43 protein-coding genes and 1 pseudogene (1 of these 44 running past the window's edge) are annotated in these 57,671 nt (G+C 72.0%); 27 read left to right on the top strand and 17 right to left on the bottom strand.

Features of this window, described 5'->3' with window-relative positions; all coding sequences use genetic code 11:
• Positions 1 to 1,437, bottom strand: the 5' end (the start) of a protein-coding gene (locus AC07DA_RS07610) for a glycoside hydrolase family 48 protein (RefSeq protein WP_479125516.1). 1,482 nt of this gene lie to the left of the window's left edge; 1,437 of the gene's 2,919 nt are visible here — the first part of the coding sequence; its start codon is at positions 1,435 to 1,437; its stop codon lies beyond the left edge, outside the window.
• Between the two features lie 394 nt (positions 1,438 to 1,831).
• On the opposite strand from AC07DA_RS07610, the gene AC07DA_RS07605 reads away from it, so the two are divergent.
• From AC07DA_RS07605 to AC07DA_RS07595, 3 genes are all read left to right on the top strand, one after another.
• Positions 1,832 to 3,553, top strand: a complete 1,722-nt coding sequence (locus AC07DA_RS07605; protein ID WP_479125515.1) for a glycoside hydrolase family 6 protein — start codon at positions 1,832 to 1,834, stop codon at positions 3,551 to 3,553.
• Between the two features lie 148 nt (positions 3,554 to 3,701).
• Positions 3,702 to 4,628, top strand: a complete 927-nt coding sequence (locus AC07DA_RS07600) for a class I SAM-dependent methyltransferase (protein ID WP_479125513.1) — start codon at positions 3,702 to 3,704, stop codon at positions 4,626 to 4,628.
• 85 nt (positions 4,629 to 4,713) lie between these two features.
• A complete protein-coding gene (locus AC07DA_RS07595; RefSeq protein WP_479125511.1) occupies positions 4,714 to 5,415 on the top strand; it encodes an SDR family oxidoreductase in 702 nt (233 codons plus the stop codon).
• Positions 5,416 to 5,487: 72 nt separating this feature from the next.
• Here the strand turns inward: AC07DA_RS07595 and AC07DA_RS07590 are convergent, their stop codons facing one another.
• The 3 genes from AC07DA_RS07590 to AC07DA_RS07580 form a co-directional block, all read right to left on the bottom strand.
• Positions 5,488 to 6,279, bottom strand: coding sequence for an aldo/keto reductase (locus tag AC07DA_RS07590; protein WP_479126086.1), 792 nt, complete (start codon positions 6,277 to 6,279; stop codon positions 5,488 to 5,490).
• A gap of 158 nt (positions 6,280 to 6,437) precedes the next feature.
• Positions 6,438 to 8,264: an AMP-dependent synthetase/ligase gene (locus tag AC07DA_RS07585; protein ID WP_479125510.1), complete on the bottom strand. Its 1,827-nt coding sequence runs from the start codon at positions 8,262 to 8,264 to the stop codon at positions 6,438 to 6,440.
• 299 nt (positions 8,265 to 8,563) lie between these two features.
• A complete protein-coding gene (locus AC07DA_RS07580) occupies positions 8,564 to 9,445 on the bottom strand; it encodes a LysR substrate-binding domain-containing protein (protein ID WP_479125509.1) in 882 nt (293 codons plus the stop codon).
• Positions 9,446 to 9,616: 171 nt separating this feature from the next.
• Here AC07DA_RS07580 and AC07DA_RS07575 point away from each other — a divergent pair, with 171 nt between their 5' ends.
• Entirely contained in the window at positions 9,617 to 10,633 is a 1,017-nt protein-coding gene (locus AC07DA_RS07575) for a bile acid:sodium symporter family protein (protein ID WP_479126084.1), read from the top strand.
• Here AC07DA_RS07575 and AC07DA_RS07570 read toward each other — a convergent pair.
• From AC07DA_RS07570 to AC07DA_RS07560, 3 genes are all read right to left on the bottom strand, one after another.
• Positions 10,569 to 11,810: a DUF4185 domain-containing protein gene (locus AC07DA_RS07570; RefSeq protein ID WP_479125508.1), complete on the bottom strand. Its 1,242-nt coding sequence runs from the start codon at positions 11,808 to 11,810 to the stop codon at positions 10,569 to 10,571. The two genes, AC07DA_RS07575 and AC07DA_RS07570, sit on opposite strands and share 65 nt — an antisense overlap.
• Positions 11,811 to 11,821: 11 nt before the next feature.
• Positions 11,822 to 13,693: an exo-alpha-sialidase gene (locus tag AC07DA_RS07565; protein WP_479125506.1), complete on the bottom strand. Its 1,872-nt coding sequence runs from the start codon at positions 13,691 to 13,693 to the stop codon at positions 11,822 to 11,824.
• 160 nt (positions 13,694 to 13,853) lie between these two features.
• Positions 13,854 to 14,771, bottom strand: coding sequence for a quinone oxidoreductase family protein (locus AC07DA_RS07560; RefSeq protein WP_479125504.1), 918 nt, complete (start codon positions 14,769 to 14,771; stop codon positions 13,854 to 13,856).
• Positions 14,772 to 14,875: 104 nt separating this feature from the next.
• Between AC07DA_RS07560 and AC07DA_RS07555 the strand changes: the two genes are divergently transcribed.
• Positions 14,876 to 15,313 carry a MarR family winged helix-turn-helix transcriptional regulator gene (locus tag AC07DA_RS07555; RefSeq protein WP_479125502.1) on the top strand — a complete coding sequence of 146 codons (438 nt, stop codon included), beginning with the start codon at positions 14,876 to 14,878 and terminating at the stop codon, positions 15,311 to 15,313.
• 481 nt (positions 15,314 to 15,794) lie between these two features.
• Here the strand turns inward: AC07DA_RS07555 and fdhD are convergent, their stop codons facing one another.
• From fdhD to AC07DA_RS07530, 5 genes are read right to left on the bottom strand one after another with little or no spacing between them, the layout of a single operon-like run.
• The gene (gene fdhD / locus AC07DA_RS07550) at positions 15,795 to 16,643 is read right to left on the bottom strand and encodes a formate dehydrogenase accessory sulfurtransferase FdhD (RefSeq protein ID WP_479125501.1); all 849 of its coding nucleotides are present in this window, start codon (positions 16,641 to 16,643) and stop codon (positions 15,795 to 15,797) included.
• A 7-nt stretch (positions 16,644 to 16,650) separates the two neighbouring features.
• Positions 16,651 to 17,511: a 2Fe-2S iron-sulfur cluster-binding protein gene (locus tag AC07DA_RS07545; protein ID WP_479125499.1), complete on the bottom strand. Its 861-nt coding sequence runs from the start codon at positions 17,509 to 17,511 to the stop codon at positions 16,651 to 16,653.
• On the bottom strand, positions 17,508 to 19,340 hold the full coding sequence (locus AC07DA_RS07540) for an NADH-ubiquinone oxidoreductase-F iron-sulfur binding region domain-containing protein (RefSeq protein ID WP_479125497.1): 1,833 nt from the start codon (positions 19,338 to 19,340) through the stop codon (positions 17,508 to 17,510). Before AC07DA_RS07540 ends, AC07DA_RS07545 begins: the two co-directional genes overlap by 4 nt.
• Positions 19,341 to 19,346: 6 nt before the next feature.
• On the bottom strand, positions 19,347 to 21,266 hold the full coding sequence (locus tag AC07DA_RS07535; RefSeq protein WP_479125495.1) for a molybdopterin oxidoreductase family protein: 1,920 nt from the start codon (positions 21,264 to 21,266) through the stop codon (positions 19,347 to 19,349).
• Entirely contained in the window at positions 21,263 to 22,234 is a 972-nt protein-coding gene (locus AC07DA_RS07530) for a 2-dehydropantoate 2-reductase (protein WP_479125493.1), read from the bottom strand. The genes AC07DA_RS07535 and AC07DA_RS07530 overlap by 4 nt, the downstream gene beginning before the upstream one ends.
• A gap of 196 nt (positions 22,235 to 22,430) precedes the next feature.
• Here AC07DA_RS07530 and AC07DA_RS07525 point away from each other — a divergent pair, with 196 nt between their 5' ends.
• The 19 genes from AC07DA_RS07525 to AC07DA_RS07435 all read left to right on the top strand — a co-directional run bounded on the left by AC07DA_RS07525 (position 22,431) and on the right by AC07DA_RS07435 (position 46,148).
• Positions 22,431 to 23,765 (top strand): OFA family MFS transporter, encoded by a 1,335-nt coding sequence (locus AC07DA_RS07525; protein ID WP_479125491.1) that lies wholly within the window; start codon positions 22,431 to 22,433, stop codon positions 23,763 to 23,765.
• Positions 23,734 to 23,874, top strand: coding sequence for an MFS transporter small subunit (locus AC07DA_RS07520; RefSeq protein WP_479125489.1), 141 nt, complete (start codon positions 23,734 to 23,736; stop codon positions 23,872 to 23,874). The genes AC07DA_RS07525 and AC07DA_RS07520 overlap by 32 nt, the downstream gene beginning before the upstream one ends.
• A gap of 149 nt (positions 23,875 to 24,023) precedes the next feature.
• On the top strand, positions 24,024 to 24,962 hold the full coding sequence (locus AC07DA_RS07515; RefSeq protein ID WP_479125488.1) for a beta-ketoacyl-ACP synthase III: 939 nt from the start codon (positions 24,024 to 24,026) through the stop codon (positions 24,960 to 24,962).
• A gap of 171 nt (positions 24,963 to 25,133) precedes the next feature.
• Positions 25,134 to 25,811 carry a GntR family transcriptional regulator gene (locus AC07DA_RS07510; protein WP_479125486.1) on the top strand — a complete coding sequence of 226 codons (678 nt, stop codon included), beginning with the start codon at positions 25,134 to 25,136 and terminating at the stop codon, positions 25,809 to 25,811.
• A 285-nt stretch (positions 25,812 to 26,096) separates the two neighbouring features.
• Positions 26,097 to 27,278, top strand: coding sequence for an ROK family transcriptional regulator (locus AC07DA_RS07505; RefSeq protein ID WP_479125485.1), 1,182 nt, complete (start codon positions 26,097 to 26,099; stop codon positions 27,276 to 27,278).
• Between the two features lie 91 nt (positions 27,279 to 27,369).
• Positions 27,370 to 28,887 (top strand): sugar ABC transporter ATP-binding protein, encoded by a 1,518-nt coding sequence (locus AC07DA_RS07500; RefSeq protein ID WP_479125484.1) that lies wholly within the window; start codon positions 27,370 to 27,372, stop codon positions 28,885 to 28,887.
• A complete protein-coding gene (locus AC07DA_RS07495; RefSeq protein ID WP_479125482.1) occupies positions 28,884 to 29,903 on the top strand; it encodes an ABC transporter permease in 1,020 nt (339 codons plus the stop codon). Before AC07DA_RS07500 ends, AC07DA_RS07495 begins: the two co-directional genes overlap by 4 nt.
• Positions 29,904 to 29,923: 20 nt before the next feature.
• Entirely contained in the window at positions 29,924 to 30,970 is a 1,047-nt protein-coding gene (locus AC07DA_RS07490) for a substrate-binding domain-containing protein (protein ID WP_479125480.1), read from the top strand.
• A gap of 55 nt (positions 30,971 to 31,025) precedes the next feature.
• Entirely contained in the window at positions 31,026 to 32,237 is a 1,212-nt protein-coding gene (locus AC07DA_RS07485; RefSeq protein ID WP_479125478.1) for a Gfo/Idh/MocA family protein, read from the top strand.
• 13 nt (positions 32,238 to 32,250) lie between these two features.
• Positions 32,251 to 33,249 carry a sugar phosphate isomerase/epimerase family protein gene (locus tag AC07DA_RS07480; RefSeq protein WP_479125476.1) on the top strand — a complete coding sequence of 333 codons (999 nt, stop codon included), beginning with the start codon at positions 32,251 to 32,253 and terminating at the stop codon, positions 33,247 to 33,249.
• Between the two features lie 262 nt (positions 33,250 to 33,511).
• A complete protein-coding gene (locus AC07DA_RS07475; RefSeq protein ID WP_479125475.1) occupies positions 33,512 to 37,228 on the top strand; it encodes a ThuA domain-containing protein in 3,717 nt (1,238 codons plus the stop codon).
• Between the two features lie 82 nt (positions 37,229 to 37,310).
• The gene (locus tag AC07DA_RS07470; RefSeq protein ID WP_479125473.1) at positions 37,311 to 38,621 is read left to right on the top strand and encodes an inositol-3-phosphate synthase; all 1,311 of its coding nucleotides are present in this window, start codon (positions 37,311 to 37,313) and stop codon (positions 38,619 to 38,621) included.
• Positions 38,618 to 39,682 (top strand): SCO3242 family prenyltransferase, encoded by a 1,065-nt coding sequence (locus AC07DA_RS07465; RefSeq protein ID WP_479125471.1) that lies wholly within the window; start codon positions 38,618 to 38,620, stop codon positions 39,680 to 39,682. The genes AC07DA_RS07470 and AC07DA_RS07465 overlap by 4 nt, the downstream gene beginning before the upstream one ends.
• Positions 39,679 to 40,689 carry a sugar phosphate isomerase/epimerase family protein gene (locus tag AC07DA_RS07460; RefSeq protein WP_479125469.1) on the top strand — a complete coding sequence of 337 codons (1,011 nt, stop codon included), beginning with the start codon at positions 39,679 to 39,681 and terminating at the stop codon, positions 40,687 to 40,689. Before AC07DA_RS07465 ends, AC07DA_RS07460 begins: the two co-directional genes overlap by 4 nt.
• Entirely contained in the window at positions 40,686 to 41,459 is a 774-nt protein-coding gene (locus tag AC07DA_RS07455; RefSeq protein WP_479125468.1) for an EboA domain-containing protein, read from the top strand. Before AC07DA_RS07460 ends, AC07DA_RS07455 begins: the two co-directional genes overlap by 4 nt.
• Positions 41,459 to 42,406: a TatD family hydrolase gene (locus AC07DA_RS07450; protein WP_479125466.1), complete on the top strand. Its 948-nt coding sequence runs from the start codon at positions 41,459 to 41,461 to the stop codon at positions 42,404 to 42,406. The genes AC07DA_RS07455 and AC07DA_RS07450 overlap by 1 nt, the downstream gene beginning before the upstream one ends.
• Before the next feature lie 3 nt (positions 42,407 to 42,409).
• Entirely contained in the window at positions 42,410 to 43,579 is a 1,170-nt protein-coding gene (eboE, locus tag AC07DA_RS07445) for a metabolite traffic protein EboE (protein ID WP_479125464.1), read from the top strand.
• Positions 43,576 to 44,988: an alkaline phosphatase family protein gene (locus tag AC07DA_RS07440; protein WP_479125462.1), complete on the top strand. Its 1,413-nt coding sequence runs from the start codon at positions 43,576 to 43,578 to the stop codon at positions 44,986 to 44,988. Before eboE ends, AC07DA_RS07440 begins: the two co-directional genes overlap by 4 nt.
• A gap of 107 nt (positions 44,989 to 45,095) precedes the next feature.
• Positions 45,096 to 46,148 (top strand): sugar phosphate isomerase/epimerase family protein, encoded by a 1,053-nt coding sequence (locus AC07DA_RS07435; RefSeq protein ID WP_479125460.1) that lies wholly within the window; start codon positions 45,096 to 45,098, stop codon positions 46,146 to 46,148.
• A gap of 142 nt (positions 46,149 to 46,290) precedes the next feature.
• On the opposite strand, the gene AC07DA_RS07430 is transcribed toward AC07DA_RS07435, so the two are convergent.
• From AC07DA_RS07430 to AC07DA_RS07415, 4 genes are all read right to left on the bottom strand, one after another.
• Positions 46,291 to 47,679 (bottom strand): OFA family MFS transporter, encoded by a 1,389-nt coding sequence (locus AC07DA_RS07430; RefSeq protein ID WP_479125458.1) that lies wholly within the window; start codon positions 47,677 to 47,679, stop codon positions 46,291 to 46,293.
• A gap of 122 nt (positions 47,680 to 47,801) precedes the next feature.
• Positions 47,802 to 49,946: an acetate--CoA ligase family protein gene (locus tag AC07DA_RS07425; RefSeq protein WP_479125456.1), complete on the bottom strand. Its 2,145-nt coding sequence runs from the start codon at positions 49,944 to 49,946 to the stop codon at positions 47,802 to 47,804.
• Between the two features lie 4 nt (positions 49,947 to 49,950).
• Positions 49,951 to 51,192, bottom strand: coding sequence for a formyl-CoA transferase (frc, locus tag AC07DA_RS07420; protein WP_479125454.1), 1,242 nt, complete (start codon positions 51,190 to 51,192; stop codon positions 49,951 to 49,953).
• 12 nt (positions 51,193 to 51,204) lie between these two features.
• Entirely contained in the window at positions 51,205 to 52,887 is a 1,683-nt protein-coding gene (locus AC07DA_RS07415; protein ID WP_479125452.1) for a thiamine pyrophosphate-binding protein, read from the bottom strand.
• A 175-nt stretch (positions 52,888 to 53,062) separates the two neighbouring features.
• Between AC07DA_RS07415 and sucC the strand changes: the two genes are divergently transcribed.
• The 3 genes from sucC to AC07DA_RS07400 all read left to right on the top strand — a co-directional run bounded on the left by sucC (position 53,063) and on the right by AC07DA_RS07400 (position 57,530).
• Entirely contained in the window at positions 53,063 to 54,193 is a 1,131-nt protein-coding gene (gene sucC, locus AC07DA_RS07410) for an ADP-forming succinate--CoA ligase subunit beta (RefSeq protein ID WP_479125450.1), read from the top strand.
• Positions 54,194 to 54,204: 11 nt separating this feature from the next.
• On the top strand, positions 54,205 to 55,131 hold the full coding sequence (gene sucD / locus AC07DA_RS07405) for a succinate--CoA ligase subunit alpha (protein ID WP_479125449.1): 927 nt from the start codon (positions 54,205 to 54,207) through the stop codon (positions 55,129 to 55,131).
• 857 nt (positions 55,132 to 55,988) lie between these two features.
• Complete coding sequence (locus tag AC07DA_RS07400; RefSeq protein ID WP_479125448.1) at positions 55,989 to 57,530, top strand: aldehyde dehydrogenase family protein; 1,542 nt, start codon at positions 55,989 to 55,991, stop codon at positions 57,528 to 57,530.
• Positions 57,531 to 57,572: 42 nt separating this feature from the next.
• On the opposite strand, the pseudogene AC07DA_RS07395 reads toward AC07DA_RS07400, so the two are convergent.
• A pseudogene (locus tag AC07DA_RS07395) lies at positions 57,573 to 57,671 on the bottom strand (IS481 family transposase); the annotation flags it as partial.

The raw sequence follows: 57,671 nt of genomic DNA, 5'->3' as shown, positions 1-57,671 counted from the left end.
GTCCGTGCCGTACGCGCTCTTCAGCTCGGCCGCGATCGGGTCCGGGCCCACCGAGACGCCGGAGTCGAGCTTGGCCGGGTACTCGTTCGGCGTGTCCAGCTCCGGCGCGTAGGTCGCCGGCTTGGACGGGTTGTAGAAGGAGTTGGTCGGCTGGTCGGCCTTGGTGGGGATCATGTACTTCTCCATGAGCTCCCACGCGCCGTTGAACTTCGACCAGTCGCCCGTCACCTTGCCGTACATGGCCTGGAGCCACAGCAGGTAGCTGTACGCCTCCGAGGTGGTCTCATGGCCGTGGTCCGGCGCCTCCACGATCAGCGTCTCGACCGAGTGGTACGGGATGCCCTCGGGGGAGAAGTAGCCGTTCGCGGGGTTGGTGATCTTGCCGTAGAGGTCCAGGAAGCGTGCCTCGTACGTCTTCGCCGCGGCCAGTTGCGTCACCGTGACGGAGGCCTTGGCGTGGCCCGCGGCCGTCGACTCGAACACCGCCGACCCGGATCCCGAGGTGGCGGCGCTGACCGTCACCTTCTGCGCGGTGTTCCAGTTCTGCGGCGTGAAGGTGAGCGAGGCACCGCCCGTGACGGACAGGTTCGTGTTGCCGCTCGCCCGGGCCGAGGTCACCGTGACGCTGGAGGCCGGCTGCTTGGACAGCTTCACCTCGTACGTGCCCGACTTGCCGGACTGCACGCCCAGTTGGAGCGGCGAGGCGACGACGGCCGGGCCCGAGGCGACGGTGATGCCGACCGGGGTGGAACTGGCGGAGGCGCCCATGCTGTCGTACGCCTTCGCCACCAGGGAATGACTGCCCACGGTCAAGCTGGAGACCGAGAGCGCGTAGGGCGCGCTGGTGTCGGTGCCGAGCAGCGTGGTGTCGTCGTAGAACTCCACCTTGCTGATCGTGGCGTTGTCCGCGGCGGCGGCCGTGGCGGCCAGCGGGACGGCCTCGCCCTGGCTGTAGACGGCGCCGGCGGCCGGGCTGGTCAGCACGGCGATCGGCGGCTGGTGCGCGCCGGTGCACGGGGTGCCGTTGACCGAGAAGGACGTCGGCGCGGTGTTGGTGCCGCTGTAGCTGAACTGGGCGCCGGTGGAGACGGCGGCGCCCGCCGCGACGCGCGCGTTGTGCGCGGCGTTCTTCACGGTGATGTTCTGGCCGGACTGCGACCAGCTGCCGTTCCAGCCGTTGCCCAGCCTCTGGTTGCCGGAGTAGGCGTAGGTCAGCGTCCAGCCGTCGATGACGTCCGTGCCGCGGTTGGTGAGGGTCAGGTCCACCGTGAAACCGGAACCCCAGTCGTTCGTCTTGTAGTCGACGCTGCACTGGAGCGGCGCCGCCTGGGCGGGCGTCGATCCCGAGGAGAGCATCGTCAGCGGAAGCGCGAGAGCTGCGAGTGCGGCGGTCCACAGCCGCCGCACGGCTCCGCGTCTCCGGGGTGGGGGATGCATGGTGCTGGTTCCTCCTTGCGGCTCGGAGAAGTCAAGGCCTGAACCAGTGGGAGCGCTCCCATAGTGAGGACGGGCCCAGGGGCGGTCAAGGTCCGTGAAGAGTCGAAAAGATTCGACGCCACGGGTTGCGGGAAAGTCGGCGACTCCCCTGTTCTTGGCCGACACTTGGCGCTACCTTCCTTGACACCAGTGGGAGCGATTCCATCAGTCGACGCGTCCGTCACGGCGGGCCCGACCTGCAAGGAGTCGCTCATGCGACACCTCTCGCGTTCAGTACTTGTAGCCGCCCGCGCGGCCGTCCCCTGCTGCGCGTGTGCCGGTGCCGGGTTCCTCGTGTCCTTTCGGAGCGCGCCCTGAACGGCCGACACCCCCAGCGAAAGGGACACCCGCACTCATGAGCCGTACGAGAACAGCGTTACTGGCCGCCATGGCCCTGGTCGCCGGCGCCACCGGCACCGCGTTCGCCGTCGACCCCGGCGGCCTCGGCACCGCCGCCGTTCCCTGCACCGTCGACTACAAGATCCAGAACCAGTGGAACACCGGCTTCACCGCCGCCGTGACCGTCACCAACAACAGCGCCGCGAAGTCCTCCTGGTCGCTGAAGTGGTCCTACGCCGGCAACCAGAAGGTCACCAGCGGCTGGAACGCCAGGCTCAGCCAGAGCGGTGCCGACGTGACCGCGGCCAACGAGAGCTACAACGCCCAGCTGGCGACCGGCGCCTCGGTCAGCTTCGGCTTCCAGGGCAGCTACAGCGGCAGCAACGCCGTCCCGGCCACCTTCACCCTCGACGGCGTGACCTGCAACGTCGACGACGGCGGCTCCGGCGGCCCCACGGACCCGCCGGACCCGGGCGGGCCCGCCAACCGGGTGAACAACCCCTACGAGGGCGCCAAGGTGTACGTGAACCCGCAGTGGTCCGCGAACGCCGCCGCGGAGCCGGGCGGCAGCCGCGTCGCCAACCAGCCGACCGGCGTCTGGCTGGACCGGATCGCCGCGATCAACGGCGCGGGCGGCAAGATGGGGCTGCGCGCCCACCTCGACGAGGCGCTGCGCCAGAAGGGCTCCGGCGAACTCGTCGTGCAGTTGGTGATCTACAACCTGCCCGGCCGGGACTGCTCCGCCCTCGCCTCCAACGGCGAGCTCAAGGCCGACGAACTCGGCCGCTACAAGACCGAGTACATCGACCCGATCAAGGCGATCCTCGCCGACCCGAAGTACGCCTCGCTGCGGATCGTCACCACGGTGGAGATCGACTCGCTGCCCAACCTGGTCACCAACACCGGCAGCCGCCCCACGGCCGTGCCGCAGTGTGACGTGATGAAGGCCAACGGCAACTACGTCAAGGGCGTCGGCTACGCGCTGAACAAGCTCGGCGACGTGCCGAACGTCTACAACTACGTCGACGCCGGCCACCACGGCTGGATCGGCTGGGACGACAACTTAGGCCCCTCCGCGTCCCTGTTCAAGGAGGCGGCGAACGCCGAGGGCGCGACGGTCAGCGACGTCCACGGCTTCATCACGAACACGGCGAACTACAGCGCCCTGAAGGAGGACAACTTCGCCATCGGCGACACCGTGGCCGGCAAGTCCGTCCGCGAGTCGAAGTGGGTCGACTGGAACCGCTACACCGACGAGCTGTCCTTCGCCCAGGCCTTCCGCAACCACCTGGTCTCGATCGGCTTCCCGTCCGGCATCGGCATGCTGATCGACACCTCCCGCAACGGCTGGGGCGGCGCCGCCCGGCCCGCCGGCCCCGGTCCGCAGACCTCCGTGGACGCCTACGTGGACGGCGGCCGCTACGACCGCCGCATCCACCTCGGCAACTGGTGCAACCAGGCCGGAGCCGGCCTCGGCGAGCGCCCGCGGGCGAACCCGGCCCCCGGGATCGACGCGTACGTGTGGATGAAGCCCCCGGGCGAGTCCGACGGGTCGAGCAAGGCCATCGACAACAACGAGGGCAAGGGCTTCGACCGCATGTGCGACCCGACCTACACGGGCAACCCGCGCAACAACAACAACATGTCCGGTGCCCTGCCGGACGCGCCGATCTCCGGGCACTGGTTCTCCGCCCAGTTCCGGCAGCTGATGCAGAACGCGTACCCGCCGCTGTCGTGAGCGGCTGACACCCCGTCCCCACGGGTCCGCCGGGGCTTTTCGCCCCGGCGGATCGGTGCGCGGGGATTTTGCGGGAGCGGCAACAACGGTGGCCGTCTCGCGGTGCGTCGGCGCACGCTGGCCGCATCCGAGCGAGAGGCTGACCACCATGGCGCACGACCACCACGACGACGCACACCGGACCGGCCCCGACCACGGGCACGGGCACGGGCAGGGTCACCCACACCACCACACGGACATCGACTGGGCCGAGATGGGCCCGGTGCTGGAGTCCTCGGCGGAGCTGTTCGCGCCCCTGTACGAGCGGGCCCTGGGGTGGCTGGCGCAGGAGGTGACCGAGCCGGGGCTGATCGTCGACGCGGGCAGCGGTCCGGGCGTGGTGGCGGGCCTGTTCGCCGAGACGTTCCCGGGCGCGCGGATCGTCGCGGTGGACGGCTCCGAGCCGCTGCTGGAACGGGCGCGCGCCCGGGCCGGACGGCAGGGGATCGCCGACCGCTTCGCCACGATCGCCGGTGAACTACCGGATGCCCTGGGGGAGTTGGAATACCCGGCCGACCTGCTCTGGGCCAGCCGCAGCCTGCACCACCTCGGCGACCAGCGGGCCGCGCTCGCGGCGTTCGCGCGGCGGCTCGCGCCCGGCGGCACGCTGGCCCTCATGGAGGGCGGGCTGCCCCCGCGCTACCTGCCGCGCGACATCGGCATCGGACGGCCCGGGCTCCAGGCGCGGATCGACGCGGTGGAGGCGGAGTGGTTCACGCGGATGCGCCACGAGCTGCCGGGCCATGTCGCGGTGACGGAGGACTGGCCCGCCCTGCTGGCCGCCGCGGGCCTGAAGCCCACCCGGTCGCACACGTTCCTGCTGGACCTGCCCGCCCCCGCCCCGGAGCGGGCGCGCGCCTATGTCATCACGTCCCTGTCGCACCTGCGGGACCGGCTCACCGAGGCCCTCGACGCGGAGGACATCGCGACCCTCGACCGCCTCCTCGACCCCGACGACGAGGCGAGCCTGCACCGCCGCCCGGACGTGTTCGTCCTGGAGGCCCACACGGTCCACACGGCGGTCCGGCCCGGCTAGCGGCCGCGGGCGCTTGACTTCGAGCGCTCTTCAACTGATGGACTCTCCGGCATCGCAGTTCCGACCGCACGTACAGGGGGAATTCATGTCCGAGAACCAGGTGGCGCTCATCACCGGCGGCGGCAGCGGCATCGGTGCCGCCGTCGCGCGGCAGCTGCTGGAGGCCGGGTACCGGGTCGCCGTCACGGGGCGGGGGGAGGAGCGGCTGAACGCCTTCGCCGAGGAGCTGGGGCGGCCCGCTGAGCTGCTGGCGATCGCCGGGGACACCGCCGTGTACGCCGACGTGCGGTCCGCGGTCGGCGCCACCCTCGAGCGGTTCGGCCGGCTGGACGCGGTCGTCGCCAACGCCGGTTTCGCCACCCACGACACGGTCGCCGAGGGCGATCCGGCCGGCTGGACCGACATGGTGCTGACCAACGTCCTCGGCCCGGCCCTGCTGATCAGGGCGTCCATCGACGCCCTGAAGGAGACACGCGGCCGGATCGTGCTGGTCGGCAGTGTCGCCGGATTCGCGTACACGCCGGGCAACATCTACGGGGCCACCAAGTGGGCCGTGACCGGCCTCGCGGAGAACACCCGGCGGCAGGTCACCGAGTGGGGCGTGGGCGTGACCCTGATCGCGCCCGGCCGCACGGAGACCCCCTTCTGGGACTCCTACGGCAGTCTCCCGCCCGGCCACCTCCTCACCGCCGGCCAGATCGCGGACTCGGTCGTCTGGGCGATGCGCCGGCCGGCCGGCGTCGACGTCAACACGGTGGTCGTACGGCCGGTGGGTCAGCCGGTCTGAGCGGGCGCACACGGACGGCGCCCCGGCTCCGGGCCCTGTCGGGGCTCCGGACCGGGGCGCCGCCGGTGGACGTCAGGCTCCGTTGAACTCCGCCGGGTCCGGGCCCAGGCGCCGGTCCTCGTTGAGGGCGCTGATCGCCGCCAGGTCCTCGGTGTCCAGGCTGAAGTCGAACACCTCGATGTTCTCCTTGATCCGCGAGGGCGTCACGGACTTGGGGATCACCACGTTGCCCAGCTGGATGTGCCAGCGCAGCACGACCTGCGCGGGCGTGCGGTCGTGCTTGCGGGCGATGGCCACGATCGCCGGGACCTCCAGCAGGCCCTTGCCCTGGCCGAGCGGCGACCAGGCCTCCGTGGCGATGCCGTGCTCCGCGTGGTACTCGCGGGCGTCGTGCTGCTGCAGGTGGGGGTGCAGCTCGATCTGGTTCACCGCGGGGACGACCGACGTCTCGCCGATCAGCTTCTCCAGGTGCTCGGGCAGGAAGTTCGAGACGCCGATGGCCCGGATCCGGCCGTCGGCGTGCAGCTTCTCGAACGCCTTGTAGGTGTCGACGTACAGACCCCGCTCCGGCGTCGGCCAGTGGATCAGGTACAGGTCGACGTAGTCCAGGCCGAGCTTCTCCAGCGACGTGTCGAAGGCGCGCAGCGTGGAGTCGTACCCCTGGTCGGCGTTCCACAGCTTCGTGGTGACGAAGAGCTCCTCGCGGGGGACGCCGGAGGCGGCGATGGCCTTGCCGGTGCCCTCCTCGTTGCCGTAGATCGCCGCTGTGTCGATGCTGCGGTACCCGGCCTCCAGCGCCGTCGTGACGGCCGTCTCGGCCTCGTCGTCCGGCACCTGCCAGACGCCGAAGCCCAGCTGGGGCATCTCGACGCCGTTGTTCAGGATGATCGGGGGGACCTTGCTCACGAGCTCTCGATCCTTCGGTGTGTGGTCAGTGGTACTCCCATCGTCAACGATCACGAGCCGTGATGCATTCCTGACAGGAGAATTCAGAACCCACGGATGCCCCGTCAGCGCCGGGGTCACGCCCGGTACAAAGCCTCCACCTCGTTCTCGTACGCTTTTTCGATCGCCTTGCGCTTGAGCTTCAGGGAGGGGGTGAGCAGCCCGTGCTCCTCGGTGAACGGCTGGGCCAGGATGCGGAAGGTGCGGATCGACTCGGCCTGCGAGACCAGCGTGTTGGCCGTGACCACCGCGCGCCGCACCTCCGTCTCCAGGTCCGTGTCGCGCACCAGCTCCGCCGGGGACATCCGCGGCTTCTTGCGCATGGTCAGCCAGTGCTCCACGGCCTCCTGGTCCAGGGTCACCAGGGCGGCGATGTACGGGCGGTCGTTGCCGACGACGATGCACTGGTTGACCAGCGGGTGGTCCCGGACGCGCTCTTCCAGCACACCGGGGGAGACGCTCTTGCCGCCGGACGTGACCAGGATCTCCTTCTTGCGGCCGGTGATGGTGAGGTAGCCGTCCTCGTCGAGCGAGCCCAGGTCGCCGGTGGCCAGCCAGCCGTCGTGCAGGGCCTCGTCGGTGGCCTTGGGGTTGTTGAGGTAGCCCTGGAAGACGTTGTGACCGCGCAGCCAGATCTCGCCGTCGTCCGCGATGTGCACGGTCATGCCCGGAATGGGCTGCCCGACCGTGCCGAACCGGGTGCGCCCGGGCGGGTTGGCGGTGGCGGCGGCGGTGGACTCGGTCAGCCCGTAGCCCTCGTAGATGTGCACGCCCGCGCCGGCGAAGAACAGCCCGAGCCGTCGGTCCATCGCCGAGCCGCCGGACATGGCGTGCCTGATGCGCCCGCCCATCGCGGCGCGGATCTTGGAGTAGACGAGCTTGTCGAACAGCTGGTGCTGCATGCGCAGGCCCGCCGAGGGGCCGGGGCCGGTGCCCCAGGCCTTGGCCTCCACCGCGTCGGCGTACTTGATGGCGACGTCGACGGCCTTCTCGAACGGGCCGGAGCGCCCCTCCTTCTCGGCCTTGCGGCGGGCCGCGTTGAACACCTTCTCGAAGATGTACGGCACCGCGAGGAAGAAGGTCGGCCGGAACGCGGCCAGGTCCGGCAGTAGGGCCGCCGCGTTGAGCTGCGGCTGGTGGCCGAACTTGACCCTGCCCCTGATGCCCGCCACCTGGACCATCCGCCCGAAGACGTGCGCGAGCGGCAGGAACAGCAGGGTGGCCGCCTCGTCACCCTTCCTGGAGTGGAACACCGGCTCCCAGCGCTCGATGACCGTGTCCGCCTCGTACATGAAGTTGCCGTGCGAGATGACACAGCCCTTGGGGCGGCCGGTGGTGCCCGAGGTGTAGATGATCGTGGCGACCGAGTCGGGCGTGACGGCCTGCCGGTGGCGGTGCACCACCTCGTCGTCGAGGTGCGCCCCCGCGTCGTACAGCTCGTGCACGGCGCCAGCGTCCAGCTGCCACAGGCGGCGCAGCTGCGGCAGCCGGTCGATCACGGTGGCGATCGTCATGGCGTGGTCCTCGTGCTCCACGACCGCGGCGGTCACCTCGGCGTCGTACAGCATCCAGAAGCACTGCTCGGCCGAGGAGGTCGGGTAGACCGGCACGACCTGGGCGCCGATCGTCCACAGCGCGTAGTCGAACAGCGTCCACTCGTAGCGCGTACGGGACATGATCGCGACCCGGTCGCCGAACCGGATGCCGCTCGCCAGCAGCCCCTTGGCCAGGGCCAGCACCTCGTCGCGGAACTCGGCGCTGGTGACGTCCCGCCACTGCCCGGACTCGTCCTTGCGGCCGAGCGCGATGTGCAGCGGGTCCTGCCGGGCATGCTCGAACACCACGTCGGCCAGACCGCCCACCGGGGGTGCCAACGCCAACGGAGGGTTGGAAAACTCGCGCAAACCCCGCTCCCCGTTCCTCAGCGCTTCGGTTGAGTGACGCTCCGCACAGCGCCGTGAAAGCTACCCCAAGCAACCAACGTCCGGGAGGGGGGCAAAGGTGAGCGACGCTCGCGTCCGTGCTGGTCAGCGGGGGAAAATGCGCTCACATGGGGAAGGGTCGGACAGAAACCTGACGGTTGAGTAAGTTCCGGTGCCGTAATCTCCACCGAATCTGTACGACTCCGGCGGCAGGGTGCCGGGCACCGTCGCGGCGTCACTTCTCCCAGCGCACACGCGGCGCATTTCGTCACCCCCGCCGGTCAAGGGCCGCCCTTGTGAGCGGTGCGGTGCAGGCGGTCCCCGCCGGACAGGAGGGCCGCCGCCAGGGCGTCGGCCGCGCCCTGCGCGGAGGGCCGGCGGCGGCCGTGGACGACGACGAAGTCGACCTGCCCCAGCTCGGGCAGTCCCGCCCGGTCCGGAACCCGGAACAGGCCCGGCGGGACGAGGCCGCGGGAGTGGGCCATCACGCCGAGGCCCGCGCGGGCCGCGGCGACGAGCCCGTTGAGGCTGCCGCTCGTGCACACCACCCGCCACTCGCGGCCCTGCCGCTCCAGGGCCTCCAGCGCGAGCGCGCGGGTGATGCCCGGCGGCGGATAGACGATCAGCGGTACCGGGCGGTCCGGGTCCAGCCGCAGGCGCTCGGCGCCGATCCACACCAGCCGGTCGTGCCGGACCAGCTCGCCGCGCGGGTCCTCGGGGCGCCGCTTGGCGAGGATCAGGTCGAGCTTCCCGGCGGCCAGCATCTCGTGCAGCGTCCCCGACAGCTCCACCGTCAGCTCCAGGTCGACCTCCGGGTGCTCGTGCCGGAAGCCCTCCAGGATCTCCGGCAGCCGGGTCAGCACGAAGTCCTCCGAGGCGCCGAAGCGCAGCCGTCCGCGCAGCCGGGTGCCGGTGAAGAACGCCGCCGCCTGCTCGTGCACCTCCAGGATGCGGCGCGCGAAGCCGAGCATGGCCTCGCCGTCCTCGGTGAGCTCCACCGAGTGGGTGTCCCGGGTGAACAGCGTCCGTCCGGTCGCGTCCTCCAGGCGCCGCACGTGCTGGCTCACCGTCGACTGCCGCAGCCCGAGCCGCCGCGCGGCCTGCGTGAAGCTCAGGGTCTGCGCCACCGAGAGGAAGGTCCGCAGATGCGCGGGCTCGTACATGTGACCGACTTTATCGCGGACCGCGATGACAGTCAGAGCGGTGTACGGGATTCCCGATCGCCGGGCCGGGGAGCAGGATGGAAGGGGGCCGTCCCGGCCCTCCGGGACCTGCCCGGCCCGTCCGAACCGAGTGAGTGGAGCCTCGTGAAACGCCTGCGCCGGCCGCGCCGGATGCCGATCGACCCGTACATCCTTCTCCTGCTGGCGACGGTGGGTCTCGCCGCGCTGGTCCCGGCGCGGGGGACGACCGCCGAGGTGGCCTCCGGCGCGTCGACGGCGGCGATCGCCCTGCTGTTCTTCCTGTACGGGGCCCGGCTGTCCACCCGCGAGGCACTGGACGGACTGCGCCACTGGCGGCTCCACGTCACGGTCCTGGCCTGCACCTTCGTGGTCTTCCCGCTGCTCGGCCTGGCGGCCCGCGGGCTGGTGCCGGTCATCCTGACGCACCCGCTGTACCAGGGCCTGCTCTTCCTCACGCTCGTCCCGTCGACCGTGCAGTCGTCGATCGCCTTCACCTCGATGGCCCGCGGCAACGTGCCCGCCGCGATCTGCGCGGGTTCCTTCTCGTCCCTCGTCGGCATCATCGCCACCCCGCTGCTCGCCGCCTCCCTGCTGGGCGGCAGCGGCGGCGGCTTCTCCGCCGGCTCCCTGCTCAGGATCGTGCTGCAACTGCTCGTGCCGTTCCTCGCCGGGCAGCTGCTGCGCCGCTGGATCGGCGGCTTCGTCACCCGCCACAAGAAGGTCCTCGGCCTGGTGGACCGCGGCTCCATCCTGCTGGTCGTCTACACCGCGTTCAGCCAGGGCGTGGTCCAGGGCATCTGGCACCGGGTCAGCCCGCTCAGGCTGGGCGGGCTGCTGGCCGTCGAGGCCGTGGTCCTCGCCGTGATGCTGCTGCTGACCTGGTACGGCGGGAAGGCGCTGGGCTTCGGCCGGGAGGACCGGATCACGCTGCAGTTCGCCGGCTCGAAGAAGTCCCTGGCCGCCGGACTGCCCATGGCGAGCGTCCTGTTCGGCGCGCACGCGTCGCTGGCCGTGCTGCCGCTGATGCTCTTCCACCAGATGCAGCTGATGGTCTGCGCGGTGATCGCCAAACGCCGCTCGCACGACCCGGGCGCGGGCGAGGTCAGCGCGGGGAAGCCAGCCGCAGCGTCACGAACCGCGGCCGGTACAGGGACACGTTCCGGCTGAGCTGGGCGGCGGCGCCCGTCGTCTCCAGCCAGTTGACGTCGTAGCTCAGCACCAGCCGCCCGTCGCCGCTCAGCACCGGGTGCGCCTGGGGGTTGTAGGCGGCGACCTCGCCCGGCGGCAGCGGCGGGCTGAACTCCTTCACCGGGCCGTGCCACGGGCCCTCCGGGGAGCACGCCCAGTACGCGGCCACCGTGGTCAGGCCCCTGGTGCCGGTGGCCATCGTGAACAGCACGTAGCCGCCGCCGTCCCGGACCACCGAGAACGCGCTGCCCACGCCCCGTGACCGCCCGTCCCCGAGGACCGGCCGGGGGCGGGCGCCGGCCGTCCAGTCGGAGCCGTTCCAGTACTGCCAGGCCGCCGGGTCGGCGAGCCTGCCCTCCGGCACGCGGGCCGCGTACGCGTGCGAGGCGGGGCGGGAGGCGGCCTGCCCGTCGTCGCCGCCGTAGACGTACGTCCAGCCGTCCTGTTCGACCAGTGTGGTGCCGAACAGCACCCGCCGGGACGGGTCGGGGACCAGCTGCTGGTCGAGCACCTTGACGACCGACTCCAGGCGCAGTTCGGGCAGGGACAGGGTGGCGACCTCGGTCGCGGTGGGCACGCCGTAGATCCACGGGGCGGAGCCGGCGGTGCGGACCCACAGCAGCACGCGGACGACCCGCTCGGCGGAGCCGGGGGAGCGGGGCTCGACGCGGGCGGCGACCGGCCAGCGCCACTGGTTCGGCGCCGGGTCGGCGAACAGCGGGGCGGGCAGGGTCGATTCGAGCCGGCCGTCGCGCATCAGCACGGCCGAGTTGCGCACCAGCGGCGCGGTGGTGTCCCGCCAGGCGTAGGACTCGCCGTGCGGGTTGGGCGGGCCGTGCACGCGGCCCAGGTAGGTGTCCGAGAAGAGCCACAGCACACGGCCGTCCGGGAGCCGCACCGAGTGGGTGCCGTCGCCGCCGGTCCAGTCGTCGGTGCGGGAGGCGTCGTCGCCGTAGCGGGCGAACTCGGCCGTGAGGCGCTCGTCCGCCTGCCAGGAGCGGACCGTGCGCGCCCGGCAGGCAGCGCCGTCGGGCGCGCCGTCCTCGTCGTCCGGCAGGGCGATGAGCAGCGCGGCCCCGAGAACCAGGACCAGCAGCAGGCCGATCCCGGTTCCCGTGCGCTGTCGTGCTCGTGCTGCGTATGCGTCGTCGGGCACGTCCCGTGACGTTAGTTGCTGCCGCTCACCTGGTCCATGGGGAGCCACAGCACCGTGCCCCGAGCGGCCGCGCCCGAGGCGCCGGACGCCAGCTCCCGGTCGGTCAGGGCCCGGTTCCACACCCGGGCCTCGTCGATCGACCCGGTGAGGTGCGCCCTGCTGTCCATGCGCTGCCCGATGTGCACGCCGAAGGGGGAGTTGCGGCTGACCGAGCCGGCCACGTCCGCGGTGCTGACCGCCTCGCCGTCCAGGAGGAGCGTCAACTGCCCGCCGCCGCGGCGCAGCACCAGGTGGTGCCAGCGGCCGTCGTTGCGGGCGCCGGTGCTCCACACGGAGGCCGTCCTGACGGTCGTGGCGCCCGAGCGGGTGGTGATCAGCCCCCGGACCCGGTCGTTCGCCGGCTCGCCGCGCAGCCAGACCTGCGGCTGGGTGCCGCCGATCCCGCCCATCCACAGGAAGGGCTGCTCACCGGCCGTGGCGGAGTAGCGGAAGAACAGGGACGCCGTGAAGTCCCCTTCCCCTAGCCGCAGTTGGGGACGGTACGGCAGGCGTACGGCGTCGTCGGTGCCGTCGAAGGACATCGCGCCGGCGCGCACCCCGGCCGTCCGCCCGGCACCGCCGAGGACGGCCGCGGGCCTGGCGCCCGCCGCCGCGTCCCGGGTGGTCGGGTCGGCACCCCGGCGGGGCTTCAGCCAGTCCTCGGTGAAGCGGGCGAAGCGGATCTCGTCCCGGGCGTCGACCGCGCCGCCCTCGTAGAGCAGTCCCACCGTCGAGCCGTCGACCGCCGCCATGTCGGAGTAGCCGGACCAGTCCGTGGTGACGACCGTGCCCCGGTCCACGCTCTCCCAGGTGCGCCCCCCGTCGTAGGAGGAGCGGACCATCATCGTGCGGCGGCGGTCGGGGTCGGCCGGGGCGGAGAGCAGCATCCGGTCGCCGAGGCGCAGCGTCGCGCCCTGCACCTGCGGGGTGTAGAGATCCGGCAGGGCCCGGAAGGGCGAGGCGAAGCTGTCGCCGCCGTCGGTGCTGAACGTCTGGGCGCGGTGGCCGAGGTCGGTGCCGTCCTGCTCCCGTCCGCTGACGAGCAGGGTGCCGTCGGCGCGCTCGGTGAGCGTGACCTCGGACGGCTTCTGCCGGAAGGTGCCGTCCTGCTCTATGGGCCAGGAGTCGGTGGCGCCGACCCGCCAGTGGTCGCCGCCGTCGTCGCTGACGACGAGCGCGGCGTGGTTCGCGGAGACCCGGCTGCCGTCCCACGTCTCGGTGTTGACACCGAACACCAGCCGCCCGGCGTGCGCGCCGCGGGTCAGCTGGATGCCGTGCACGGGGCCGGTGGCGTACCAGGAGTTCCAGTCGCCGGGGAGGATCTCGTCGCTCAGGTCGCGCGGCCGTGACCAGGTCCGGCCGTCGTCGTCGCTGTACTGCAGGTGCGGGGTGCGGTCGCAGGGGATCTCGCAGTTCCCGGCGTCCGTACGGCCGGTGTTGTACGTCTCGGCCAGCAGGACGCGGCCGGTGCGGCGGTCCACCAGGGGCGCGGGATTGCCGTGTGTGTCGCCCGCGCCCTCGTTGACGACCTGGAGCGGGCCCCAGGTGCGGCCGCCGTCGGTGGAGCGTTTGAGGACGATGTCGATGTCGGCGGCGTCACCGCAGTTGAGGACCCGGCCCTCGGCGAAGGCGAGCAGCGTGCCGGTGGTGGTGCGCACGATCGCCGGGATCCGGAAGCAGGCGTACCCGGGGTCCTGGGACGCCTTGAAGAGGACCTGCTGCTCGAACTCCGGTAAGGCGGTGGCCGGTCCGGCCTCGGCCGGTGCGGTGGGCGCGAGCAGCGCCGCGGCCGCGGAAGCGGCTGTCAGGGTGGATCTCAGACGGGTGCGAAGACTTGACGGCATGGTGCGACCTGCCCTTCATGCGTCTGTCGGCTGGACCACCGGGGGTGAGCGGAAAGTCGGCTTACGTCGGGAAGACATCAGGTCATCCGGACATCCGACGTCCCATGTGGCGGGCCACAGACGGTACTTGGCTTCTCGGACCCCCCACAAGAACCGTGCGTCAGGGGATCAGGACGACCTTGCCGAGGTTGGACCGCGCCTCGATCTCCCCGTGTGCCTTCGCCGCGTCCTCCAGGGCGAACTCCCCGTGCACGACCGGCCGGAGCTCACCGGCCGCGAACAGCCGCCACAGCTCCTCGCGCCACTGCTCGTACAGCTCCGGCCTCGCGCGGGCGATCCGGGCCGTCTGGAAGCCGATGACCGACTTGGCGCCCACCAGCAGGTCGTACGCCTGGATGGTCCCGCCGCCCGAGCTGTAGGCCACGAGCCGTCCCCCGGGGACGAGGGCGTGCAGGGCGGGGGTGAGCAGGGCGCCGCCGACCGCGTCCAGGACGTAGTCGACCGGGGTGCCCCAGCTCGCGTCGCCGTAGGTGATGACGTGGTCGGCGCCGAGGCCGCGCACGAAACCGGCCTTGGCCGGATCGGAGACGGCGCCCACGACGCGTCCGGCGCCCCGCGTCCTGGCCAGTTGCACGGCCAGGTGGCCGACACCGCTCGCCGCGGCGGTGACCAGGGCCGCCTCGCCCGGCTCGGGCCGGGCCGCCTCCAGGGCGCCGAGCGCGACCAGACCGCTGCGGACCAGCGCGACCGCGGTGACGGCGCCGGCGTCGCGCGGGACGGGGGAGGCCATCGCCTCGTGCAGGAGCGCGAAGTCGGCGTAACCGTGGCCGCAGCAGAGCCCGGTCACGCGGTCGCCCGGGCCGAAACCGGTGACGCCCTCGCCCACGGCGGTGACCTCCCCGGCGATCTCGCCGCCGAGCGGTTCGGGCTCGGCCGCCTCGGTGACCTTGCGGACGACCGGGAGGGTCACGCCGATCGCCTCCGTGCGCACGAGCAGCTCTCCGGGGCCGGGCTCGGGGACCGGTGCCTCCTCCAGGAACAACGGGCCGCCTCGGATTTCGTAGCGGACGCGGCGCATCGCACCTCCGGATGTCGTTGGTGGCCCCCATGAGTTCGTTGGGGCCCCCAACGGTATAGGACGATCGTAGGGAGAACCAACGATTGCTTGGTTAGGCTGCGGTCATGTCGGAAGCACCCCTGCCCGCGATCCGCTCCCTGCCGAGCTGGCTGCTCGGCCGTGCCGCCGCCCGGGGCCGGGCCCTGGTGACCGAGGCGCTGGCCGGTGAGGACATGCGGATGTGGCATCACGTGGTGCTGTCGGCCGTCCGCGACCTCGCGCCCGTCGCCCAGGCCGATCTCGGCCGCGCGGTCGGCCTGGACCCCAAGGACCTGGTCGGCATCCTCAACGGCCTCCAGGCGGCGGGCCTGGCGGTGCGCGAGCCGGACCCGCGGGATGGCCGCAAGAACGCGGTGTCCCTCACCGCGCGGGGGTCCCGGCTGCTCAAGCGCTGCGAGAAGGCGGCCCGGGCCGCCAACGACGAGCTGCTCGCCCCGCTGTCGGCGGCGGAGCGGGAACAGTTCACCGGGATGCTGCGGCGGATATCCGGCACGGCGGACTGACGAGCCACGCGAGTATGGGGCGTGGCCGGCGGACGAACCGTCGGGATGCCGTCACGGCAGGCGGACCGGGCTGTGCGGTATCCGCCACGGCGAACGGACAAGCTGTGCGGGTATCCGGCGTGGCCGTGAGGAGGCCGACATGGAGCTCGACCGGCGGACGGGCCGTGCGGGTATCCGTCCCGGCAGACGGGAAGCCGGCCGGGTATCCGGTACGGCCGGCGGACGAGTCGGGCGGGTATCCGGTAGGGCCGGCGGACGAGTCGGGCGGGTATCCGGTAGGGCCGGCGGACGAGTCGGGCGGATGATCCGGCGTTGCCGGCCGACCGGCAGGGCGGATGGTCCGGCGAGGCCGATGCGAGCCACGGGGCGGCGTGGCCGCCGGGTGGCCGTCGTTCCGGGTGGGACGAGACGGGGCCCCTGCGGCGCAGGGGGCGCTCCCCGCCGGTCGGGGCCCCGCCGCCGTGCAGCGGGGCGAACCTGCTCAGCCCTGGGCGGCCGCGGCCCGCACAGCGATCCGGTCCTCACCCGCGTACACGTTCATGGAGCTGCCCCGCAGGAAGCCCACCAGCGTCAGGCCCGTCTCGGCGGCCAGGTCCACCGCCAGTGAGGACGGCGCCGACACCGCCGCCAGCACCGGGATGCCCGCCATCACGGCCTTCTGCGCCAGCTCGAAGGAGGCCCGGCCCGACACCAGCAGGATCGCCCGCGACAGCGGCAGCCCCCCGTTCTGCAGGGCACGGCCGACCAGCTTGTCGACCGCGTTGTGCCGGCCCACGTCCTCCCGGACGTCCAGCAGCTCGCCCTCCTCGGAGAACAGCGCCGCCGCGTGCAGGCCCCCCGTCCGGTCGAAGACCCGCTGGGCGGCGCGCAACCGGTCCGGCAGGCTCGCCAGCAGCTCGGGGGTGACCCGGACGGGCGGTGCGTCGGCGATGGGCCAGCGGGCCGTGGTGCGCACCGCGTCCAGGGACGCCTTGCCGCACAGGCCGCAGGAGGACGTGGTGTAGACGTTGCGCTCCAGCGTGATGTCCGGGATCACCACACCGGGGGCCGTCTTCACGTCGACCACGTTGTAGGTGTTCGAGCCGTTGGCCGTCGCCCCGGCGCAGTAGACGATGTTCTGCAGATCCTGTTGCCCGGCGAGCACGCCCTCGCTCACCAGGAAGCCCGCCGCCAGCGCGAAGTCGTCGCCCGGGGTGCGCATGGTGATCGCCAGGGGCTTGCCGTTCAGCCGGATCTCCAGGGGTTCCTCGGCGACGAGCGTGTCGGGGCGGCTGGAGACGGCCCCGTCCCGGATGCGGAGCACCTTGCGTCGTTCCGTGACTCGTCCCATGTCCTGATCAGCCCCGGTTCTGTATGTGCTGGTAGCCGAAGCGGCCCTTGATGCAGAGGTTGCCGTGGGTCACCGGGTTGTCGTGCGGCGAGGTGACCTTGACGATCTCATTGTCCTGCACGTGCAGCGTCAGGTTGCAGCCCACTCCGCAGTACGCGCACACCGTGGTCGTCTCCGTCTGCCGCGACTCGTCCCAGGTACCCGCCGCGCGCATGTCGAACTCCGACTTGAACGACAGCGCGCCCGTGGGGCACACCTCGATGCAGTTGCCGCAGTACACGCACGCCGAGTCGGTCAGCGGCGCGTCGTGCTCGACGGCGATCCGGGCGTCGAAGCCCCGCCCGGCGACCGAGATCGCGAAGGTGTTCTGCCACTGCTCGCCGCAGGCGTCGACGCACTTGTAGCAGAGGATGCACTTGTCGTAGTCGCGCACGTAGAGATCGTTGTCGACCCGCGGCTCCTCGCCCAGCCGGGCCGCGTCCGGGCCGAAGCGGTCCGGCTCGGCCTCGTACTCCTCGAGCCACTCGGCGGCCCGGGGCGTGGTGGACAGGTCGGCGGAGGACGCGAGCAGCTCCAGGACGATCTTCCGGCTGTGCCGGGCGCGCTCGGTGCCGGTGCGGACCTCCATGCCCGGCTCGGCCTTGCGTGAGCAGGCCGGGACCAGGGTGCGGGCCCCCTCGACCTCGACGACACAGACCCGGCAGGCGTTCTTCGGCCGGAGCGTGTCGCCCTCGCACAGGGTCGGGACGTCCTTGCCCGCCGCCCGGCAGGCGTCGAGGAGCGTCGAGCCCTCGGGGACCCGGGCCGTCTCGCCGTCGAGCGTGAACTCCAGCAGCCGGCGCGGGATCCCCAGCGGTGTGACGGTCATGCGTACGCCCCCAGACGGTCGATGGCGGATTCCACGGCGTTCCACGCGGTCTGCCCCAGACCGCAGATCGAGGCGTCCCGCATGGCGCGGCCGACCTCCCGGAGCAGGGCGATGTCCCCCGCGGCGGCGGCGCCCGCGCGCTCGGCGATCCGGTGCAGCGCCTCCTCCTGCCGCACGGTCCCGACCCGGCAGGGCACGCACTGGCCGCACGACTCGTCGCGGAAGAACTCGGCGATGCGCAGCAGCAGCCGGGGCAGGGGCACGCTGTCGTCGAAGGCCATCACGACGCCCGAGCCCAGGGTCGTGCCGGCCTCGCGCGTCCCCTCGAAGGTGAGCGGGACGTCCAGCTCGTCGGCGCGTACGAAGCCGCCCGCCGCACCGCCGAGCAGCACCGCCCGCAGCCCGTCCCGCACCCCGGCGAGCGCGAGCACCTCGCCCAGCGTCGCCCCGAACGGCACCTCGTACACGCCGGGCCGCGTCACCCTTCCCGACACGCAGAACAGCTTCGGCCCGGTCGAGCGCCCGGTGCCGATCGCGGCGTACGCGGCGGCGCCCAGGGTCAGGATCGGCAGGACGTTGACCAGCGTCTCCACGTTGTTCGCGACCGTCGGCTTGCCGAACAGGCCCTTCTCCACGGGGAACGGCGGCTTGGCGCGCGGCTCGCCCCGGTACCCCTCGATGGAGTTGAACAGGGCCGTCTCCTCACCGCAGATGTAGGCGCCCGCACCGCGCCGGATCTCGATGTCGAAGGCGTAGCCCTGCCCGAGGACGTCGTCGCCCAGCAGGCCCCGGGCGCGGGCCTGCGCGATCGCGTGCTCCAGCCGGCGCAGGGCGCGCGGGTACTCGCCGCGCAGGTACAGGTAGCCCCGGTGGGCGCCGGTCGCGTACCCGGCGATCGTCATCGCCTCGATGAGCGCGTACGGGTCGCCCTCCATCAGGACCCGGTCCTTGAAGGTGCCCGGCTCGGACTCGTCGGCGTTGCAGACGAGGTAGTGCGGACGGTCCGGCTGGGACGCCGTGGCCTGCCACTTGCGGCCCGTGGGGAAGGCCGCCCCGCCGCGCCCGGCCAGGCCCGAGTCGGTGACCTCCCGGATGACGCCCGCCGGGCCCAGCTCGAAGGCCCGGCGCAGGGCCGTGTACCCGCCGTGGGCGCGGTAGTCGTCGAGGGACGCCGGGTCGGCCACGCCGACGCGGTGCAGCAGCATCAGGCCGCCCTGCCCGGCCTGGGGCACCGCCAGCGCGGCCGGGGGCTCCTCCGGCGCCGAGTCGGGGGCGCTCGCGGCGAGGACGGCCTCCGCCACGGTCGCCGGTGCCGACACCGCCGTACGGACCGGGTCCCCGGCCCTGATCGCGAGCGCCGCCGGGGCGCGTTCGCACAGGCCCAGGCAGGGGCTGCGCTGCACGCTCACCCCGCTGCCGGGGCCCAGCCGCTCCTCGATCCCGGAGCACAGCCCGGGTGCCCCGGCCGCCGCGCACGCCAGGTCCGTGCACACGTGCAGCACGGTCGCCGGGCGCGGCTTGACGGAGAACATCGCGTAGAAGGTGGCGACCCCGTACGCCTCCGCCGGCGGCACCGTCAGCCGCCGGCACAGGTAGTCCAGGGCGCCGTCGCTGATCCAGCCGACCCGGTCGTTGATCGCGTGCAGCCCCGGCAACAGCAGGTCGCGGCGGTCCCGGGCCTCGCGTCCGCCCCGGGCCCACCGCAGATCGGCGGCCTCCGTCTCATCGCGGGTGGCACCCTCCCAGGAGGACTGCGGGGGCCCGAGCAGGGCGTCCACGGCCGCCCGTTCCTCGTCCGTCGGTTCGCTGTCGCCGAAGTGCAGGTCCACGGTGCGTCACCCCACGATGGTCGCGATGGGCAGCTTCTCGATCCGGATCGCCGACGCCTTGAACTCCGCCGTCCCCGCGATCGGGCAGTTCGCCTCGATCGTCAGGGCGTTGGTGTCCACCTCGTCCGGGAAGTGCATGGTCATGAAGGCGAGCCCGGGCCGCAGCGCGGGGTCCACCCACACGGGCGCGGTCACCGACCCGCGCCGCGAGGACACCCGCACCTGCTCGCCGACCGCCACCCCGTACCGCTCGGCGTCCTCCGGGGACAGCTCGACGTACTCGCCGCGGCGCAGCGGGGAGGCGTAACCGCCGCTCTGCACCCCGGTGTTGTACGAGTCGAGGCGCCGCCCGGTGGTGAGCCGGATCGGGTACCGCTCGTCGGTGAGGTCCACGGGCGGGTCGTGCTGCACGATCCCGAACGGCGCCAGCCGCCCGCGCCGCGCCGGGTCGGGCTCCCACAACCGGCCGTGCAGGTAGGTCGGTTCCAGTGAGTCGGTGCTGGGGCAGGGCCACTGGATGCCCTGGTGCTCCTCCAGGCGCCCGTAGGTCATGCCGTAGTGGTCGGGGGAGACCGACCGCAGCTCGTTCCACACGGTCTCGGCGTCGGCGTACTTCCAGTTGTGGCCGAGGCGGGCGGCGAGGTCGCAGAGGATGTCGATGTCCTCGCGGGCCTCGCCGGGCGGGGCGACGGCCCGGCGTACGCGCTGGACCCGGCGCTCGCTGTTGGTGGTGGTGCCCTCGGTCTCCGCCCAGCCGGCCGTCGCGGGCAGGACGACGTCCGCCAGCTCCGCCGTCCTCGTCAGGAAGATGTCCTGCACGACCAGGAAGTCCAGTGACCGCAGCCGCCGTACGGCCTGCTCGCTGTCGGCCTCGGACTGGGCCGGGTTCTCGCCGATGCAGTAGACGGCCTTGAGGGTGCCGTCCTCCATCGCCTCGAACATCTCCGTGAGGTTCAGGCCGTAGTGGGGCTGGATGACGGTGTCCCAGGCCGACTCGAACTTCCGCCGGGTGCCGGGGTCGAGGATGTCCTGGAAGCCGGGCAGGCGGTTGGGGATCGCGCCCATGTCGCCGCCGCCCTGCACGTTGTTCTGCCCGCGCAGCGGCTGCAGGCCCGAGCCCCAGCGGCCGACGTGCCCGGTGAGCAGGGACAGGTTGATCAGGGCGCGGACGTTGTCGGTGCCGTTGTGGTGCTCGGTGATGCCGAGGGTCCAGCACAACTGGGCGCGCTCGGCCCGGGCGTAGGCGTGGGCCAGCTCCCGGATCGCCGCGGCCGGGACGCCCGTCACCTTCTCGGCGAGCGACAGGGTCCACGGTTCGACCAGGGCCTCGTACTCCTCGAAGCCGGTGGTGGCCCGCTCGACGAACGCGTCGTTGACGAGGCCAGCGTGGATGATCTCGCGGCCGATCGCGTGCGCCATCGGGATGTCCGTGCCGACGTTGAGGCCCAGCCAGCTCTCCGCCCACTCGGCGGTCGACGTCCGGCGCGGATCGACCGCGTACATCCGGGCACCGTTCCGGATCCCCTTCAGCACGTGCTGGAAGAAGATGGGGTGCGCGAACCGGGCGTTGGAGCCCCACATCACGATGACGTCGGTGTGCTCGATCTCCTCGTACGACGACGTGCCGCCGCCCGAGCCGAACGCCGCCGACAGGCCCGCCACGCTCGGGGCGTGGCAGGTGCGGTTGCACGAGTCGACGTTGTTGGTGCCCATGACGACCCGGGCGAACTTCTGCGCCACGTAGTTCATCTCGTTGGTGGCGCGGGCGCAGGAGAACATGCCGAAGGCGCCGCGGTTGCGCTCCAGCCCCCGGGCCACCCGGTCCAGGGCCTCCTCCCAGCTCGCCCGCCGGAACGGCTGGTCCCGGGAGTCCCGCACGAGAGGGTGGGTGAGTCGGGTGTAGGTCTTCGGTTCACGTTTCCTCATGCGGCGCTCCTCAGCGCGAGCAGGTCCGAGATGGCGTGCACGGTGCGCAGGGTGGGCACCTCCACGCCGGTGATCTCCGCCAGCTCGACGACCGCCGCGAGCAGCACGTCGAGTTCGAGCGGCTTGCCGCGCTCCAGGTCCTGGAGCGTGGAGGTGCGGTGGTCGCCGACCCGCTCGGCGCCCGCCAGGCGCCGCTCGATGGAGACTCCGACCTCGCAGCCCAGGGCCCCGGCGACCGCCAGCGTCTCGGTCATCATGATCTCGATGACCCGGCGGGTGCCGCCGTGCAGGCACATCTGCCGCATGGTCGCGCGGGCCAGCGCGCTGATCGGGTTGAAGGAGATGTTGCCGAGCAGCTTGAGCCAGATGTCGTTGCGCAAATCCGGCTCCACCGGGCACTTCAGACCGCCCGCCCGCATGGCCTCAGCGAAGGCGAGGCAGCGCGCCGAGCGGCTGCGGTCGGGCTCGCCGACGGAGAACCGGGTGCCTTCCAAGTGCCGTACCACGCCCGGTCCTTCGAGCTCGGTGGCCGCGTAGACCACGCAGCCGACGGCCCGTTCGGGCGCGAGCACCGCACTGACCGCGCCGTCCGGGTCCACGCTCTCGATCCGGTGGCCGTCGTACGGGCCGCCGTGCCGGTGGAAGTACCACCAGGGGATGCCGTTCTGGGCCGCCACGACCGCCGTGGTGCCGTGCAGCAGCGGCGCGATCAGCGGCCCGCACGCCGCGTACGCGTTGGCCTTCAGGCCCAGGAAGACGTAGTCGACCGGGCCCACTTCGGCCGGGTCGTCGGTCGCGTGCGGGTGCGCGGTGAAGTCGCCGCGCGGGCTGCGCACCCGTACTCCGTGCCGCCTCATGGCCGCCAGATGCGGTCCACGGGCGATGAGGTGCACGTCGGCACCCGCGCGGTGGAGCGCGGCGCCGACGTAGGCGCCGATGGCACCGGCGCCGAGAACTGCGACTTTCATGACGGGGGAGCTCCGTTCGGTCGAGGGTACCGAGGAACTGCCGAGACTGTGTCGACGAAATATTGTCTACAGTATGGAAGTTGGGGCGGCAAGGGTCCGCGCGGCGACCGTTCGGCGCAGGCCGCATACCGCTCACCGCATACGGTCGACGCGCCGCCTTCTCAACCGCCCCACGGATGCCTACCGTCCGGGGTTCATGAGTCCCCCCGTCGCGCCCGTGGGCTGGAGCCGCTGGCTCGTCCCGCCCGCCGCTCTGTCCGTCCACCTCTCCATCGGCCAGGCCTACGCCTGGAGCGTGTTCAAGCCGCCCCTGGAGTCCGCGCTCGGACTCAGCGGCACCCAGAGCGCGCTGCCCTTCCAGCTGGGCATCGTCATGCTGGGCCTGTCCGCCGCGTTCGGCGGCACGCTCGTGGAGCGCAAGGGCCCGCGCTGGGCGATGACCGTGGCCCTGGTCTGCTTCTCCTCCGGTTTCCTGCTCTCCGCGCTGGGCGCGTCCCTGGAGCAGTACTGGCTGATCGTCCTCGGCTACGGCTTCGTCGGCGGCATCGGCCTCGGCATCGGCTACATCTCACCGGTCTCCACCCTCATCAAGTGGTTCCCGGACCGGCCCGGCATGGCCACCGGCATCGCCATCATGGGCTTCGGCGGCGGCGCGCTCATCGCCTCGCCGTGGTCGGCCCAGATGCTGGAGTCCTTCGGGTCCGACAGCGGCGGCATCGCGCTGGCGTTCCTCGTGCACGGCCTGTCGTACGCCGTCTTCATGCTGCTGGGCGTGCTGCTGGTCAGGGTCCCGCGTGCTGCCCCAGAGGTGCGGGGAACGGCGGGGCAGGCCCCCACCGGCCCGCGGGTCTCGGCGAACCAGGCCGTCCGCACGCCCCAGTTCTGGTGCCTGTGGATCGTGCTCTGCATGAACGTCACCGCCGGCATCGGCATCCTGGAGAAGGCCGCGCCGATGATCACCGACTTCTTCGCGGACACCTCCACCCCGGTGTCGGTGACGGCCGCCGCCGGCTTCGTCGCCCTGCTGTCGGCGGCCAACATGGCCGGGCGCATCGGCTGGTCGTCGACCTCCGACCTCATCGGCCGCAAGAACATCTACCGCGTCTACCTCGGCGTCGGCGCGCTCATGTACACCCTGATCGCCCTGTTCGGCGACTCCTCCAAGCCCCTGTTCGTGCTGTGCGCGCTGGTCATCCTCTCCTTCTACGGCGGCGGCTTCGCGACGATCCCGGCGTACCTGAAGGACCTCTTCGGCACCTACCAGGTCGGGGCCATCCACGGGCGGCTGCTCACCGCCTGGTCGACGGCCGGGGTGCTCGGGCCGCTCATCGTGAACTGGATCGCCGACCGGCAGGAGGAGGCGGGCCGGCACGGCGCGTCCCTGTACGGCCTGTCGTTCGTCATCATGATCGGCCTGCTCGTCGTCGGCTTCGTCGCCAACGAACTCGTCCGCCCCGTCGCACCCCGTCACCACGTCCCCGCTCCCAGGGAGGCCGCTCATGCCGAGCGACAGCACTCAGAGCCCGCCTAGCCCCGACCGGCGGTGGCTGATCGCCCTGGCCTGGGTGTGGGTGGGCGTGCCGCTCGCCTACGGGCTGTACGAGCTCGTCCGCAAGGCGACGCAGCTGTTCACCGGTTAGCCGTTCGACAGGTGTCCGGGCGTCCGAGCTCCTGACGGAAGCCGACAACCAGGGCGCCGGTTTCCTGTCGTCTCGGCTGCCGTCGTACCCGTGAGTCACTGATCAGACTGGTGGATCCGCTACCCAAGGCAACGAGGGGGATCCACCCAATGAACGGCTCGCGCATCGCCGCCGTCGGCCACTACCAGCCCGCCAAGGTGCTCACCAACGAGGACCTGGCGGGCGTGGTGGACACCACTGACGAGTGGATCAGGAGCCGGGTGGGCATCCGCACCCGCCACATCGCGGGCCCCGACGAGCCGGTCGACGAGCTGGCCGCGCACGCCGCCGCCAAGGCGCTCGCGGCCGCCGGTCTGACCCCGGCCGACATCGACCTGGTGCTGGTCGCCACCTCCACCGCCGTCGACCGCTCGCCCAACATGGCCGCCCGGGTCGCCGCCCGGCTCGGCGTCCCGCGGGCCGCCACCATGGACCTCAACGTGGTGTGCGCCGGCTTCACCCACGCCCTGGCCACCGCCGACCACGCCGTCCGCGCGGGCGGCGCGACCCGGGCGCTGGTGATCGGCGCCGACAAGATGTCCGAGGTGACCGACTGGACCGACCGCACCACCTGCGTGCTGGTCGGGGACGGGGCCGGGGCCGCGGTGGTGGAGGCCGCGGACGAGCCGGCGATCGGGCCCGTGCTGTGGGGCTCGGTGCCCGAGATGGGCAACGCCGTACGCATCGAGGGCAGCCCGCCGCGCTTCGCCCAGGAGGGCCAGAGCGTCTACCGCTGGGCGACGACCCAGCTGCCGCCCATCGCGCGCCGGGCGTGCGAGCGGGCCGGACTCCAGCCCGCGGACCTCGCCGGGGTCGTGCTGCACCAGGCGAACCTGCGCATCATCGAACCCCTCGCCGAGAAGATCGGTGCCGTCAACGCCGTCGTCGCCCGCGATGTCACCGAGTCCGGCAACACCTCCGCCGCGAGCATTCCGCTGGCCTTCTCCAAGCTGGTCGAGCGGGGCGAGATCGCGTCGGGAGACCCCGTCCTGCTGTTCGGCTTCGGCGGCAACCTCTCCTACGCGGGCCAGGTCGTGCGCTGCCCCTGAGCCCCGCGAGGTCCGGCGGGGCGCGACGCGGTCGACTGTGACACGGCCAACTCCCCACGGCCCTGGCGGACGTGCGCCGTAGACTGTAGACGAAAGACAATCGATACTGACTCTGCGGCGACACCGGCGTCGGCCGCGCCGTGCACGGCCCTGCCGAGGAGGGGGACCGCGATGCTGTCGACAGGCCTGCCCCAAGGGGCGGTACCCAAGCTGGAACGCCCAGGTCCGCTGCGCGACCGCGTCTACGAGGCACTCCTCGAACTCATCACCACCCGTGCCCTCCAGCCCGGCCAGCACCTGGTCGAGAGTGAACTCGCCGGACACCTGGGGGTCTCCCGGCAGCCGGTGCGCGAGGCGCTCCAGCGGCTCAACACCGAGGGGTGGGTCGATCTGCGGCCCGCCCAGGGCGCGTTCGTGCACGAGCCGACGGAGGAGGAGGCCGACCAGCTCCTCACGGTCCGCACGCTCCTGGAGGCCGAGGCGGCCCGGCTCGCCGCGGCCAACGCCGACAGTGCCGGCATCGCCGCCCTGGAAGCGCTGTGCGCGGAGGGCGAGAAGGCCGTGGAGGCCGACGACGTGGACGGGGCCGTGGCCACGAACGCGCGCTTCCACGCCAAGATCATGGAGCTGGCCGGCAACGCCGTGCTCGCCGAACTCGCCGCCCAGGTCGACCGGCGCGTTCGCTGGTACTACACGCCGGTGGCCCGCCAGCGCGGCCACCAGTCCTGGATCGAGCACCGGGAACTCATCGCCGCGGTCACCGCCCGCGACGAACAGCGGGCGACCCGGCTGATGCGCGAACACACCGAGCACACCCGGCGGTCGTACCACGCGCGAGCGCGCTCCTAGGGTTCGCCGGCCGGCGACACCACCCGATCCGTCCCGCCCGGGCCCGTGCCGTCCGGGCTCGTCGGCCTGCCCTCATCGGTGTCCGGGCCCTCCTCGCCCGCGCGGAAGGGAGACCCGCGCCCCCGTCTTTGTCCTCTTAGTGGAAAAAGTAGGGGGCAATTCCTGCGCGACTTCTTCCCACTCCCGGCAGCCGCTGCTACGTTCCCTCCGAAAGCACGCCACCACGGTGTGGCGGAAAACCGGCGCGCACAGGCCGATCGAGGCGGGGAGGGGCTCGTGAGACGCATGACCGCACGACCCGGAAACGCCCACCAGGCCCGACTGCTCAAGCTGCTGCGCGACGGCGGCCCCAACTCCCGCGCCCAGCTGGGCGACCAGGTCGACCTCTCGCGGTCCAAGCTCGCCGTGGAGGTGGACCGGCTGCTGGAGACGGGGCTGGTCGTGGCCGACGGACTCGCCGCCTCGCGCGGTGGCCGCCGCTCCCACAACATCCGGCTCAACCCCGAACTGCGCTTCCTCGGCGTCGACATCGGCGCGACCTCGGTCGACGTCGCCGTCACCAACGCCGAGCTGGAGACCCTCGGGCACATCAACCACCCCATGGACGTGCGCGAAGGCCCCGTCGCGGTCTTCGAGCAGGTCCTGGCCATGGCCGCGAAGCTGAGGGCCTCCGGGCTCGCGGAGGGGTTCGACGGCGCCGGCATCGGCGTCCCCGGCCCGGTCCGCTTTCCCGAGGGCGTCCCGGTCGCACCGCCGATCATGCCCGGCTGGGACGGCTTCCCCGTGCGGGAGGCGCTCAGCCAGGAACTCGGCTGCCCGGTCATGGTCGACAACGACGTGAACCTGATGGCGATGGGGGAGCAGCACGCGGGCGTCGCCCGCACCGTCGCCGACTTCCTCTGCGTCAAGATCGGCACGGGCATCGGCTGCGGCATCGTCGTCGGCGGTGAGGTCTACCGCGGTACGACGGGCAGCGCAGGCGACATCGGGCACATCCAGGCCGTGCCCGACGGCCGCCCGTGCGCCTGCGGCAACCGGGGCTGCCTGGAGGCCCACTTCAGCGGAGCGGCCCTCGCCCGCGACGCCCTGGAGGCCGCCCAGCAGGGGCTCTCCCCGGAACTGGCCTCACGGCTGGAGACCGGCGGCGGCCTGACCGCCGCCGACGTCGCCGCCGCGGCCGCCGCCGGGGACGCCACCGCCCTCGAACTGATCCGTGAGGGCGGCAACCGCACCGGCCAGGTCATCGCCGGCCTGGTCAGCTTCTTCAACCCGGGCCTGGTGGTGATCGGCGGCGGGGTGACCGGACTCGGCCACACCCTGCTCGCCGCGATCCGCACCCAGGTCTACCGCCAGTCGCTGCCGCTGGCGACCGGCAACCTGCCCATCGTCCTGGGCGAACTGGGACCCGCCGCCGGCGTCACCGGCGCGGCCCGGCTCATCAGCGACCACCTGTTCTCCCCCGCGTAAGCGCACTTCCGTACGCCTGCACCACGCTCTCGGCACCGAACCCTGCTCTGCCCTGCCCTGAACCGGCCCGCACGCCCGCCAAGGGGACCTCATGGCACCAGAACCACCGCTGCTCAGCATGTCCGGCATCACCAAGTCCTTCCCCGGAGTCCGGGCCCTCGACGGCGTCGACCTCGACGTCCTGGCCGGCGAGGTGCACTGCCTGCTCGGCCAGAACGGCGCCGGCAAGTCGACCCTCATCAAGGTCCTGGCCGGCGCCCACCAGCCGGACACCGGCCGCCTGCGCTGGCGCGGCGAGGACGTCACCCTCCGCTCGCCGATCGCCGCCATGCGCCTCGGCATCGCGACCATCTACCAGGAACTCGACCTGGTGGAGCACCTGTCGGTCGCCGAGAACGTCCACCTCGGACACGAGCCGACCGCCGCCGGCTTCGTCGTCCGGGGCAAGGCCGCCAAGGCGTCGACGGCCGCGCTGCTCCAGCGGCTCGGCCACGGTGAGATCGACCCCGCCCGCCTGGTCGGGGAACTCTCCGCCGCGCAGCAGCAGATCGTGTCCATGGCCCGGGCGCTCTCCCACGACGTGCGGCTCATCGTGATGGACGAGCCGTCCGCCGCCCTCGACCCGGACGAGGTCGACAACCTCTTCCGCATCGTGGGCGACCTGACCGCCGCCGGGGTCGCCGTCGTCTACATCTCGCACCGCCTGGAGGAGATCCGCCGCATCGGCGACCGGGTCACCGTCCTGAAGGACGGCCGGGCCGTCGCGAACGGGCTGCCCGCGAAGTCGACCCCGACCCGCGAGGTCGTCGCCCTGATGACCGGCCGCAACGTCGAGTACGTCTTCCCCGACCGGCCCGTCGCCCCGCCCACCGCCGCACCCGTGCTGCAGGTCCGGGGGCTGTCGCGGGAGGGGGAGTTCGAGACCCTCGACCTCGACGTGCGGCCGGGTGAGATCGTCGGTCTGGCCGGACTCGTCGGCTCGGGCCGCTCCGAGATCCTGGAGACGGTCTACGGCGCCCGCAAACCGACCACCGGTCAGGTGCTCGTCGAAGGGCGGCCGTTGCGGCCCGGCAGCGTGCGGGCCGCCGTCCGCGCCGGACTCGGGCTCGCCCCCGAGGAACGCAAGGCGCAGGCGCTGCTGATGCTGGAGTCCGTCACCCGCAACGTGTCGGTCTCCTCCATGTCCCGCTTCTCGCGCGGCGGCTGGATCGACCGGGGCGCCGAACTCGGCGCCGCCCGGGCCGCCACCCGCGAACTGTCGCTCCGGCCTGACAACCCGTCCGTGCCGGTGCGCACCCTGTCCGGCGGCAACCAGCAGAAGGCCGTGCTCGCCCGCTGGCTGCTGCGCGGCTGCAAGGTGCTGCTGCTCGACGAACCCACCCGCGGTGTCGACGTCGGCGCCCGCGCCGAGCTCTACGCGGTCATCCGCCGGCTGGCCGACGAGGGCCTGGCCGTGCTGCTGGTCTCCAGCGAGGTGCCCGAGGTGCTCGGCCTCGCCGACCGCGTGCTGGTCCTGCGCGAGGGCCGCGTCGTCCACACGGCGCCCGCGCGCGAACTCGACGAACACCGCGTACTCGACCTGGTCATGGAAGGAAGCCCGGCGTCATGACGCAGCCCGTCTCCCCGCCGCGGGACAGCAGCACCACGAAGGTGTCCCAGGCCCAGCCCCCCGCCTGGCGCGGCCTGATGGCCCGCGCCGACGTGCGCACCCTCTCCCTGCTCGGCGTGCTCGCCGCACTGGTCATCATCGGCGGCATCACCAAGCCCGACGAGTTCCTCGACACCCGCAACCTGCAACTCGTCCTCACCCAGGCGTCCGTGATCGGTGTCGTCACCGTCGGCATGACCTTCGTCATCGTCTCCGGCGGCATCGACCTGTCGGTCGGCGCGATCGTCGCCCTGGCCTCCGTCTGGGCCACCACCGTCGCCACCCAGGAGTACGGCTTCGCCGGGATCCTCTTCACCGCGGTCGTCGTCGGAGTCGGCTGCGGCCTGGTCAACGGGGTGCTCATCGCCTACGGCGCGATGGTGCCGTTCATCGCCACCCTCGCCATGCTGGCCTCCGCCCGCGGCCTCGCCCTGCAGATCACCGACGGCAAGACGCAGATCGTCACCGTGCCGTCCGTGCTCGACCTCGGGGAGCGGGACGCCTACGTCCTCGGCGTCCCGCCCCTGGTCCTGGTGTTCGCCGTCGTCACGGTCATCGGCTGGCTGGTGCTCAACCGCACCACCTTCGGGCGCCGCACGGTCGCCGTCGGCGGCAACCCGGAGGCCGCCCGGCTCGCCGGCATCGACGTCCGCCGCCAGCGGCTGTACCTCTACCTGCTGTCCGGGCTGTGCTGCGGCATCGCCGCCTTCCTGCTGATCGTCCTGTCCGGCTCCGGCCAGAACACCAACGGCAACCTCTACGAACTCGACGCCATCGCCGCCGCCATCATCGGCGGCACCCTCCTGACCGGGGGCCGCGGCACCATCGTCGGCTCCGTCCTCGGCGTCCTGATCTTCACCACGATCACCAACATCTTCGCCCTGAACAACCTGCAGAGCGACGTCCAGCAGATCGCCAAGGGCGCGATCATCGTCGCCGCCGTGCTGGTCCAGCGCCGTACCGCGAGCACGACCTGATGAGGAAAGGGTTCACCGCCATGCCAGAGATCACCAGTCGCAGAGGACTGCTCTTCGGGGCCGCCGCCGTCTCCGCCGGTGCCCTCCTCACCGGGTGCACCAGCAACGAGCCGTCCGGCTCCGAGGACGAGCCGGCGGGCGACAACCAGCCGGCCGCCGACGACAAGCCCGGCAAGCAGGTCACCATCGGCTTCGCCGGACCCCAGGCCGACCACGGCTGGCTCAACGCGATCAACGACAACGCCAAGAGCCGCGCCGAGAAGTACGCGGACGTCACCCTGGAGATCACCGAGGGCTCCAACGACACCGCCCAGCAGATCGGCCAGATCGAGACCCTCATCAACAAGAAGGTCGACGTCCTGGTCGTGCTCCCCGCCGACGGCAAGGCCCTCACCCAGGTCGGCCTGAAGGCGATGCGCGCGGGCATCCCGGTCGTCAACCTCGACCGGATCTTCAACACCCCGCAGGCGTACCGCTGCTGGATCGGCGGCGACAACTACGGCATGGGCCTGAACGCCGGCCACTACATCGGCGAGAAGCTCAAGGGGAAGTCCGACGCCCGCGTCATCGAACTCGCCGGCCTCGACAACCTGGAGCTCACCAAGCAGCGCACCAAGGGCTTCGACGACGCCCTGAAGAACTACCCCAACATCAGGAAGGTCGCCCGCCAGGCCGCCGAGTTCACCGTGGAGTCCGGGCAGGCCAAGATGGCCCAGCTGCTCCAGGCGCAGTCGAAGTTCGACGCGCTGTGGAACCACGACGACGACCAGGGTGTCGGCGCGCTGCGCGCCATCGAGCAGGCCGGGCGCGACGACTTCCTGATGGTCGGCGGCGCGGGCGCCCTGTCCGCCTTCCAGGCCATCAAGCAGGACGACGGCGTGCTCAAGGCGACGGTGCTGTACCCGCCGACCATGGCCGCCTCCGCGATCGACCTCGCCCGCGCCCTCGGCCAGGGCAAGGGCATCGGCGGCATGGCCGAGTTCGAGATCCCGGCGTCCATCACGCTCTACTCCGCCGTCGTCGACAAGGCCAACGTCGACCAGTACATGCCCACCGGCTTCAAGTGATCCCGCCCGCACCCCCCACGTGCGCCACCCCGACCAGGACGAGGAGGACACCCGTATGGGACAGTCGCAAGCGCAGTCAGATGGGACCGAGGCAGGCAAGCCACCCCTGCGCGTGGGGATGGTGGGCTACGCCTTCATGGGCGCCGCCCACTCCCAGGGCTGGCGCACCGCGGGCCGCGTCTTCGACCTGCCGCTGAACCCCGTGCAGGCCGTCATCTGCGGCCGCGACCGGTCCGCGGCGCAGGCGGCGGCCGACCGGCACGGCTGGGCGTCCGTCGAGACCGACTGGCGCGCCCTCGTCGAACGGGACGACGTCGACCTCGTCGACATCTGCACCCCCGGTGACAGCCACGCCGAGATCGCGCTGGCCGCCCTGGCCGCCGGCAAGCACGTGCTGTGCGAGAAGCCGCTCGCCAACACCGTCTCCGAGGCCACCTCGATGGCGCGGGCGGCCGAGGAGGCCTACCGGCGCGGGCAGGTGGCGATGGTCGGCTTCAACTACCGCCGGGTGCCGGCCACCGCCCAGGCCCGCCGGATGGTCGCCGAGGGCCGGCTCGGCCGGCTGCGGCACGTGCGCGTGACCTATCTCCAGGACTGGCTGGTGGACCCGGAGTTCCCGCTGACCTGGCGGCTGCGCAGGGAGCAGGCCGGCTCGGGCTCGCTCGGCGACCTGGGCGCGCACATCATCGACCTCGCCCAGTACCTCGTCGGGGAGCCGCTGGCGGGGGTCTCCGCGCTGACGGAGACGTTCGTGCGGGAGCGGCCGCTGCCCACCGGCGCCACCAGTGGGCTGTCCTCCGTCTCGGCCGCCGGCAAGGGCGAGGTCACGGTGGACGACGCGGCCCTGTTCACGGCCCGCTTCCCCTCCGGCGCGATCGCCACCTTCGAGGCCACCCGCTACGCCACCGGCCGCAAGAACGCCCTGCGCATCGAGCTCAACGGCGAGCGGGGCTCGCTCGCCTTCGACCTGGAGCGGCTCAACGAGCTGTCCTTCCACGACGGGACCGAGCCCGGCGCGGAGGCGGGCTTCCGCCGGATCCTGGTCACCGAACCCGACCACCCCTACCTGGAGGCCTGGTGGCCGCCGGGACACGGCCTCGGCTACGAGCACACCTTCGTCCACCAGGCACGCGACCTCGTCCACGCCATCGCCGAGGGCCGCCGCCCCGATCCCTCCTTCACGGACGGGCTCCAGGTGCAGCGGGTGCTCGCCGCGGTGGAGGAGAGCGCCGAGAAGAACTCCGTCTACACCCCGATCGCGGTCTGAGGAGGCCCCTTTCATGCCGCGCACCTTCACGCTCTTCACCGGCCAGTGGGCCGACCTGCCCCTCGAGGAGGTCTGCCGCCTGGCCCGCGACTTCGGCTACGACGGCCTCGAACTCGCCTGCTGGGGAGACCACTTCGAGGTCGACAAGGCGCTGAACGATCCGTCCTACCTGGACTCCAGGCGCCAGCTGCTCGACAAGTACGGCCTGAAGTGCTGGGCGATCTCCAACCACCTGGTCGGCCAGGCCGTCTGCGACGCCATCATCGACGAGCGCCACGAGGCGATCCTTCCCGGGGCGATCTGGGGCGACGGTGAACCGGAAGGGGTCCGGCGGCGGGCCGCCGAGCGCATGAAGGACACCGCCCGGGCCGCGGCCGCCTTCGGCGTCGACACCGTCATCGGCTTCACCGGATCGGCCATCTGGCACCTCGTCGCCATGTTCCCGCCCGCGCCCGACGCGATGATCGAACGCGGCTACCAGGACTTCGCCGACCGCTGGAACCCGATCCTCGACGTCTTCGACACCGAGGGCGTACGGTTCGCGCACGAGGTCCACCCCAGCGAGATCGCCTACGACTACTGGACGACCCACAGGGCCCTCGAAGCCGTCGACCGGCGCCCCGCCTTCGGGCTCAACTTCGACCCCTCGCACTTCGTGTGGCAGGACCTCGACCCCGTCGGCTTCCTGTGGGACTTCCGTGACCGCATCTACCACGTCGACTGCAAGGAGGCCCGCAAGCGCCTCGACGGACGCAACGGCCGGCTCGGCTCCCACCTGCCCTGGGGGGACCCGCGGCGCGGCTGGGACTTCGTCTCCGCCGGGCACGGCGACGTCCCCTGGGAGGACGTCTTCCGGATGCTGCGCTCCATCGACTACCAGGGCCCGGTATCCGTCGAATGGGAGGACGCCGGCATGGACCGGCTCCAGGGGGCTCCCGAGGCGCTGACCCGTCTCAAGGCCTTCGACTTCGAGCCGCCCAGCGCGTCCTTCGACGCAGCGTTCAACAGCTGAACCAGGCCTCCGCCCCAGGTCCGGGACGGGGACCGGCCCTCCTGCCGGTCCCCTCTCCGGCCTGCGCGGATCCCGCTTTGTCCTGAGCGGGGAGAAAGTTCGACCAAGTCCGCACCAAGGGGTGTTCGCCCCGGACGGACGCGGTTACCGTCCTTGAAGTGTTCAGGACACACGCACCTCCGGGGTGACGGCGCACCCCGGCGCCCGCACCGCACGTCTTCGTACCCACCCCGTACGGCCCACCCGTTCCCGGAGGGACTTCGTGCACAGAACCAGCCTCACAAGCACCCCCAGACGTCCCGGACTGCGCACCACCATCGCCCTGTTCACCGGCCTGCTCCTGGCCGTGGGCACCCCCGCCACCGTCGCCGGCGCCCACCCCGGGCACCCGGAACACGACGAACCCGCGGCCGCCGAGGGCCAGTTCCAGCAGGTGCCGCTCGCCAAGGGCGAACCCGAGATGGGCGAGCCGATGTCGCTCGCCGTGCTCCCCGACCGCAGCGTCCTGCACACCTCGCGCGACGGCACGCTGCGCCGCACCGACCAGGGCGGCGTCACCAAGATCGCCGGCAAGATCCCCGTCTACACCCACGACGAGGAAGGCCTCCAGGGTGTCGGGGTCGACCCGGACTTCAAGAACAACCGGGCCATCTACCTCTACTACGCCCCACCGCTGGACACCCCCGCCGGCGACGCCCCGGAGACCGGCACCGCCGAGGACTTCAAGAAGTTCGACGGCGTCAACCGCCTCTCCCGCTTCACGCTGAACGCCAACGGCACGCTGAACCTGGCCAGCGAGAAGAAGGTCATCGACGTCGCGGCCTCCCGCGGCACCTGCTGCCACGTCGGCGGCGACATCGACTTCGACGCCGACGGCAACCTCTACCTGTCGACCGGCGACGACACCAACCCCTTCGCCTCCGACGGCTACACCCCGATCGACGACCGGCCGAACCGCAACCCGGCCTTCGACGCCCGCCGCAGCTCCGCCAACACCAACGACCTGCGCGGCAAGATCCTGCGCATCAAGGTCGCCGAGGACGGCTCCTACACGATCCCCGAGGGCAACCTCTTCGCCACGGGCACCGACAAGACCCGTCCCGAGATCTACGCGATGGGCTTCCGCAACCCGTTCCGGATGAGCGTCGACGACAAGACGGGCATCGTCTACGTCGGCGACTACGGGCCCGACGCGGGCGCCGCCGACCCCAGGCGCGGCCCGGCCGGACAGGTCGAGTTCGCCAAGGTGACCAAGGCGGCCAACTTCGGCTGGCCGTTCTGCACCGGGAACAACGACGCCTACGTCGACTACGACTTCGCCACCAAGGAGTCCGGCGAGAAGTTCGACTGCGCCGCCCCGAAGAACACCTCCCCGCACAACACGGGCCTGGTCGACCTGCCACCCGCGCAGGCCGCCTGGATCCCGTACGACGGCGGCTCGCTGCCGGAGTTCGGCAGCGGCTCCGAGTCCCCGATGGCCGGCCCGGTCTACCGGTACGACCCCGAGCTCGACTCCAGCGTGAAGTTCCCGGAGGCCTACGACGGCGACTTCTTCGCCGGTGAGTTCGGCCGGCGCTGGATCAAGCGGATCGAGCAGAACGAGGACGGCACGGTCGCGAAGATCAACGACTTCCCGTGGACCGGCACCCAGATCATGGACATGGAGTTCGGCCCCGACGGCGCCCTCTACGTCCTCGACTACGGCGTCTCCTGGTTCCAGGGCGACGAGCACTCCGCGCTGTACCGGATCGAGAACGCCGAGGACGGCTTCTCCCCGATCGCGGAGGTGAGCGCCGACAAGACCTCCGGAGCGGCCGGCCTGAAGGTCACCTTCACCGGCTCCGCCAAGGACGCCGACTCCACCGACCTCACCTACAGCTGGGACTTCGGCGACGGAACCAAGGGTGAGGGCCTCAACCCCACCCACCGCTACAAGAAGGTCGGCACCTACAGCGCCACCTTCACCGCCAAGGACCCCGAGGGCAACACCGGCAACGCCAGCGTGCGGATCGTGGTCGGCAACACCGAGCCCAAGGTGCGCATCGACGTCCCCGCCAACGGCACCCTCGCCGCCTTCGGCCAGCCCGTCCCGTTCAAGGTGACGGTCACCGACCCCGAGGAGACCGTCGACTGCTCCAAGGTCAAGGTCACCTACAGCCTCGGCCACGACTCCCACGCCCACGAGCTGACCAGCGAGATGGGCTGCGAGGGCACGCTGAAGCCGCCCCCCGGTGACGGCGGCCACGACCCGAACGCCAACATCTACGGTGTCGTCGGCGCCAGCTACACCGACGGCGGCGCAGGCGGACAGGAGGAGCTGACCGGCACCGCCCGCACCGTCCTGCAGCCGCTGCACCGCCAGGGCGAGCACTTCACCACCCAGTCGGGCGTGTCCGTCATCGACAAGACCGGCGCCCACGGCGGCAAGACCGTCGGCGACATCAACGACGGCGACTGGATCTCCTTCACCCCCTACCGGTTCGACGGCCAGAAGAAGATGACCGTGCGGGCCTCCTCCGGCGGCGCCGGCGGCTTCGTCGAACTGCGCACCGGCTCCCCCGAGGGACCGCTGCACGGCTCGGCCTACATCCCGCCGACCGGCGGCTGGGAGACGTTCCAGAACGTCGACGTGCCGCTGCGGTCGCTGCCGAAGAAGACCACCGACATCTACCTGGTCTTCAAGGGCGGCGCGGGCGCGCTGTTCGACGTGGACGACTTCGAGTTCTCCAAGGAGCCCTTCAAGGGCGGCAAGAAGGTCCTGGTCTTCTCCAAGACCGCCGGCTTCCGCCACGACTCCATCCCGGCCGGCATCGCCGCGCTGAAGGAACTCGGCGGCCCCGCCGGCATCACGGTCGACGCCACCGAGGAGGCCCGGCAGTTCACCACCACCAACCTCGCCAAGTACGACGCGGTGGCCTTCCTGTCCACCACCGGCGACGTGCTCAACGCCGAGCAGCAGAAGGCGTTCGAGGACTACGTGGCGGGCGGCGGCGGGTACATGGGCATCCACGCGGCGGCCGACACCGAGTACGACTGGGAGTTCTACGGCGGCCTCGTCGGCGCCTACTTCCACTCGCACCCGGCCATCCAGAAGGCCACCGTCCGCGTCGAGGACCACGACCACCCGTCCACCGCACACCTGGGCGACGCCTGGGAGCGCACCGACGAGTGGTACAACTACCGCACCAACCCGCGCGAGCAGGCCAAGGTCCTCGCCACCCTGGACGAGACCACCTACCAGGGCGGCACCATGAAGGGCGACCACCCGATCGCCTGGTGCCAGAGCTACGGCGGCGGACGCTCCTTCTACACCGGCGGCGGCCACACCAAGGAGTCCTACGCCGACGAGGCCTTCCGCGCCCACCTGCTCGGCGGCCTGCAGTACGCCACCGGCCAGGTGAAGGCGGACTGCAAGCCGGGCAAGGACTACCGGAAGATCTTCAACGGCCACACCCTGGACGGCTGGAAGCAGGCCGGCCCCGGCACGTTCGTCGTCAAGGACGGCGTGATGGAGACCGAGGGCGGCATGGGCCTGCTCTGGTACCAGGCCAAGGAGCTGAAGTCGTACTCCCTCAAGCTCGACTGGAAGATGCAGGGCGACGACAACTCCGGGGTCTTCGTGGGCTTCCCGGCCTCCGACGACCCCTGGTCCGCGGTGAACAAGGGCTACGAGATCCAGATCGACGCCACGGACGCGCCCGACCGCACCACGGGCTCCGTCTACTCCTTCAAGTCGGCCAACATCAAGGCCCGTGACCAGGTTCTGCGGCCGCCCGGCCAGTGGAACTCCTACGAGATCAAGGTCCAGGGCGAACGCCTCCAGGTGTTCCTCAACGGAGTCAAGATCAACGACTTCACCAACAAGGACCCCGAGCGGAGCCTGACCGACGGCTACATCGGCCTGCAGAACCACGGCGCCGACGACCAGGTCTCCTTCCGCAACATCCAGCTCAAGGAACTGCCCGTCCAGGGCCAGTGAACGGCGGCGGGCGGGGGACGCCGGACCCCCGCCCGCCGTCTCCCCCCTCCCCCCGGGTTCGCGCACGACCAGGAGGCTGCCCATGTCCGCGTCCCTTCCCCGACCGCGTGTGGGGGTGTGGCTGATCGGAGCCCGAGGCTCCGTCGCCACCACCGTCGTCACGGGGTGCGCCGCCGTCACCGCGGGACTCCACCCGCCCACCGGCATGGTGACCGAGACCCCCGCCTTCGCCGGCAGCGGCCTGCCCGCCCTGTCCGACCTCGTCTTCGGCGGCCACGACACCCTCGACTGCCCCCTGCCCAAACGCGCCGAGACCCTGACCGCCGGCGGCGTCCTCCCCCCGGGCGTCGCCACCGCTGTCACCGCCGAACTCGCCGCCGCCGACCGGGAGATCCGTCCCGGCGGCCCCACCCCCGGAGACACCAGGAGCGAGGCCGACCTGATCACGGCCTTCGCCGACGACATCCGCGACTTCACCCGGCGCCACGAGCTGGAACGGACCGTGGTGGTGAACGTCGCCTCCACCGAACCCGCCTCCCAGGGCCCCGGCGCCCCCCTGCCGGCCAGCAGCCTGTACGCCCTGGCGGCCCTGCGCGCGGGCTGCCCCTACGTCAACTTCACCCCCTCCCAGGGCATGCACCACCCCGCCGCCGCCCGCGAGGCCGAGCACAGCGGACTGCCCCACGCAGGCCGGGACGGCAAGACCGGACAGACCCTGCTGCGGGCCGTGCTCGGCCCGATGTTCGCGCAGCGGGCGCTGAGGGTCCGGGCCTGGTCCGGCACCAACCTGCTCGGCGGCGGTGACGGCGCCGCCCTCGCCGACCCGGCCGCCGCGGCGGCGAAGAACGCCGGCAAGGAACGCGTCCTCGCCGACACCCTCGGCAGCGTCCCCGAGGGCGAGGTCCACATCGACGACGTCCCCGCCCTCGGCGACTGGAAGACCGCCTGGGACCACGTCGCCTTCGACGGCTTCCTCGGCACCCGCATGATCCTGCAGACCATCTGGCAGGGCTGCGACTCGGCACTGGCGGCACCCCTGGTGCTCGACCTCGCCCGGCTCACCGCCCGCGCCCACGCCGTGGGCCTGTCCGGTCCGCTCGGCGCGCTCGGCTTCTACTTCAAGGATCCGGTGGGGGAGGGGCCCTCGGGCTTGTCCGAGCAGTACGAGGAGTTGGTCCGGTTCGGCCGCCGGCTGGCACGGACGGCCGAGGACCGCCCCGGCGCGGGGGTGGCAGGCAGCCCGGACGCGGTGGACGGCCCCGGTGCGGGGGTGAAAGGCAGTTCTGACGCGGCGGACGGCCCCGGTGCGGGGGTGGCAGGCAGCCCGGACGCGGCGGACGGCCCCGGCGTGGGGGCGGGGGAGAGGTCCGACACACCGGAGGGTGCGCTGTGACGCTGCGCGACACCTCCGGCTCGCACCCCGACAGCACCTGCACGACGGCCCCCGGGCGCACGTCCACGACGGCCCCCGGGCGCACCTTCGGAGGCCCGGAAGGGCGGGCGGGTACCGGCCGCGCGCACCACCGCCGCGCCTGGGCCGAACTCCTGCGCCTGCCTGCCCTGTTCAGCGTCCCCGGGGACGCCCTGGCCGGCACCGCCGCGGCCGGGGCGCGGCCCGGCCCCCGCACCCTGCTCGCCATCGGTTCCTCCCTCTGCCTCTATGAAGCAGGCATGGCCCTCAACGACTGGGCGGACCGTGACGTCGACGCCGTGGAACGCCCGCACCGCCCCCTGCCCTCCGGCCGCGTCCGTCCGGCCGCCGCACTCACGGCGGCCTGCGCGCTCACCGCGGCCGGCCTGGCGCTGGCCGCCCGCGCCGGACGACCCGCCCTGACCGTGGCCGCACCCCTGGCCGCGACCGTCTGGGCCTACGACCTCGGCCTCAAGCACACCCCGGCCGGACCCCTGGCCATGGGCGCGGCACGGAGCCTGGACCTCCTCCTGGGAGCCGCGGCCACCACCGGCGGCACGGGCCGTGCCCTGCCCTCCGCCGCCCTCCTCGGCACCCACACGGTCGCCGTGACGACGGTCTCCCGCCAGGAGGCCCGGGGCGGTTCACCCCTGGCCCCGCTGGCCGCCCTCGCGACGACCGCCCTGCTGACCCGCCTGGTGACGCGCGGGACGGTGGGTCCGGCCACCGGTCACCGGCCGGTGACGGCCGACGGGCCGACGGGCCCACGCCCCGTACGGCACCGCCCCGGGCGAGCGTCCGCAGAGTTGCTCACCACCGCGTGCGCAGCCGCCTACGCCGCGACCACCGCCCGCCCCTACCTCCACGCCACTCTCAACCCGTCACCTCCTCTCACCCAACGCGCCGTCGGTGCCGGCATCCGCGCCACGATCCCCCTCCAGGCGGCCCTCACGGCCCGCTCCCGGGGCACGGCCGGGGCCCTCCTCATCGCCGCGCTCGCCCCGCTCGGAGCGAAGTTCGCGAAGAAGGTGAGCGTCACATGAGCCACGAAGCGCCCCGGGTGCCGACCGGCCTCACGACGGCCCCACCACCCGCCGCACCCGACGCCCCCGCCTCCCTCCGCTTCGGCTACGGCACGAACGGTCTCGCCGACCTCCGTCTCGACGACGCCCTCCGCCTCCTCGCCGACCTCGGCTACGACGGCGTCGGCCTGACCCTCGACCACATGCACCTCGACCCGCTCGCCCCCGACCTCGCCGCCCGCACGCGCCGCGTCGCGCACCGGCTGGACGCGCTGGGCCTGGGCGTCACCGTGGAGACCGGGGCCCGCTACGTGCTCGACCCGCGGCGCAAGCACGGTCCGTCCCTCCTCGACCCGGACCCCGACGACCGGGCCCGCCGCGCCGACCTGCTCGTCCGGGCCGTCCGTGTCGCCGCCGATCTCGGTGCCCACGCGGTGCACTGCTTCAGCGGCATCGTCCCGGAGGGCACCGACTCCGGCACCGCCTGGAAACGCCTCACCGAGTCCCTCACCCCCGTGCTCGACGCCGCCACCACCGCCGGTGTCCCGCTCGCCGTCGAACCCGAACCCGGTCACCTCCTGGCCACCCTCGCCGACTTCCACCACCTGCGCCGCGCCCTCGGCGACCCCGAGCCGCTCGGCCTCACCCTGGACATCGGACACTGCCAGTGCCTCGAACCCCTGGCGCCCGCCGACTGCGTGCGCGCCGCCGCCCCGTGGCTGCGGCACGTCCAGATCGAGGACATGCGGCGCGGCGTGCACGAGCACCTCCCCTTCGGGGACGGGGAGATCGACTTCCCGCCGGTCCTGGCGGCCCTCGCCGCCACCGGCTACCAGGGCCTGACGGTCGTCGAACTGCCCCGCCACTCCCACGCGGGCCCCCACTTCGCCGCCCGCTCCCTGCCGTTCCTCCGCCACGCCGAGCAGGCCGCGGCCACCGCTTCGCCGTCTCCCGCTCCGGCCCTCCAGCAGGCCGCGCCACCCCACGGCGCTCCCTCCACCACCCCTGAAGGGAGCAGCACCCCATGAGCCACCCCCGCGCCACACCCGCGGCGAGAACCGAGGCGACCACCCAGGACACCACCAGCACGGGGTCCCACCCGGACTCACCCACTCCCGGCACCCCTCCCACCCGCGACGCCACTCCCACCTCCCTGCCCTCGCTCACCGAGCTCCGCCGCCGTCTGACCACCGACCTCGACCAGGCCGCCCGCACCTGGCTGGAGCGCGCCTTGGAGGAGGCCGCCGCCCATCCCGGCATCCACGGGCCCATCTCCGCGTGGGAACTGCGGCTCGCCGAGGCCGGCCGCCGCTGCGGGGCCGCGCACGCCGACGCCGCTCGCGTGCTGATCCTGCACGCGGCCCGGGCCGGCACCGACGCGCTGACCCGCGTGTACTTCCAGGGCACCGCCGACGAGCGCCGCGCCGTCCTGCACGCCCTGCCCCACCTCGTGCCCGGGCCCGCCGCCCTGCCGCTCGTCGAGGACGCCCTGCGCACCAACGACACCCGGCTCCTCACCGCCGCCGTCGGCCCGTACGCCGCCCGGCACCTGGACCCCCACTCCTGGCGGCACGCCCTGCTGAAGTGCCTGTTCACCGGTGTTCCCGTCGACCACGTGGCGGATCTGCCCCGGCGGGCCCGCGGTGACGGCGAACTCGCCCGCATGCTGGGCGACTACGCCGCCGAGCGCACCGCCGCCGGCCGTCCCGTCCCCGAGGACCTGTACCGCGTCCTGGACCTGACCGAGTCCGCGACCCCTGCCCCGGGCCCGGACCACCCCCACGGCAAGGAGTCCTGATGCGCATCTTCGACCCCCACATCCACATGACGTCCCGGACCACCGACGACTACGAGGCCATGTACGCCGCCGGCGTCCGTGCCGTCGTCGAGCCGGCCTTCTGGCTCGGCCAGCCCCGGACCTCGCCCGCGTCCTTCCGTGACTACTTCGACGCCCTCCTCGGCTGGGAGCCGTTCCGCGCGGCCCAGTACGGCATCGCCCACCACTGCACGATCGCCCTCAACCCCAAGGAGGCCAACGACCCCCGCTGCGTGCCGATCCTCGACGAACTGCCCCGGTACCTCGTCAAGGACAACGTCGTGGCCGTCGGCGAGATCGGCTACGACTCGATGACCCCCGCCGAGGACACCGCCCTGGCCGCGCAGCTGCAGCTCGCCGCCGACCACGGCCTGCCCGCCCTGGTGCACACCCCGCACCGCGACAAGCTCGCCGGGCTGCGCCGCACCCTCGACGCCGTCCGGGATTCCGACCTGCCCGTGGAGCGCGTCCTGGTCGACCACCTCAACGAGACGACCGTCAAGGAGGCCAAGGACAGCGGCTGCTGGCTGGGCTTCTCCGTCTATCCCGACACCAAGATGGACGAGGAGCGGATGGTCGCGATCCTGCGCGCCTACGGCCCCGAGCAGGTCCTGGTCAACTCCGCCGCCGACTGGGGGAAGAGCGACCCCCTCAAGACCCGCAAGGTGGGCGACCTGATGCTCGCCGAGGGCTTCGACGAGGACACGGTCGACCGGGTCCTGTGGCGCAACCCGGTCGCCTTCTACGGGCTCAGCGGCCGCCTGAACCTCGACGTCACCGGCACGGAGGCCACCCACGAGGGCAACTCCATCCTCCGCGGCGTCCCCAAGGACCCGACCGGTCCCAAGGACCCGACCGTCCCCAAGGGACCGCGCGAGCAGGAACCCGGGACGGCGGACCCGGCCCGTGTCCCCGCTGCGGAGGCGTGAGCCATGCGCTTCCGCCATCCCGACGGCACCACCGTCCACCTCGCCTACTGCACCAACGTGCACCCCGCCGAGACCCTCGACGGCGTCCTCGCCCAGCTGCGCGACCACTGCGAACCCGTCCGCCGCCGCCTCGGCCGCGACCGGCTGGGCATCGGGCTGTGGCTCGCCAAGGACGCCGCACACGCGCTCGTCACCGACCCGTCGGCCCTGCGCGGCCTGCGCGCCGAGCTCGACCGGCGCGGCCTGGAGGTCGTCACCCTCAACGGCTTCCCCTATGAGGGCTTCGGCGCCGAGGAGGTCAAGTACCGCGTCTACAAGCCGGACTGGGCCGACCCGGAACGCCTCGACCACACCACCGCCCTGGCCCGCGTCCTGGCCGGTCTCCTCCCCGACGACGTCACCGACGGGACCATCTCCACCCTGCCCCTGGCCTGGCGCACCGCCTACGACGACGAGCGCGCCGAGGCCGCCCGCGCCGCCCTGCGCACCCTCGCCGAACGTCTCGACGCCATCGAGGAACTGACCGGCCGCTCCGTCCGCGTCGGCCTGGAACCGGAGCCCGGCTGCGTCGTGGAGACCACCCGCGACGCCATCGCCCCGCTCACGGCGATCGGCCGGGACCGCATCGGCATCTGCGTGGACACCTGCCACCTCGCCACCTCCTTCGAGGACCCGCACACCGCCCTGGACGCCCTGGCCGAAGCCCGCGTCCCCGTCGTCAAATCGCAGCTCTCCGCCGCCCTGCATGCCGAGCACCCCCATCTGCCCGAGGTCCGCGAGGCACTCGCCGCCTTCGCCGAACCCCGCTTCCTGCACCAGACCCGCACGGCCACCGCCGCCGGGCTGCGCGCCACCGACGACCTCGACGAGGCCCTCACCGGCCACGCCCTGCCGGACGCCTCGCCCTGGCGCGCCCACTTCCACGTCCCCCTGCACGCGGCCCCCGCCGCGCCCCTCACCTCCACCCTGCCCGTGCTGAAGGCCGCACTGACCCGGCTCGTCGGCGGCCCGGCCCCGCTCACCCGCCACCTGGAGGTGGAGACCTACACCTGGCAGGCGCTCCCGCCCGAGCTGCGCCCCAAGGGCCGCGCCCAGCTCGCCGAGGGCATCGCCGCCGAACTCGCCCTCGCCCGCGACCTGCTGACCGACCTCGGCCTGAAGGAGCTGCCATGAGCACCCCCGAGCAGCCGGTCCCGGCCGGCGCGGACCGCCCCACCCCCCTCCTCGTCCTGGACGTCGTCGGCCTCACCCCCCGTCTCCTCGACCACATGCCGCACCTCAAGGCGCTCGGCCGGTCCGGCTCCCTGGCCCCGCTCGGCACCGTCCTGCCCGCCGTCACCTGCGCCGCCCAGTCCACGTTCCTCACCGGCACCATGCCCTCCGAGCACGGCATCGTCGGCAACGGCTGGTACTTCCGCGAACTCGGCGACGTCCTGCTGTGGCGCCAGCACAACGGGCTCGTGGCCGGTGACAAGCTCTGGGACGCCGCCCGCCGCGCCCACCCCGGCTACACGGTCGCCAACATCTGCTGGTGGTATGCCATGGGCGCCGACACCGACATCACCGTCACCCCCCGCCCCGTCTACTACGCCGACGGCCGCAAGGAACCCGACTGCTACACGCGGCCGCCCGCCCTGCACGACGAACTCACCGAGAAACTCGGCACCTTCCCCCTGTTCCACTTCTGGGGCCCCGGAGCGGACCTCGTCTCCAGCCGGTGGATCATCGACGCGACCCGCCACATCCTCCGCACCCGCCGGCCCGACCTGGCGCTCTGCTACCTCCCTCACCTCGACTACGACCTGCAGCGGTTCGGCCCCGACGACCCGCGCTCGCTGAAGGCGGCCACCGATCTGGACACCGCCCTGGCCCCGCTCCTGGACGAGGCCCGGGCGGAGGGCCGCACGGTCGTCGCGCTGTCCGAGTACGGCATCACCCGCGTGAACCGGCCCGTCGACATCAACCGCGCCCTGCGCCGCGCGGGTCTGCTGGAGGTGCACACGCAGGACGGCATGGAGTACCTGGACCCGATGGCCTCCCGGGCCTTCGCGGTCGCCGACCACCAGATCGCCCACGTCTACGTGCGCCGCCCCGAGGACCTCGACGCCACGCGCGCCGCCCTCGACGGCCTGCCCGGCATCGAGCAACTCCTCGACGACGAGGGCAAGAAGGCCCATCACCTCGACCATCCGCGCGCGGGCGAACTCGTGGCCGTGGCGGAACCGGACGCCTGGTTCACCTACTACTACTGGCTCGACGACGCCCGGGCGCCCGACTTCGCGCAGCTCGTCGAGATCCACCGCAAACCCGGCTACGACCCGGTCGAACTCTTCATGGATCCCCTCGACCCCTACGTCAAGGTGAAGGCGGCCACCGCGCTGGCGCGCAAGAAACTCGGCATGCGCTACCGCATGGCGGTGGTGCCCCTGGACCCGTCACCTATTCGCGGCAGCCACGGCCGCCTTCCGCAGAGCGACGACGACGGTCCGCTCCTCATCTGCTCCACCCCCCGTGCTGTCGGCGACCGCGTCGCGGCCACCGATGTGAAGTCTCTGCTGCTCCGACTCGCCGGTCTCGCCTGAGAGGCCATAGCCGCAGCCATCACCACAGCCGAAGCCGTCGGTCCCGACTGCTCACAAGTGAAGCACTCACCACTGACAACGCCCCACGATCACGAGGAGTTCCCCGCATGAGCCGCTTCTCCCAGCCCGACCCCGAGCTGAGCCACCGCCTCAGCAGACGAGGCATGCTCGGCGTGGCCGCCGGTGCCACCGCCGCCGCCCTGCTCGGCGCGGCGGCCCCCGCCACCGCGGCCCCGGCGACCGCCACCACCGGTACCGCCGCCGCGGGCAAGGGCCGCGGCCGGCCCGTCCTGCCGCCCGGCCGCCTCGGCATCCAGCTGTACAGCCTGCGCGACAAGGTCTCCACGCTCGGCTTCGGCCCCGTCTTCGCCGAACTGGAGCGGTACGGCTACGACGAGGTCGAGTTCGCCGGCTACACCCAGGGCTCGGCGGGCCCCATCACGCTCGCCCAGCTCAAGCGGCTGGCCCGCAGCCACGGCCTCAACCCGATCGGCAGCCACGTCGGCTACTACTCCGACGACCCCAACGCCTACACCTTCGCGCAGAACCTCACCAAGGTCCTCGACGACGCCCAGGCCCTCGGCCTGAAGCACATCGGCACGGCCGCCGGCCCGTTCCGCTACGGCTCGACCGTCGACGCCTGGAAGCGCGCCGCCGAGGACTTCAACACCTACGGGGCCGCGGCGAAGGCCCGCGGCATGAAGTTCTACCAGCACAACCACTCCGAGGAGTTCTCCTTCGCCACCGACAACCCCAAGGTCCGCCTGTACGACGTCCTGCTGAAGGAGACCGACCCGGACCTGGTGTACCTGGAGATGGACATCTACTGGGCCTACGTCGGCCAGTTCCGCTTCTCCAAGCGGCCCGACGGCACGGCCGCGCCGTTCGAGCCGCTCGACTACGTCCTGCGGCAGCCGGACCGCTACCCGCTGTTCCACGTCAAGGACGGCGAGAGCGACCCGTCGAACCCCTACGGCTACCGCATGACCGACGTCGGTGACGGCGACATCGACTACCGGCGGTTCATCTCCGCCGTGACCCGGCTGCGCGGCCACCGCCTGGCCCACCACTGGCAGGCCGAGCACGACAACCCGGCCGAGTCCTTCACCTTCGCGCGCCGCTCCAGCGCGCACCTGCACTCGCTGCGGGAGAAGTGCTGACGGCCGGAACGGCATCAGGAGGCCCCTCCCCCGGCGGGGAGGGGCCTCCTCATGGTGAGGCGGGGTGTCGGTCGTGCGACGGTGGGGCGGTGCGTGCGGCGTCGGTGGGTGATGACGAAGCCGGCCCGGATCCGGCGCCGTGTCAGGTCGTGTCCTCACCGAGCGGTTGCGGGTTCGGCGTGATGCGGCGGATCTGCTTGTCGCGTCCCGGCGGGGTGAGGAACAGGGCCACGCAGCCCGCGAAGAGCGAGATGGAACCGGCCAGGACGAAGGCACCGGAGTGTCCCCACGCGCCGACGACCACGGCACCCATGCCCGCTCCCAGGCCGGAGACCAGCTTGGCGCTGTAGACCATGCCGTAGTTGGACGCGTTGTTGTTCTCGCCGAAGTAGTCGGCGGTGAGCGCGGCGAACATCGGGAAGATGGCGCCGCCGCCGAAGCCGGAGATGGAGGAGAAGACCAGGAACAGCGGGAGGTTCTCGGCGTTCGCCGACCAGAGGATGCCGTACTGGGACAGGCCCAGGATGACGCACACCACCAGCAGGCACCGCTTGCGGCCGTACAGGTCGGACAGCCAGCCGATGACACCGCGGCCGGTGCCGTTGACGATGGCCTTCAGGGACATGGCCGTGGCGACGATGCCGCCCGCGAACCCGGCCTCCTCGCCGATCTCCACCTGGAAGGCGATGCCGAAGATGTTCACGCCGGACGTGCACGCCAGGCAGAACCACATCAGCGCCACCCGCCCGGTCTTCCACGCCTCCTTGGGGGAGTACTGGCGCACCGCCGGCGGGTTCATGCGCAGCGAACGGGCCGCGCGCGGGTCGGCCGGCGGGTTGAGCGGGTCGATGTCGGCGGGCCACCAGTTCTTCGGCGGGTCCTTGAAAAAGTAGCCGGAGCAGGCGACGATCCCGGCCAGGAACACACCCACCGAGACCAGCACCCAGCGGAAGTTGGTGAGGTCCATGTAGCCGTTGAAGAGGAAGACGAAAGGCACCGAGCCGTAGGCGAAACCGCCGTTGACGAAGCCGGTCTTGCCGCCCTTGCGCTCCGGATACCACTTGCCGACCATGTTGACGCAGGTGGCGTACACCATGCCCGCGCCCATGCCGCTGAACATGCTGAAGCCGATGTAGGCGAAGACGACGTGCGGTGCGAAGGCCAGTGACAGGTAGCCCAGGAGGGTGCCCGCCGCGCCGCACATCATGGCCCAGCGGGCCGGGAGTTTTCCGCTCTCACGCAGCTTGCCCGCGGGGAAGGCCACCGCGGCCTGGAAGAAGACCCAGACGGTCATCATCCAGAAGATGTGCATGCTGTCCCAGCTGTGCGCCGTGTGCAGGGTCTCCTCGGCGGACGCGAACGCGTACTCGGCGGAGGAGATGCCCATCATGCCGATCCAGGGCAGGATCACCATCCACTTGCGCTTGCGCCCCATGATGTCGATGTCGGTCTCACCGAGGCGGTAGACGCGGCCGTTCGCGTCGGTGACCTCCCGGTAGGGAACCGTGGTGGGCAGATCGGTCGTTGTCATGTCGTGTCGCACCCCTTGCGTCGAAAGATCTGGCCAGCGCCCCCTGTCCCATGCCTTTCGTGCGCGTGCGGGCCCCGGGGCCGGCCGACGCGCACCGTCGGCCGGCCCCCCGCTGCCTCACCTCATGTACCGCCCCCCAGCAGCCCCGCCGCCCGCGCCCAGCGGTACTTCGCGCCGAGCACGGCCACCGGCTTCTCGGTGGTGTACGGGTACGCCACGACCCCGCGCTCGAAGAGGTACTGGCAGGCCTCCTCGACCTCCACGTCCCCCGCCAGCGACGCCACCACGGGCTTGTCGATCCCGCGCTCGCGGAACTCGGCCACCACGCGCGCGGTGAGCTCGGCGAACACCATCGGGGGAGTGACGATCGTGTGCCAGTAGCCCAGGACCAGCGCGTGGACGCGCGGATCCTCCAGCCCCAGCCGGATCGTCGCCTCGTACGTCGACGGCGGCTCGCCCCCGGTGATGTCCACCGGATTGCCCGCCGCACCGAAGGGCGGAATGAACCTGCGGAACGCCTCGTCCAGGTCCGCCGGGATCTCCATCAGCGACAGGCCGTTGTCCGTCACCGCGTCGGAGAGCAGCACGCCGCTGCCGCCGGCGCCGGTGATGATCACGACGTTGTCGCCCTGCGGCGCGGGCAGCACGGGCAGGGCGCGCGCGTACTCCAGCATGTCGTTGAGTCCCGGGGCCCGGATGACACCGGCCTGGCGGAGGATGTCGTCGTACACGGCGTCGTCACCGGCGAGGGCGCCGGTGTGCGAACCGGCCGCCCGCGCACCCGCCGCCGTACGGCCCGCCTTGAGCACCACCACCGGTTTCTTCGGCACGGTCGCCCGCGCTGCCTCCACGAAGGCGCGCCCGTCCTTGAGGTCCTCCAGGTGCATCGCGATGCACTCGGTGTGCGGGTCCTCGCCGAACCAGGTCAGCAGGTCGTCCTCGTCCAGGTCCGACTTGTTGCCGAGCCCGACGATCGCCGACACGCCCGTCCTGGTGGTGCGGGCGAAGCCCAGGATGGCCATCCCGATGCCGCCCGACTGCGAGGTCAGCGCCACCCCGCCCTTGACGTCGTACGGCGTGCAGAACGTGGCGCACAGGTCCTGCCAGGTCGAGTAGTAGCCGTAGATGTTCGGCCCCAGCAGCCGCACGCCGTACCGCTCGGCGATGGCGACGATCTGCGCCTGGAGCTCGTGTTCGCCGGTCTCCGCGAACCCGGAGGGGATCAGCACGGCGTTCGGGATCTTCTTGCGCCCCACCTCTTCCAGGGCCGAGGCCACGAACCTGGCGGGGATCGCGAAGACCGCCACATCCACCTCACCGGGAACGTCGGTGACACTCTTGTACGCCTTGCGGCCCAGGATGTCATCGGCCTTGGGGTTCACCGGGTGGATGTCGCCCGCGAAACCCCCGTCGACGAGGTTGCGCATCACCGAGTTGCCGATCTTGCCCTGCTCGTTGGAGGCGCCGATGACGGCGACCGAGGCGGGCTGCATCAGCCGGCGCATCGAGGTGAGGATCTCGTCCCGGGAGTACTTCCGGCGGGGCGGGGGCTGCGACTCGGCGAGGATCACCCGGATGTCGGCCGCCATCGCCCCGTCCGCGGTGGCGATCACCGGGTTGAGGTCGACCTCCGCGATCTCCGGGAAGTCGGCGACGAGTTCGGAAACCCGCCGGATCTGCTCCGCCACGGCCCACCGGTCCACACCGGCCTGCCCGCGCACCCCGCGCAGGATCTCCGCCGAGCGGATCGAGTCCAGCATCGACAGCGCCTCGTCGGCGTCCACCGGCGCGAGCCGGAAGGTGACGTCCTTGAGGACCTCGACGAGCACCCCGCCGAGCCCGAACGCGACGACCTTCCCGAACGTCGGGTCCGTGACCGCCCCGACGATGACCTCCTGCCCCCGGGGCAGCAGCTCCTGCACCTGCACACCCGAGATCCGGGCCTTCGGGTCGTAGGCACGCGCGTTGTCGACGATGGTGTGGAACGCGGCCCGGACGGCGGCGGCGCCCTCGACGCCGACGAGCACCCCGCCGGCGTCGGTCTTGTGCAGGATGTCCGGCGAGACGATCTTCATCACGACGGGGCCGCCGAAGCGCGCGGCGAACGCCACGGCCTCGTCGACGTCGGCCGCCAGCTCCTCGCCCGGGACGGCGATGCCGTAGGCGTCGGCGAGCACCTTGCCCTCGGGCGCGGTCAGCGCGGTCCGGCCCTCGGCCCGCACGGAGTCGAGCAGCGAGCGCACCCGCGCCCGGCGGTCCTCGGCCATCACGTCAGATCACCCCGTTCGACTTGAGCAGGCGCACTTCCTCGTCGCCGAGGCCGAGTTCGCCGACGTAGACCTCTTCGTTGTGCTCGCCGAGCAGGGGGGAACTGGTGACCTCGACGGGGGAGTCGGACAGTTTGAGCGGACTGCCGACGGTCACGAACGCGCCCCGCTCCGGATGGGGCACCGTCACGACCATCTCGTTGGCGACCAGCGACCGGTCCTCGATGATCTCCCGCGTCGACAGGATCGGCCCGCACGGGATGTTGTGCGCGTTGAGCCGCTCCAGCACCTCCCACTTGGGCAGCGTCGAGGACCACTCCTCGATCAGCTGGAACATCTTGTTCAGCTTGGGCAGCCGCGCCTCGGGCGTCGCCCACTCGGGGTCGTCGGCCAGCTCCGGCCGGCCGATGAGCTCGCTGAGGGGCCGCCAGCCGACGGGCTGCACGATGACGTACACGTAGTCGTTCGGGCCGCCCGGCGCGCACTGGACGGCCCAGCCGGGCTGGCCGCCGCCGGACGCGTTGCCGGACCTGGGAACCTCGTCGCCGAAGTCCTCGTTGGGATATTCAGCGAGCGGCCCGTGTGCCAGGCGCTGCTGGTCCCGCAGCTTCACCCGGCACAGGTTCAGTACGGCGTGCTGCATGGCCACGTTGACCCGCTGCCCGCGACCGGTGCGCTCCCGTTGGTAGAGCGCGGCGAGGATGCCCGCGACGGCGTGCACCCCCGTCCCCGAGTCCCCGATCTGGGCCCCCGTCGCCAGCGGCGGCCCGTCCTCGAAACCGGTGGTCGCCATCGACCCGCCCATGGCCTGCGCGACGACCTCGTACGCCTTGAAGTTGGTGTACGGGCCCTCGCCGAACCCCTTGATGGAGGCATAGACGATACGCGGATTGATCTCCTTGATGCGGTCCCAGGTGAAGCCCATGCGGTCCACGGCGCCCGGCCCGAAGTTCTCGACCATCACGTCGGAGCGCCGGATCAGCTCGGTCAGGAGCTCCTTGCCGCGCTCGGTCTTGGTGTTGAGGGTGATGCTCCGCTTGTTGCAGTTGAGCATCGTGAAGTAGAGGGAGTCGACGTCCGGCAGATCACGCAGCTGCTTGCGCGTGATGTCGCCGGTCGGCGCCTCCAGCTTGACGACGTCCGCGCCGAGCCAGGCGAGCAGCTGGGTCGCCGAGGGCCCGGACTGGACGTGGGTCATGTCCAGGACGCGGATGCCGTCGAGAGCCCTGGTCGAGGTCTGGGTCATGCCAAGCGCTCCTCACTTGTACATGGTCTGGTTCATGGTTCCGGGGGCGTACGCGTCGGGGTCGACCCAGACGTTGATCAGGGACGGCTTGCCGGACTCACGGGCACGCCGCAGGGCCGGGCCGATCTCGGCGGGGTCGCGGACCTCCTCGCCGTGGCCGCCCAGCATCTGGGCGAACTTGTCGTAGTGGACGTCGCCGAGGGTGTTGCCGACCCGCTCGCGGTCCTTGCCGTACTTGGCGGCCTGGCCGTAGCGGATCTGGTTCATGGAGGAGTTGTTGCCGACGATGCCGACGAAGGGGAGGTCGTAACGGACGAGGGTTTCGAAGTCCCAGCCGGTCAGGGAGAAGGCGCCGTCGCCGAAGAGCGCGACGACCTCCTTGCCGGGCCGGGCCTGCTTGGCCGCGAGCACGAAGGGGACGCCGACGCCGAGCGTGCCGAGGGGGCCCGGGTCCATCCAGTGCCCGGGCGACTTGGGCTGCACGACCTGCCCGGAGAAGGTGACGATGTCGCCGCCGTCGCCGATGTAGACCGAGTCCTCGGTGAGGAAGTCGTTGATCTCGCTGACCAGGCGGTAGGGGTGGATCGGTGAGGCGTCGGACCGCAGCTGCGGCAGCCGCTTCTCCAGGGCGGTCTGCTCGGCCGCACGCAGCTCGTCCAGCCACTCCTTGCGCCTGGAGGCACCGCCGTTGACGCGCCCGGAGGCGGCCTCGGTCACCGACTTCAGCACGAGCCCGGCGTCGCCCACGATGCCGAGGTCGATGTCGCGGTTCTTGCCGACCGTGCGGTAGTCGAGGTCGATCTGCACGACGGTCGCGTCCTGCGACAGCCGCTTGCCGTAGCCCATGCGGAAGTCGAAGGGCGTGCCGACGATGACGATGACATCGGCGTGGGAGAAGGCGTACCTGCGCGAGAGCTGGAAGTGGTGCGGGTCGCCGGGCGGGAGGGTGCCGCGGCCGGAGCCGTTCATGTAGGCGGGGACGTTCAGCGTGCGCACCAGCTCGATGGCCGCCTCGGTGCCCCGGGTCGTCCAGACCTGGCTGCCGAGCAGGATGGCCGGCTTCTCGGCGTGCACCAGCAGGTCGGCGAGCCTCTCGATCGCCTCCGGGTCGCCGGCCGAGCGGGTCGAGGCGCGGTAGGCACCGGCCCGGGGCACACGTGCCTTGTCCACCGGCACTTTGGCGTCGAGCACGTCGCGCGGGATCTCCAGGAAGGAGGGGCCCGGCGCGCCGTGGAAGCACTCGCGGAACGCCATGGACACCATGTCCGCCGCGCGCGCCGTGTCCGGCACGGTCGCCGCGAACTTGGTGATGGGGTTCATCATGTCGACGTGCGGCAGGTCCTGCAGGGAGCCCATCTTGTGCTGGGTGAGGGCTCCCTGGCCGCCGATCAGCAGCATCGGGGACTCGGCGCGGAAGGCGTTGGCGACACCGGTGACGGCGTCGGTGGTCCCCGGGCCGGCGGTGACCACCGCGCAGCCGGGCTTGCCGGTGATGCGCGCGTAGCCGTCGGCGGCGTGGGCGGCGACCTGCTCGTGGCGGACGTCGACGACCTCGATGCCCTCGTCGACGCAGCCGTCGTAGATGTCGATGATGTGGCCGCCGCACAGGGTGTAGATGCGTTCGACCCCTTCGGCCTTGAGCGCCTTGGCTACGAGATGACCACCGGAGATCACGTCCTGGGTGTCGTCGGGCATGGCGAAGTCCTGTCCCTTCGTAGGGGGTTGGGGCGGCACGCGGTACATTGCATACAGTCGACGAATACTGTATGAAGCTTGTTATCCCGCATCCGGTGGATGGTGTCCAGGGGGCGTGCGGCACTTTCGGGCTCTGGGGGTCGCTCCCCGGAGGACACGGCAGTCAGGAGCCGGAATGGACCTGTACGAACACCAGGCAAGGGAACTCTTCGCGGAGCACGGCATCTTGGTGCCGAGGGCCGAGGTCACCGACTCGCCCGAGCAGGCACGCCACATCGCACGCCGCCTCGGCGGGCCCGTGGTGGTCAAGGCCCAGGTGAAAACCGGGGGCCGCGGCAAGGCGGGCGGCGTCAGACTCGCCGCCGATCCCGCCGCCGCCGAGCTCATCGCCCGTCAGATCCTCGGCATGGACATCAAGGGCCACACGGTCGGCACGGTGATGCTGGCCCAGCCCGTGGACATCGAGACCGAGTTCTACGTGTCCTACGTACTCGACCGCGCGGCCGGCCGCTTCCTCGCCATCGCCTCGGCCGAAGGCGGCATGGACATCGAGGAGGTGGCCGCGACCCGTCCCGAGGCCGTCGCCCGCGTCCCCGTCGACCCGGGCCAGGGCGTCACCTCCGCCAAGGCGGCCGAGATCGCCGAGGCGGCCGGCCTGCCGCAGCAGACCGTCGACGTCCTCGTCCGGCTCTGGGACGCCCTGGTCCGCGAGGACGCCCTCCTGGTCGAGGTGAACCCGCTCGTACGCACCCGGCAGGGGCGGATCCTCGCGCTCGACGGCAAGGTCACCCTCGACGACAACGCCCGCTTCCGGCAGGCCCGCTGGGGCGCCGACGAGGTGGAGCACGACGACTCCCTGGAGGCCGCGGCCGCCGCGAAGGGCCTCAACTACGTCAGGCTCGACGGCGAGGTGGGCATCATCGGCAACGGCGCGGGCCTGGTGATGTCGACCCTCGACGTGGTCGCGGGCTGCGGTGCCCGACCGGCCAACTTCCTCGACATCGGCGGCGGTGCGAGCGCGGGGGTCATGGCGGACGGACTGTCGGTCGTCCTGTCCGACCCCGCCGTGAAGTCCGTCTTCGTCAACGTCTTCGGCGGCATCACCGCCTGCGACGCGGTCGCCGACGGCATCGTCCGGGCGCTGGACACCGTCCGGCCGACCAAGCCGCTCGTCGTCCGCCTCGACGGCAACAACGCGGCCCGGGGCCGGGCCCTCCTCGACGAGCGCGCGCATCCGCTGGTCGAGCAGGTCACCACCATGGACGGCGCCGCCGCCCGTGCCGCCGAACTCGCCACCACGGCCTGAGAGGGAACACCATGGCCATCTACCTCACCAAGGAGAGCAAGGTCCTCGTCCAGGGCATGACCGGCGGCGAGGGCATGAAGCACACCCGGCGGATGCTCGCGGCCGGCACGAACGTCGTCGGCGGCGTCAATCCGCGCAAGGCCGGCCGCACCGTCGACTTCGACGTACCCCGGTGCCCGAACGGCCTGGGAGGCGCCCCCGTGACCGTCCCCGTCTTCGGCACGGTCGCCGAGGGGATGCGCGCGACGGGTGCGGACGTCACCGTCGTCTTCGTGCCGCCCGCCTTCGCCAAGGCCGCGGTGATCGAGGCCGCCGACGCCCGCATCGGGCTCGCCGTCGTCATCACCGAGGGCATCCCCGTGCACGACTCCGTCGCCTTCACCGCGTACGCCCGGGAGAGGGGCACGCGCGTCGTCGGTCCCAACTGCCCGGGGCTCATCAGCCCGGGCCAGTCCAACGCGGGCATCATCCCTGCCGACATCACCAAGCCGGGCCGCATCGGGCTGGTCTCCAAGTCGGGCACGCTGACGTACCAGCTCATGTACGAGCTGCGCGACATCGGCTTCTCTACGTGCGTCGGCATCGGCGGCGACCCCGTCGTGGGCACCACGCACATCGACTGCCTCGCCGCCTTCCAGGACGACCCCGAGACCGACCTGATCGTCCTCATCGGCGAGATCGGCGGCGACGCCGAGGAACGGGCGGCGGCGTACGTCCGTGAGCACGTCACCAAGCCCGTCGTCGGCTACATCGCCGGATTCACCGCGCCCGAGGGCCGGACCATGGGGCACGCGGGCGCGATCGTGTCCGGCTCCTCCGGTACGGCGCGGGCGAAGAAGGAGGCACTGGAGGCGGTCGGCGTCCGGGTGGGCAGCACCCCGACTGAGACCGCGAAACTCGTACTCGCGCTGCTCGAGGACCGGCAGCGGGCCGTGTGAGCCGGGAGATCCACAGCGGGCCGTTCGAGCCCGGGGCCTGTGCGGTCGTCCGGCCCGGGGCCTGTGCGGTCGTCCGGCCCGGGGCCTGTGCGGTCGTCCGGTCCGGGTCTGGGATGGGGTGGTTCGTGTCCGGGCCTGGGGGGGGGCGTGCCCGGGGTTGGGGCGGGGCGATCCGTATCCGGGGATGGGGCGGGGTCGTCCGTGCCCGGGCCTGGGGCGGGGCGGTCCGTACCCGGGGTTGGGGCAGGGTTGTCCGTGCCCGTATCTGGGGCGGCCGTGCGAGCCGGGATCCGCAACCGGCCCGGACGAGCCCGGGACCGTGGCGGGTCATCCGAAGCCCGGCCCGCATGGGGCGTTCAAACCCCGACCCGCATCGGTTTGTTCGAACCCCAGCCCACATGGGTCGTTCGAACCCCGGCCCGCATGCGTCCGTTCGAACCCCGGCTCACATGGGTTCGGCCGAACCCCGGCTCGCAGCGGGCCCGGCCGAACCCTGGCGCGCATCGGCCAGTTCGAATGCGGCCCGTAGCGGACCGAGCGAACCGCTGGTCTGTAGGGGTCAGTTCGCATCCCCGGTCCGTAGCGGTCAGTTCGCATCCCCGGCCCGTAGCGGTCAGCTGGCATCCCCGGCCCGTAGCGGTCCGTCCGAATCCCCGGTCCTTAGCGGACCATCTGGACCCCGGCCCACAGTGGCCCGCCCGAACCACCGCCCCCTGGCGGCCGTTTGAACCCCCGCCCGTAGCGGGCCGCCTGAACCCCGGCGTCGCGACGGGCTGTTGGCGCCCCATCCCCTACAGGTGGGCCGCCTGGGACTTCCCTTTTCCGCCCCGACCGTGCACCGAGAGCGGAGCCACCGCATGAAACACACCCTCACCCTCAAGTCCGGTACGTCCTGGGCCGAGGCGTGGCAGCGCTGCCTCGCCGTCGCCCCCGAGGCCTTCCGGGACGACCGGGTCCTCAACCTCTGGAACGCCCGCTGGCAGGCCGACGGACGGGCCCTGCCCGCCGCCAGCCCGGTCGACGGCAGTCCGGTCGCCGGCCCGCCGCGCCTGGACGGGGCCACCGCCCGGCGGGCCGTGCGCGCCGCCCTCGACCAGCACCGGGCCTGGCGGCACGTCCCGCTGGACGAACGCCGGGCCCGCACCGCGGCCACACTCGACGCCCTCGCCGAACACCGCGACCTGCTCGCTCTCCTGCTCGTCTGGGAGATCGGCAAGCCCTGGCGGCTCGCCCTGGCGGACGTCGACCGGGCGATCGACGGCGTCCGCTGGTACGTCGACGGCATCGAGCCGATGCTCGCCCACCGGGCCCCGCTGGACGGACCCGTGTCCAACATCGCCAGCTGGAACTACCCGATGAGCGTGCTCGTCCACGCCATGCTGGTGCAGGCACTGGCGGGCAACGCGGTCATCGCCAAGACCCCGACCGACGGCGGCGTCGCCTGCCTCACCCTGGCCTGCGCGCTCGCCGCGCGCGAGGGGGTTCCCGTGACCCTCGTCAGCGGCAGCGGAGGCGAGCTGTCCGAGGCACTCGTGCGGGCGCCCGAGATCGGCTGCGTCTCCTTCGTCGGCGGCCGCGACACCGGCGCCGCGGTGGCCACGGCCGTCGCCGACCTCGGCAAACGACACGTCCTCGAACAGGAGGGACTCAACACCTGGGGCATCTGGAACCACTCGGACTGGGACGCGCTCACCGCGGTGATCCCCAAGCTCTTCGACTACGGCAAGCAGCGCTGCACGGCGTACCCGCGCTTCGTCGTCCAGCGGCAGCTGTTCGACCAGTTCCTGGCGGCGTACCTCCCGGCGGTGCGCGCGCTCAGGGTCGGGCATCCGCTTGCCGTGCGGGATCCCGGCGACCCCTTCCCCGACCTGGACTTCGGGCCGGTGATCAACGCGGCCAAGGCGAAGGAGCTGCGCGATCAGGTCACCGAAGCGGTCGAGCGTGGAGCGGTGCCGCTGCACCGCGGCAGCCCGGACGACGCGCGCTTCATGCCCGGGCAGGACACCTCCGCCTACGTCCAGCCCGTGACGCTCCTGAACCCGCCGCGTTCCTCCCCGCTGCATCACGCGGAACCGTTCGGTCCGGTCGACACGATCGTCCTGGTCGACACCGAGGCGGAGTTGCTGGCCGCGATGAACGCCTCCAACGGAGCGCTGGTGGCGACGCTGTCCACGGACGACCGGACCACCTACGAGCGACTCGCCCCGCAGATCCGGGCGTTCAAGGTCGGCCACGGCCGGCCCCGCTCCCGCGGCGACCGCGACGAGCTGTTCGGCGGGCTCGGGGCGTCCTGGCGCGGCGCGTTCGTGGGCGGCGAGCTCCTGGTGCGCGCGGTGACGCGCGGACCGGCGGGGGAGCGGCTGCCGGGGAACTTCCCGGAGTACCAGCTGGTGCCCTGAGAAGGGAGGACGGCGTACGGCACGGGGCATGCCGCACACGCCCTAACTGTGCTGTCCGGACAGGTTGGTGACGCGGCTGGCTGGGGTGTGGCCGCTGATGCCGGTGTGGGGTCGGTGGTAGTTGTACCAGTCCAGCCAGTC

Source organism: Streptomyces sp. NPDC044921 (genome assembly GCF_056432865.1).
This window is presented reverse-complemented; position numbering and strand designations above follow the sequence as displayed.

What these genes read in the sequence shown, in the direction of transcription:
- AC07DA_RS07520 (WP_479125489.1), top strand. Translation starts at nt 23,734, where the DNA reads ATGCCGAGCGACAGCACTCAGAGCCCGCCTAGCCCCGACCGGCGGTGG.
- AC07DA_RS07455 (WP_479125468.1), top strand. Translation starts at nt 40,686, where the DNA reads ATGAGCCACCCCCGCGCCACACCCGCGGCGAGAACCGAGGCGACCACC.
- AC07DA_RS07535 (WP_479125495.1), bottom strand. Translation starts at nt 21,266, where the DNA reads ATGAGGAAACGTGAACCGAAGACCTACACCCGACTCACCCACCCTCTC.
- AC07DA_RS07490 (WP_479125480.1), top strand. Translation starts at nt 29,924, where the DNA reads ATGCCAGAGATCACCAGTCGCAGAGGACTGCTCTTCGGGGCCGCCGCC.
- AC07DA_RS07580 (WP_479125509.1), bottom strand. Translation starts at nt 9,445, where the DNA reads ATGTACGAGCCCGCGCATCTGCGGACCTTCCTCTCGGTGGCGCAGACC.
- sucD (WP_479125449.1), top strand. Translation starts at nt 54,205, where the DNA reads ATGGCCATCTACCTCACCAAGGAGAGCAAGGTCCTCGTCCAGGGCATG.
- AC07DA_RS07595 (WP_479125511.1), top strand. Translation starts at nt 4,714, where the DNA reads ATGTCCGAGAACCAGGTGGCGCTCATCACCGGCGGCGGCAGCGGCATC.
- AC07DA_RS07460 (WP_479125469.1), top strand. Translation starts at nt 39,679, where the DNA reads ATGAGCCACGAAGCGCCCCGGGTGCCGACCGGCCTCACGACGGCCCCA.
- AC07DA_RS07480 (WP_479125476.1), top strand. Translation starts at nt 32,251, where the DNA reads ATGCCGCGCACCTTCACGCTCTTCACCGGCCAGTGGGCCGACCTGCCC.
- AC07DA_RS07515 (WP_479125488.1), top strand. Translation starts at nt 24,024, where the DNA reads ATGAACGGCTCGCGCATCGCCGCCGTCGGCCACTACCAGCCCGCCAAG.
- AC07DA_RS07600 (WP_479125513.1), top strand. Translation starts at nt 3,702, where the DNA reads ATGGCGCACGACCACCACGACGACGCACACCGGACCGGCCCCGACCAC.
- AC07DA_RS07430 (WP_479125458.1), bottom strand. Translation starts at nt 47,679, where the DNA reads ATGACAACGACCGATCTGCCCACCACGGTTCCCTACCGGGAGGTCACC.
- AC07DA_RS07590 (WP_479126086.1), bottom strand. Translation starts at nt 6,279, where the DNA reads ATGCCCCAGCTGGGCTTCGGCGTCTGGCAGGTGCCGGACGACGAGGCC.
- AC07DA_RS07530 (WP_479125493.1), bottom strand. Translation starts at nt 22,234, where the DNA reads ATGAAAGTCGCAGTTCTCGGCGCCGGTGCCATCGGCGCCTACGTCGGC.
- AC07DA_RS07545 (WP_479125499.1), bottom strand. Translation starts at nt 17,511, where the DNA reads ATGACCGTCACACCGCTGGGGATCCCGCGCCGGCTGCTGGAGTTCACG.
- frc (WP_479125454.1), bottom strand. Translation starts at nt 51,192, where the DNA reads ATGACCCAGACCTCGACCAGGGCTCTCGACGGCATCCGCGTCCTGGAC.
- AC07DA_RS07605 (WP_479125515.1), top strand. Translation starts at nt 1,832, where the DNA reads ATGAGCCGTACGAGAACAGCGTTACTGGCCGCCATGGCCCTGGTCGCC.
- AC07DA_RS07555 (WP_479125502.1), top strand. Translation starts at nt 14,876, where the DNA reads ATGTCGGAAGCACCCCTGCCCGCGATCCGCTCCCTGCCGAGCTGGCTG.
- fdhD (WP_479125501.1), bottom strand. Translation starts at nt 16,643, where the DNA reads ATGGGACGAGTCACGGAACGACGCAAGGTGCTCCGCATCCGGGACGGG.
- AC07DA_RS07565 (WP_479125506.1), bottom strand. Translation starts at nt 13,693, where the DNA reads ATGCCGTCAAGTCTTCGCACCCGTCTGAGATCCACCCTGACAGCCGCT.
- AC07DA_RS07485 (WP_479125478.1), top strand. Translation starts at nt 31,026, where the DNA reads ATGGGACAGTCGCAAGCGCAGTCAGATGGGACCGAGGCAGGCAAGCCA.
- AC07DA_RS07525 (WP_479125491.1), top strand. Translation starts at nt 22,431, where the DNA reads ATGAGTCCCCCCGTCGCGCCCGTGGGCTGGAGCCGCTGGCTCGTCCCG.
- AC07DA_RS07450 (WP_479125466.1), top strand. Translation starts at nt 41,459, where the DNA reads ATGCGCATCTTCGACCCCCACATCCACATGACGTCCCGGACCACCGAC.
- AC07DA_RS07510 (WP_479125486.1), top strand. Translation starts at nt 25,134, where the DNA reads ATGCTGTCGACAGGCCTGCCCCAAGGGGCGGTACCCAAGCTGGAACGC.
- AC07DA_RS07440 (WP_479125462.1), top strand. Translation starts at nt 43,576, where the DNA reads ATGAGCACCCCCGAGCAGCCGGTCCCGGCCGGCGCGGACCGCCCCACC.
- sucC (WP_479125450.1), top strand. Translation starts at nt 53,063, where the DNA reads ATGGACCTGTACGAACACCAGGCAAGGGAACTCTTCGCGGAGCACGGC.
- AC07DA_RS07425 (WP_479125456.1), bottom strand. Translation starts at nt 49,946, where the DNA reads ATGGCCGAGGACCGCCGGGCGCGGGTGCGCTCGCTGCTCGACTCCGTG.
- AC07DA_RS07505 (WP_479125485.1), top strand. Translation starts at nt 26,097, where the DNA reads ATGACCGCACGACCCGGAAACGCCCACCAGGCCCGACTGCTCAAGCTG.
- eboE (WP_479125464.1), top strand. Translation starts at nt 42,410, where the DNA reads ATGCGCTTCCGCCATCCCGACGGCACCACCGTCCACCTCGCCTACTGC.
- AC07DA_RS07400 (WP_479125448.1), top strand. Translation starts at nt 55,989, where the DNA reads ATGAAACACACCCTCACCCTCAAGTCCGGTACGTCCTGGGCCGAGGCG.
- AC07DA_RS07470 (WP_479125473.1), top strand. Translation starts at nt 37,311, where the DNA reads ATGTCCGCGTCCCTTCCCCGACCGCGTGTGGGGGTGTGGCTGATCGGA.
- AC07DA_RS07560 (WP_479125504.1), bottom strand. Translation starts at nt 14,771, where the DNA reads ATGCGCCGCGTCCGCTACGAAATCCGAGGCGGCCCGTTGTTCCTGGAG.
- AC07DA_RS07575 (WP_479126084.1), top strand. Translation starts at nt 9,617, where the DNA reads ATGCCGATCGACCCGTACATCCTTCTCCTGCTGGCGACGGTGGGTCTC.
- AC07DA_RS07495 (WP_479125482.1), top strand. Translation starts at nt 28,884, where the DNA reads ATGACGCAGCCCGTCTCCCCGCCGCGGGACAGCAGCACCACGAAGGTG.
- AC07DA_RS07415 (WP_479125452.1), bottom strand. Translation starts at nt 52,887, where the DNA reads ATGCCCGACGACACCCAGGACGTGATCTCCGGTGGTCATCTCGTAGCC.
- AC07DA_RS07500 (WP_479125484.1), top strand. Translation starts at nt 27,370, where the DNA reads ATGGCACCAGAACCACCGCTGCTCAGCATGTCCGGCATCACCAAGTCC.
- AC07DA_RS07435 (WP_479125460.1), top strand. Translation starts at nt 45,096, where the DNA reads ATGAGCCGCTTCTCCCAGCCCGACCCCGAGCTGAGCCACCGCCTCAGC.